Origin of the sequence: Corynebacterium phoceense (genome assembly GCF_900092335.1) — a bacterium.
Classification (GTDB): Bacteria; Actinomycetota; Actinomycetes; order Mycobacteriales; family Mycobacteriaceae; genus Corynebacterium; species Corynebacterium phoceense.
In genome coordinates this window covers 737,151-793,170 of record NZ_LT596207.1, presented here as the reverse complement: position 1 = coordinate 793,170, position 56,020 = coordinate 737,151, and the positions used below count along the sequence as shown (strand labels likewise).

The window sequence follows — 56,020 nt, the reverse complement described above, 5'->3', positions numbered from 1 at the left end:
GCGCGCCGTTCGCCAGTTCGAAGCCTCCAACTTCACGTTCCTCTTTGCCCCGGCATACAACCCGGCCGTCGCGCACGTGCAGCCGGTGCGCAAGGCACTGGGCGTGTCCACGCTCTTCAACACGATGGGCCCGCTGCTCTCCCCGGGCCGCCCGGAGCATCAGCTCATGGGCATAGCCAACCCGGCACAGGGCCAGCTCCTCGCCGAGGTCTTCCAAGAACTCGGCCGCAGCCGCGCCCTTGTCGCGCACGGCGCCGGCACGGACGAGATCGCCGTCCACGGCACGACGGAGTTCTGGGAGCTGCGTGACGGTGAGATCACGCACTACGCCAAGGAGCCGGAGGACCTCGGCATCGAGCGTCACGAACTCGCGGACCTCGTGGGGGGCGACGGCGAGGAGAACGCGGCGCTCATTCGTGCGGTCTTCGAGGGAACCGGAAGTCCGGCCCACCGTGACGCCATCGCGGCATCGGCAGGCGCAATGTTCTACCTCGACGGCCAGGTCGAGACCCTCAAGGAGGGCACGGAGAAGGCCCTGGGTCTACTCGCGGATGGCACGGTTGCCGCATGGTTGAAGAAGCACGAGGAGGCGAACTATGCCGAATAGTGTGCCGACAGTCCTCGAGGGCATCGTCGCGGCCCGCCGCACGCATCTGCCCGCCATCCGCGAGCGCCTCGCGGGCGTGGACCTCGAGAGCTTGCCGCGTTCCGAGCGCTCGTTCTACGACGCGCTCAATGGAACGAACCGCTTCATCATGGAATGCAAGTCCTCGTCCCCATCGCTGGGCCTTATTCGCGAGCACTACGAGCCGGGTGCCATCGCGCGCGTCTATTCGCGGTACGCATCCGCCATCTCGGTGCTTTGCGAGCCGGAGCGCTTTGGCGGCGATTATGACCATCTGCAGACGGTGGCACTCTCCACACACCTGCCCGTGCTGTGCAAGGACTTCATTATCGACCCCATCCAGGTCTACGCGGCCCGCTATTTTGGTGCGGACGCCATCCTGCTCATGATGTCCATCGTGGATGACGAGACCTACGCGGAGCTCAAGGCGCTCGCTGACAAGCTCGGTCTCGACGTCCTCACGGAAGCCATTACGGAGGAGGAGGTCGACCGCGCGGTCGCGTTCGGCGTTGACGTCATCGGCATCAACAACCGCAACCTCCACGACCTCACCATCGATCTGGGCCGCACAGCGCGCCTCGCACAGTACATCCCAGAAGGCAAAGTTGTCGTCTCCGAGTCGGGCATCCGCAACAATCAGACGGTACGCGAGCTCGGCGCCGGCGCCAATGCGTTCCTCGTCGGCTCGCAGTTGACTGGTACGCCGGACATCGACCGCGCTGCGCGGGAGCTCGTCTACGGCACAAACAAGGTCTGCGGCCTCACCACATGGAGCGCCGCCCAAGCCGCCCGTGCGGCGGGCGCGGTCTACGGCGGACTCATCTTCGAGTCCGCGTCACCGCGTAGTGTTTCACGTGAAACCGCGGAAGATATCATCGCGCACGAGCCGGATCTCGCGTACGTCGCCGTCTCGCGACGCACCGAAGGATGGGAGGAACTCGCGCTCGACGGTGTGGAGGCCTTCCAGATTCACGCGCCGCTCCACAATTCGGTGGAGGAGGAGCGTGCCCTCATTGCCGCCGTTCGTGCCGCGGCAGGGGAGCGCGAGGTGTGGCGCGCCCTCGACATGACGGACCCACGCGGGCCGGAGTTCGCGGCCCCACTCATCGAGGACGTAGACATGCTCGTCCTTGACTCCGGCAAGGGCGGCACTGGCACGCCCTTCGACTGGTCGGCGGTCCCGGATGCGGTGAAGGAGAAGGCATTGCTCGCGGGCGGCATCGGTCCAGACAATGCGATTCGCGCCCTCCACGTCCAAACCGCGGGGTTGGACATTAACTCCGGCGTCGAACGCCAGAAGGGCGTCAAGGACACCGGACTCATTGCGCGCACCTTCGCGAAGATTCGAACTTTTAACAACGGAACCACAGAGGATTAAACGAGGATTACACAATGACAGTTTCACGTGAAACACCGACTTTGCTGCCAGCGTACTTCGGCGAGTTCGGCGGACAGTTCGTCCCCGAGTCGCTCATTCCGGCGCTTGACCAACTGGAGAAGGCTTTTGTCGACGCGCAGAACGACCCTTCGTTCCGTGCTGAATTGAAGGGCTACCTCAAGGACTACTTGGGGCGCCCGACGCCACTCACGGAGGCGACGAAACTCGGCGGGAAAGCGCGTATTTTCCTCAAGCGCGAGGATCTGGTCCACGGCGGCGCGCATAAGACGAACCAGGTGATTGGCCAGGCGCTACTCGCCAAGCGCATGGGCAAAACGCGCATCATCGCGGAGACCGGCGCCGGCCAGCATGGCACGGCCACCGCACTCGCGTGCGCGCTGCTCGACCTCGACTGCGTTATCTACATGGGCGCCAAGGACGTCGAGCGCCAGCAGCCCAACGTCTACCGCATGGAGCTCATGGGCGCGAAGGTCGTTCCGGTCGACTCCGGCTCGGGCACACTCAAGGACGCCGTGAATGAGGCACTGCGCGACTGGACGGCAACGTTCCACGAGTCACACTACCTCCTCGGCACCGCGGCGGGTCCGCACCCGTTCCCGACCATTGTGCGCGAGTTCCACCGCGTCATCTCCGAGGAAGCCAAGGCGCAGATGCTCGAGCGCACCGGCGGTCTGCCGGACCTCGTCGTCGCCTGCGTAGGCGGCGGCTCGAACGCCATCGGCATGTTCGCGGACTTCATCGACGAGGAGGGCGTCGAGCTCGTCGGCGCCGAGCCCGGGGGAGCGGGTCTCGACTCCGGCAAGCACGGCGCCACCATCAACAACGGCACGATCGGCATCCTCCACGGCGCACGCAGCTACCTCATGCGCAACGCGGACGGCCAGGTGGAGGAGTCCTACTCAATCTCCGCCGGCCTCGACTACCCGGGTGTCGGCCCGCAGCACGCCTACCTCTCACAGACGGGTCGCGCGACATACGTAGGAATCACGGACGCGGAGGCACTCGAGGCCTTCCAGATCCTGTCCCGCAAGGAAGGAATCATCCCCGCCCTCGAGTCCTCGCACGCTCTCGCGTACGCGCTCAAGCGCAAGGATGAGGACATCACTATCCTCGTCTCACTCTCTGGCCGCGGCGACAAGGACATCGCCCACGTGCGCCGCACGCTCGAGGCCCACCCGGAATACGTCTACAAGGAGGACTAATCATGGATCGCTACAGCCAACTTTTTGAGACCCTGAAGCAGCGCGGCGAAGGCGCTTTCGTCCCCTTCATCATGCTCGGCGATCCGACACCGGACGCCACTCTCACCGTCGTCCGTGCAGCGGTGGCAGGCGGTGCCGATGCCCTCGAGCTCGGCGTGCCCTTCTCCGACCCGGTCGCAGACGGCCCGACCATCCAGGCCTCCCATATCCGCGCACTCACCAACGGCGCGACCGTCGATGCCGCCATCGAGCAGATCGCGCAGATCCGCGCGGAGTTCCCCGAGCTTCCCCTCGGCATGCTCATTTACGGCAACGTGCCGTTTACGCGCGGCCTCGACCGCTTCTACACGGAGTTCAAGGACGCTGGCGCTGATAGCATCTTGCTTCCCGATGTCCCCGTGCGCGAGGGCGCACCCTTCGTTGCCGCCGCAAAGAAAGCGGATATCAATCCGATCTTCATCGCCCCAGCCCGCGCGACGGAGCACACCCTCGAGGGCGTCGCCGCCAGCTCGAAGGGCTATATCTACGCGATCTCCCGCGACGGCGTGACGGGCACGGAGAAGGAGTCCGAGACTCTCGGCCTCGACGAGGTAGTCGCTAACGTCGCCCGATTCGGCGGCGCGCCGGTCCTCCTCGGCTTCGGCATCTCCACCCCGGAGCATGTCGCTGCGGCCATCAAGGCCGGCGCCGCCGGTGCCATCACTGGCTCGGCGCTCACCAAGATCATTGAGAAGCACCTCGTCACCATCGACGAGGAAGCGGGCACGACGCGCGTCGAGGATCTCGACGCGCTCGCTAAGGACGTGACGGAGTTCGTCTCCGCCATGAAGGCGGGGACGCGTTAACGACGCAGGAGGAGGACAATGTCTCCTGCCGAGGAGCTACCCTCCTCGGAGTTGTCCTTGGGGGCATCGGCAGCATTATGCAGCTTCACGGTGTTCTCTTGCGTCCCCTCCTGGGGAGTCGGCGCCAGGATGACGGGAAGCGGAACCTCATTGCTTCTCCCGAAATGTGTAAGAGTTCCGTTTCTCATCTTCTCAAAAGTTTCTTCATAAGAGAAGACGGACGGCGCATGCGTCGCGTCTTTCACGTGGGAACGCGCCTGGATAACACCTCACAGTGTCCAAGAATGACCAAAGGCCCAGCCTTTCGGCTGGGCCTCATTCTTAGTGTTGTTACTCTTCTGTGGCGGCGAGGGCGGCGCGCTCCGCCTCATCGTCGCTGATCTTCTTGCCCGCGAAGCGATCCACGATCATCGCGATGGCGCCGTCACCCGTGACGTTAGCAGCGGTACCCACGGAGTCGATCGCGATGTACGCGGCGATCATGAGCGCGACGAGGGAATCATCGAAGCCCATGTTGGACTGGAGAAGGCCAACGGCAACCATGACGGCACCGCCAGGGACGCCCGGGGCAGCGACCATCATGATGCCCAGCAGGAAGATGAATCCGAAAGCGGAACCAGCAGAGACATCCATGCCCGTAAGGAAGACGATGGCAAACGCGTAGAGCGTCAGCTTCATCATGGAACCCGAGAGGTGAATGGTGGCGCAGAGCGGGATGACGAAGCCGGCGACTGGCTTGCTGATGCCATTCTTCAAGGCCGAATCCAGCGTCACCGGAATGGAGGCAGCCGAAGATGACGTGCCCAATGCCGTAAAATAGGCCGGCGCCATGTTCTTCAGTGCAGTAAACGGGTTCTTGCCCGCGATGGCGCCCGCGACGACGTACTGGAAGATGAGGTACACGATGGTCATCACGACGGCGAGGATAAGCACCTTGGTAAACGCAACGAGGACGTCACCCAGGTTGCCGTTCATGCCCAGGGACAGGAACATGCCAAAGATGTAAATGGGCAGCAACGGGATAACAAAGCCCCAGATGACCTTGATAACAACGTTCTCGGTTTCCTTGATGACGCGATACAGATTGTCCGACTTCACCGTCGTCATGGCAACACCCACGCAGAAGCTGAGCAGGAGGGCGGTCATGACCTCAAAGGGCGCGGGCATCTCCACCGTGAAGAAGGGCTCTAAGGCGCCCTCGTCGATGTCGGAGACGTTCGTATTGATGGACTGACCTGCCAGCAAGGTGGGGTAGAGGGCCAACGACAGGCCGTAAGCAATTGCGCCAGAGAGAATGGTGGAACCATACGCAATGCCCGCGGTAATGCCCAGCCACTTACCCGCGCCGCGGCCGAGACCCGCGATGGCGGGCGCGACGAGCGCGAAGATAAGGACAGGAATAAAGAAGTTAAGGAAGTTACCGAAGAGCCCGTTGAAGGTAGCGAAGATGCGGCCGAGCCACACCGGCGCGAAGAAGCTGACGATAACGCCCAGGATGATGGCGACAATAATCTTGAAGAGAAGACTATTCGCAATGCTCTTGAGGTTCATGGCAGTACTTTCACAAAGATAAAGGGAGCCTGTGGTGGGAGGCTACTCCGCATCCCCCAAGCGACCAGCCACAACGCAGCGCGGCCTCCCGAGGGAGTGAAGCAGGTCGGCCGAATTTCTATTGGTCGACATACTCATTGAGGTTACCCCACACCCATGGGAATAATGAATACATATGCGGCGAGTGTGCCCGGTGGGACGATTACGGCCGAGGGGGAGGCACCGTTTAGAATGGAGCCCATGGTTGCACTCGGAGTCATTCTCCTTATTCTCGCTGTGGCGCTCGTCGTCATCGGCGGCCTCGCTGCTGCCCGCAAGCTACCGGGCAATAACGTCATCGGACTCCGTGTCGAGGAAGCTCGCAAGTCGCGCGAGGCATGGGAGTTCGCCCACTCCGTCGCTGGCCCAGTATGGATCCTCGGTGGCGTCGCACTCCTCTTCGGTGGCCTCGTCGCGCTCATCGCCCACGGGTGGATGTGGATCATCCCCGCGCTCGGCTTCATCGTCGCCGTGCTCGCCGTCTCCGTCGGCGCCAACATGGGCGCCCGCGCCGCATTCCTCTTCGACCAGAACGAAAAGGCAAAGGAAGCCGCCGGCCCCGCAGTCGATCTCACGGCCTTGCGCCGGGCCGCCCGCAAAGCGGACAACAAGTAAACGTACACCGCGGTTCTGCCGCGGTTCTTTTTTAATCCTATAGTGGACTAAACCCATTACATCATTTGCCCAACTTTTTAATTCGTGTGCCGTCACAGTGACTAAATAAACAAGAGGCTGAGCCTGTCCGCAAAACCTAGTCTTCGTTGGTGTTCGCCAACTATTCGCCGCACGGAATCCCCCTCACGGAGGGGTGAGACATGACAGCATCTTCTATAACAGGCACACTGGAACGCATGAAATCTTTGAGCGCGCTTCCCCTCCTCACTGCCTCTACTCTCGCTCTTGCTTCGTGCTCCTCGACCGCAGACACTTCGGACGCACCAAGTTCGGAGCCGGTGACCACCGAGATGACCGCCACCACCGAAACGTCGGCCGCTCCGCACACCTTTTCCGCCGAGACGACCTCACCGTCGGCCATGTCGAAGGGCGTCAACGTACCAGGCTTCCGTTCCAATCTCGAGCAGGCCGGATACACCTGCGATGAAGATGATGACTGCACCCGCACAGCAGACGCTGCAACGTACGAGGTCGACTTCGATTCGGACTCCGTCTCCGCAACAGTGACCGGCGCTCCCAACGATAGAGAGAAGCACATCGACGCCATTCTTTCCGATGTCGGCGTGGCCCTCGGCGAATATGACTTCGGCGAGACCTCATGGACCGAGATTAAGGAATGGACGCTCTCCAACACGGCCGCCGACGCGGCACGCGATGACGCCGAGGCAATACTGGGGAATATTCACCTCGAGGCGGAGAATGACGACGGCTACGGCGTGGACATTGACCTCACACCCTAACCACCCGCTAGGGTAGAGGCATGACTGTTCGATGCTCCCGCCGAGCTTTCCTCCTCGGCACTGCCACCACCTTCGCAGGCGCCTACCTGGCCGCCTGCGGTAAAGAGCCCACCGCCGAGGTAGCCGCCACCGAAATTCCTGTCGGCTCTGGCGTCATCGTCGACGGTGTTATCTTCGCCCAGCCGGAGGAAGGCGTGTTCAAGGCTTACTCCACGACGTGCCCGCACCAGCAGAACCCGATCTCCAAGATCCAGGGCGGCAACGCCATCTGCACGAAGCACATGAGCACGTTCGACCTCGCCACGGGTGAGGTCGTCTCCGGCCCTGCGCCGACCGGACTTACTGCCTTTGGCGTGGAATCTGACGGCACGACGGTAAAGAATACCGCTGCCGACTAATCTCCCAACACGTAGTTTCACGTGAAACATCGCGCCGCGGCGCCCGCGTAGACTGCAAGGCATGCTCGCACGCTTGAAAAACACCGACCCACTGATCGTCCTCATCCTCAGCGCGGTCGTTTTAGCCACCATCCTGCCCGCGCGCGGCGCCTTCGCGGACGCGTTCTCCATCGCGACGAATATCGCGATCGCGCTCCTCTTCTACCTCTACGGGGCGCGTCTTTCCACGTCTGAGGCCCTCAATGGCCTCAAGCACTGGAAGCTCCACCTCACAATTCTGGCATTCACGTTCGTCGTGTATCCGCTCGTCGGACTTGCGCTCCGACCCCTCAGTGGAGTCGTCGGCGAGGATATGTATCTAGGCATCCTGTACCTCACACTCGTGCCCTCCACGGTGCAATCCTCCGTCGCGTTCACCTCCATCGCCCGCGGCAACGTGGCGGGCGCCATCGTTTCGGCCTCACTGTCCAACCTGGCAGGCGTCCTCCTCACTCCACTGCTCGTTATGCTGTGCATGGGTGTGGGCTCCGGCATTCACATCGACTCCTCCGTCTTCGTTGACCTCGCCGTCCTGCTTCTCCTGCCCTTCTTCCTGGGTCAAATCACCCGCCGCTGGGTAGGCACGTTCGCCGCTACCAAGGGCACCAAGATCGTCGACCGTGGGTCTATCGCCATGGTTGTGTACTCCGCATTCTCCGCCGGCATTGTGGGCGGCATCTGGTCCAATATCGGAGTGTGGCAGGTGTTCTTCCTCGTCCTCTTCTCCATCGTCATGGTCGTCTTCATGCTGTGGCTCACACAGCGCGGATCCAAGCTCCTGGGCTTCGACCGCAACGACACGCGCGCCATCGAATTCTGCGGCACGAAGAAGTCACTCGCGACGGGCCTGCCCATGGCTTCGGTCATTTTCGGCGCAGGCGGCGCGCAGCTCGCCCTCCTCGTCCTGCCCCTCATGATTTTCCACCAAGTACAGCTCATGATCTGTTCATGGCTGGCCGCCCGCTACGCCCGCCAAGAAGAGACGCCGGTAAGATAGTCCACCATGAGCACCTTCCTCCACGTCCGCACCACCATGACCATCCCGCAGGTGGGCGTTGCCATCCACGTCGCCGAGCTCGAGGAGCTGTCGCCCACAACCTGCCGCATGCACCGCCTGGTTGCTCTTGCCCCCAATGACGCCGTGGTGGGCGCCGCGACTCCTAAGACCGCGCAGGGCGACGCACAAATTCCCCTCGCCGAGGTGCCGCACCCCAACACCTATGATTCCTACGAGGGCATGGAGGCCGAGCGTCTCAGCCTGGAGGACTTTGAGGCGCTGTGGGCCGAAGCCACCGCCCGCTTCCCGGAGCTCTAATACTTTTGCTCCACCCTGCGCGGCTAGAACACTAGATTCACCAGCGCCATATACGCGAGCGTGCCTCCGATAATGGAGAGCCCCGAGTTGTGGCGCCACAGGTGCAACCCCACCGTCGCCGCCACGCCGAGGAGCGCCGCGAGCAGCCCGCCGGGTGCCTCACGCTGGCCGAAGACCGTGTACACCACGAGCACCGTCATCACTCCCACGGGCATGAGCAGGCCCAGCAGGCTAATGAACTGGTTATTCTTGAAGGCCTTGACGAAGCCAAACGGCAGCCATCGAATAAGCACCGTCACCACACACACGGGCAGCAGTACGGCGAAGATGGCGCCCAGGGTCACTCCTTCTGGCATTAGTCCACCACCTGTGCGAAGCTTTCCGATGCCCCCCGTTTCCAGGTGAGTGCCGCATCGAGCCGCGGCGAGAAGAAGCGCGCAATGAGCACGAGGAAGTACGCGACAAGCGCGACCATGAGCATCTGGCCGGGAACAAGCAGTGCACAGATGAGTGCAATGATGCCGGAGATGACGGGCAGCGAGTAGTCCGGGTTGTTCTTAAAGGAGTCGAAGGCGAGCACCACGAACAGTGCGACGAGCGCGAACTCCATGCCCTGGACCGAGTCGGGAACGGCCTGGCCGGCCACCGCGCCCACGATGCCTGGCAGCACCCAGAGCGCTTGGCAGAAGATCTGAATGGTAAGCACCCGTGGCCCGGAGAACTTTTCACCGCGCGGCAGGGCGGAGACGATTGCGTAGGACTCGTCTGTGAGCGCATACGTCGAGTAGGCACGTCCCAGCACCGAACGAATAGTATCGCGGGGGAAGGTCAGGCCGTAGAAGATATGGCGGAAGTTGACCATAAAACCCGTCACGGCCGCCGCAGTCGCCGAGACACCCGAGGTAATCATGGCGACGGCAAGGAATTCCATCGAACCGGCGTAGATCACGAAGGAGAAGATGGGCGTCCACCACCACGCGAAGCCGGTCTGGACCATGAGCAGACCGAAGGCGAGGCCGAGAGGAATAAGTCCCAAGCCCACGGCCCAGGTATCAGCAAGGCCCTTCTTTATCTCTGCATGCGTGTCCACGGAATTCATGGAGCCAGCATACCAATCCCGCTACATGGCATGAACGTCCCGCAGTACGGGAATTTAATTCGCGTCGGCGCTCCGCGGGAACGTCGAGAACAGGGGGAGAGGCATGGGCTGACGCTTCATCACGTCGCCCCACAGATCGGCCGGGCCAGGCGTGAGCACGTCCTGCGCTAGCGCCGGTGCGACGTACCAATCGCCGTCCGCGATTTCCTCTTCAAGCTGACCGGGCGCCCACTCCGCGTAGCCTGCGAAGAGACGCATGCCGGCGAGGCGATCTTCGAGCTCGGAAGGCTCCGCACGCAGATCCACGAGTGCCAGACGCGGCGCGATCTTGGAGAGCACGTCATCCTCGTCGAAGGTGACGCCGGGCTGCGTCATGCCCAGGCCCAGCACGGACTGCTGGTTAAGCGGGCCGCCGATGTAGAGGGCCTGCGGCTTGGTCACGAGCGGCAGCCACTCGGGCAGCACGTTGAAGACGGCGACCTCGGAGCGTTGGGTGAGCACGACGCCGAAGGTCATCTCCGCGTTGTGCTCGAGGATGAGCACGACGGAGCGCGCGAACTCGGAAGAGCGCATGCCGGGCGCGGCGATGAGGAGTTGGCCGCGCGCAGGCTCGTTGCGTTCGAGGGCCTTAAACAGTCGGTCGGCGTACATAACTATCTAGATTCCCACCACTCGCGCAGCTTCGCAATCGCAACCTCGTGCTCGAGGGGACCTTCCTCGAGGCGCAGCTCCTTCATAAAGCTCCACGCCTCGCCGACCTCGGGGCCCGGCTTCAAGTCGAGGATCTCCATAATCTCGTTGCCGTCCAGGTCGGGGCGCACGCGCGCCAAGTCTTCCTTCGCGGCGATCTCCGCGATGCGCTCCTCGAGCAGGTCGTACGTCCGCGCGAGGCGCGCGGCCTTCTTCTTGTTGCGCGTCGTGCAGTCCGCGCGCGTGAGCTTGTGCAGGCGGGGGAGAAGCTCGCCCGCGTCCGTGACGTAGCGGCGCACGGCGGAGTCCGTCCACGAGTCGCCATCGAAGCCGTGGAAGCGCATGTGCAGGTAGATGAGCTGCGCAATGTCCTCGGTCACGTGCTTGGGGTACTTGAGCTTGCGCAGGCGCTTGCGCGCGAGCTTGGCACCCACGACCTCGTGGTGGTGGAAGCTCACCTTGCCGTCCGTCGTATCGCGCGTGGCGGGCTTGCCAATGTCGTGGAGGAGCGCGGCCCAGCGCAGCACGAGGTCCGGGCCATCTTCTTCCTGGTCGATGGCCTGGCGCAACACCTTGAGCGAGTGGGCGTAGACATCCTTGTGCTGCGCGTGCTCGTCCGGCTCCATGGCAATGGCGGGGATTTCCGGGAAGACGTAGTCCGCGATGCCGGAGGAGCAAAGCAAGTCGATACCGCGTTCCGGCAGCGAGCCGAGCATGAGCTTGTCCAACTCCACCTGGACGCGCTCGACGGTGATGCGCTGGATCTCGCCGGCCATGTCCTTCATGGCTTTAAGCACGCGCGGGGCGACGTCGAACTCGAGCTGGGAGGCGAAGCGCGCGGCACGGAGCATGCGCAGCGGATCGTCGTGGAAGGACTGCTCCGGCGCGGCCGGAGTGTCGAGGACGCGTGCGGCCAAGTCACCGAGGCCGCCCATCGGGTCGTGGAACTCCGGCCCGTCGCTGCGCAGCTCAACCGCCATGGCGTTAACTTTGAAGTCCCGGCGCGTGAGGTCGCCCTCGAGCGTGTCGCCGTACGCGACCTCGGGGTTGCGCGAGTCCCCGTCATAGACGTCGGAGCGGAAGGTGGTGATTTCGATCTGCTGGCCCTTGTACGCCGCAGACACCGTGCCGTAGTCGATGCCCGTGTCCCACACGGTCTCGGCCCAGTCGTCAAGGATGGCCTGCACCACGTCCGGGCGCGCCGGCGTGGTGAAGTCCAAGTCATGGCCCAGGCGGCCGAGCGCGGCGTCGCGCACGGAGCCGCCCACGAGGTAGAGCGCGTGGCCGGACTCCTCGAAGCGAGCGATGAGCCCCTCGAGCAGCGGGTAGAGCTCGCGTACCGCGGCGTCTGCCCGCGCGAGGACGCCCAGGCGTTCCGGCGAGGCGGGATCCGTACGGTCGGTGCTGTCCTGGGTGTCCTGAAAATTCACGCGGCCAAGTCTACTACGATAAGTGGCGATGACTAACCGAAATGAAGGCACCAAACCCGCACCGCGCAGGCGTCGCCGCCGCCGGCGTACCGACGGGCGTGCCAAGCGCGCGCAACAGCAGCAACGCCAGCAGTCGCGCTCGATGGAAACCCGGGACGAAACGTCCGCGGGCGGCCTCGTTGTCTCCGGATTGCCGGAGGCCGTGCAGGCTGACGGTTCGGTGGATCTCGCCCAGGTCTACGTCGCGCTCATCGGGCGCCTCGACCGCCGCGGCCGCCTCCTGTGGTCCATGCCCAAAGGCCACGTCGAGGCCGACGAGGACAAGCGCGCGACCGCCGAGCGCGAGGTCTGGGAAGAAACCGGTATCCACGGCGAGGTCTTCGCGGACCTCGGCGAGATCGACTACTGGTTCGTCTCAGACGGCGTGCGCATCCATAAGACGGTGCACCATTATCTCTTGCGGTTCCGCGACGGCATCCTCAATGACGAGGATCCGGAGGTCACCGAAGTCTCCTGGATCCCTGTGTCCCAACTCATTGAGCATTTGGCGTACGCGGACGAGCGCAAGCTCGCGCGTATCGCCCACGATCTGCTTCCTGACTTAGCCCGCGCAGACAAGGAAGCAGTGAAGGCCACGCCGCGTTGAGGCGCGCCGCTGTAGTCGCAGTCGCCGCCTCCGTCGCGCTCCTCACGGCGNGGGGAGGATCTCCACGTCACCCTCGAGATCGTCAATACCTCTGACACCACGATGACGGATCTCCAGGTCACCACCCGGCGCGGGGACCGCGTCTCCACCGTCGACGCAGGCCGCTCAGAGCTCGCCACCGGCCAGTTCCCTTACTTCGCGGCCACCGCCGCACCCGCGGACCTGGAACCGGGGGAGCGCACCACGGTCGAGCTCCGCGTGCCCACGGGCCTCAATGATCAGGGCACCCTGGCCCTGGACGAGGACGGCGTCTACCCGCTCATGTTCGCGCTCACCGGCTTCCAGGACGGGGCGGCGCATGCGCTTGCCGATGACCGCCTCCTCCTTCCCGTCGGCGACTCCAAGGCCAAAGATTCCCTCACGGTCCTCTATCCGCTCACCGCGACCGTGGACATCGTGCCGGGCGAGACCGGCGGCGAGTCGCTCATCCTCCAGTCCGAGCAGCTCGCGGGCCAGCTCGGCCCCGAGGGGCGCCTTACCCGACTCGTCGACACGTACCTCGACCACAACCAGCCCGGTTGCGTCGTGCTCGACCCTGCGCTCGTCGACGTTGCGTCGCGTATGGCGGACGGCTACACCGTGGCGAGTAACCGGCCGTCCATCGTGAAGAAGCCACAGCGCCTGCGCGACTCCTGGGGCTCGACCAACGACACCGCGGGCGTCGAAGGCACCGGCTCCGCCGCGGCGCAGGCCTTTCTGGACAAACTGAAGAAGCTCGACTGTATCAGCACCATGCCGTGGGCCAACGCGGACCAGAACGCCGCGGCGAAAACCCGCAACGCGTGGCTCCTCCACGAGGCCGTCGCCCGCGGCAACGAGACCATCGAGGACACCCTAGGCATAACGCCTACCACTATCCTTGTGCCCGGCAACGGCTACGTCACCTCGGATTTCACGACGAATGCCCCCTACGCGGACCTGGGCACGCCCACCGTCCTCGTCGCGGACAATACGACGGTCACGGGCAGCGAGCACTACGCGACGTATAACGCCTCGCTCGCCTCGCTGCTCGCCGCCACCGGCTCGCGCCCGGAGACCACCGCGTACTCCAACCCGGCACTGCGCTACGACTTTGCTGCCGATGCCCCCGCCTCCCGCGCGCTCAGCGCCGCCGCCGGCATCCGCCTCGCGCGCACCGAGCACGCCGCCCCAGAAGCCGATAAAGATGCACCCCTCGTGGCCAAGCTGCCCAACCAACTCGATCCGGCCGCCGCTGCGGCGGTCCTCGATGAGCTCGCGCAGGGCGCGGCCGAAGGGGGCATCGGCAAGTTGGGCGCGGCAGAGACAAACGACCAGCCGGGCAGCCCCTACGCGGACCCCGCGGCGCTGAGCGAGCCGGAAATCCTGCTGGCCGAGCAACAAGCGCGGTACGCGGATGAGCTCATGCTCATCATGGTCAATGATCCGAATATCGCGCTCACGCGCTACGGATTTACGCTGCCGCTACGCCGCGACCTGCTCATGGCATTGAGTCTCAACGATCGCCAGACGGCCTCCGGCTACCAGGACGCAATCGTGCGCTCGACGCGCCGCTTCGAGGCGAACTCGGAGCAGCTGCAGGAGCTGCGCGCCTCCGTCTCGCTCATTCCGCCGGGCAACGTCTATACGCGATCTTCTCAATCCTCGCCGCTGCTCATCGTCGCGGAGAACTCGCTGCCGCTGCCCGTCGAGGCCCACATTAAATATGAAGGCCCTGAGTCCGCGTCCCTCAACACGCCAGAGACGCTGCGGGTACCCGCCAAGGGTTCTATTACGGTATCGATGACGGCCGACCTGCCGACTGACCGCAGGACAGACCTCCGCCTGTGGCTCGCGACGCCTGACGGCGCGACCATCTCGCAGCCTGTCACCATTGCGGTACAGACCAGGGGCGGTATGTTAAGTGTTTACGGCCTGGGCGGTCTCGTCGCCCTGCTCGCGCTGGGTGCGCTCGCCGTGCGCCTGCGCCGGGCCTCGCATAAGAAGAAGTAGAGCTCTTTATGACATCTCAAGAACCCGCTGGCTTGCGTTCGCGCATTGTCCAACCCACTCCGCCGGCGCCCGTGCCGGTGCCACGCGCCCAACCTGAGCCCGAGCCCACGCCCGCCGAGCCGGACAAGTCGCACCTCCAGGGCGAAAACTACGTGCCGGCATCCGCTGGAGCGTCTGCCGAAAATTCAGAAGGCACCTCTGACGCCGACGTCGTCCGCGCCGGCGGCTCCATGGCCATCGCGACGCTCATCTCGCGCATCACGGGCTTCCTGCGCACCGTGCTCATTTCCTCGACGCTGGGCGCGGCCATCGCGTCCGCGTTCCAGACGGCGAACCAGATTCCGAACCTCGTCACCGAGATCGTCCTCGGCGCAGTACTCACCTCGCTCGTCGTCCCGGTCCTTGTACGCGCGGAGAAGGAAGACCCCGACCGCGGTGAGGAATTCGTGCGACGATTATTCACGCTCGCCGCCTCGCTCCTCGGCGTGGTGACCATCCTCTCCGTCGTGGGCGCGCCGCTCCTCACGCGCATGATGATCAAATCGGACGGCATGGTCAACGTCGACCAAGCAACGTCCATGGCGTATCTGCTGCTCCCACAGATCTTCTTCTACGGCCTGTTCGCTCTCTTCCAGGCCATCCTCAATACGAAGAATATCTTTGCGCCCGGCGCATGGGCCCCGGTCATCAACAACGTCATTTCCATCGCGGTGCTCCTGGCGTACTGGTTCCTGCCTGGCGAGCTCAACCCCGCCGCGCCCTCGCCAGTCACGGACCCGCACATCCTGCTCCTTGGCCTCGGCACCACGGCTGGCGTCGTAATCCAATGCCTCATCCTTGTTCCGTACCTGCACCGCGCGGGCATTAACCTCACACCCCTGTGGGGCATCGACGCCCGCCTCAAGCAGTTCGGCTCCATGGCCATCGCGATTATCGCGTACGTCGCCATTTCCCAGGCCGGCTACATCGTGACCTCGCAGATCGCGTCCATCTCCTCTGAGGCCGCCAACGTCATCTACCAGAACCACTGGCTGCTGCTCCAGGTGCCCTACGGCGTCATCGGCGTCACCCTCCTCACGGCGATTATGCCGCGCCTGTCCCGCAACGCCGCGGACGGCGACTCGGACGCCGTGGTCCGCGACCTCACGCTGGGCACGAAGCTCACCTTCATTGCGCTTATCCCTATCGTCGTCTTCTTTACCGGCTTCGGCGTGCCCATCGCTCAAGGACTCTTCGGCTACGGCCGCTTCACCATGGACGAGGCCGAAATCCTCGGTCTCACGCTGTCCTTCTCCGCGTTCACGCTCATCCCGTACGCCCTCGTCCTACTCCACCTGCGCGTCTTCTATGCCCGCGAGGAAGCCTGGACGCCGACCTTCATCATCGCGGGCATCACCATTAGCAAGGTCGTTCTCTCCCTGCTCGCCGTACGCGTGGCGAGCTCTCCGGACAACGTAGTCGTCCTCCTCGGTACCGCCAACGGCTTTGGCTTCGTCGCCGGCGCCGTCATCGGCGCGTTCCTCCTCAAGAGACACTTGGGCTCGCTGGGCGGGCGCGAAGTCACGAGTACTACCGTGTGGTCCGCCGGCGCGGGCGTCGTGGGCCTGCTCGTCGCTCTCGCCTTCAACTGGCTCCTGGACTTTGTCATCCCCGAGGTCCCCAGCCTCTTCATCCTCGTGCGCGTGAGCCTGTCCGGCATCGTCTTCCTCATCGTCACCGGCCTCGTCTTGTCCCGCTCCGGCCTGCCGGAGGTCCTCAACCTGGGCCGCGCGCTCCAGCGCGTCCCGGGCATGAGCCGCTTCATCAACATCAAGCCGGACGCCGGTATTCAGGTCGAGCAACCCGAACAGGCGGAAATCCAGCCGCTTGTCGCCTTCGACGCCTTCAACTCCTCGCCGGTCCCGCCGCCGATGTCCGCCGGTATCGTCCGTGGCCCCGCCCTCGTGCCGGGTGCCCCGGTCTCTGACGGCCGCTTCCGCCTGCTCAAGGAGCACGGCTCCGTGCCGGGCGCGCGCTTCTGGCAGGCTCGCGAACAAGAGACCGGCCGTATGGTGGCGCTCACCTTCGTCGACACCACGAACCGCGCGCCGCTGGCAGCGGCCACCCCGGCCGAGGTGGCCAAGCGCTCCGCCGAGGTCGCGCGCTCCACGCGCANCTTCCGCGTCGCCACGGATGGCGTGGTCCGCCTTGCCTTCCCAGGCGTGCTTAATAACGCGTCGGAGGAATCCGACCACGCGGCGCTCACGTCCGCGATTTCCACTCTCGCGCATGCCGCCAGCCCGGCCCCGCAGGCGCTCATTGATTTGGGCGAGTCTGAGGCACCGCTCGTGTTCATCGCGGACCAGCTCCGCGAATTAGGAGGCGACGCGGAGGATGCTCCGGAGGAAGAGCCGCTGCCCATCTCCGAGCCTGAGATCATCGTCGAAGACGAGGAACCGGGCTTCGGCTCCCGCGGCTACTCGCGCTCCGGCGTCTTCCTCCTCGGCACGCTGGCGACCGCCTTCGTGGTGGGCATGGCTGCGCTCACCGTATGGATCATCTCGCTCATCGGCGGCGACGAGCCCGAGACTCCTGTCACGCTCTCTGCACCCACGACGACCGCTGTGTCCGGCCCCGCGCTCGTGCTCACGCCAGCTGGCGCCGTAGACGTGGCCTCTGGCAAGGAGACGACCGCGCTCACCGATGACTCCTCGAAGACGACGTGGACGACGTCCAAGGCCGATACCGGGGTGCTCCTCGAGTTGTCCCAGCCCTCCCAGCTGCGCGACGTGGTCTTCTCCCAGTCCAAGTCCACGGGCGCCGAGTACCGCGTCTTCGGCGTCACGGGCACCCCGGACCCCGCGTCGCTCGATGCTGACTCGAAGGAACTCACCGAGCTCGCCAGCGGCAAGCTCAAGTCCGCCAAGGACCACGTCGATCTGGACGAGCTGCCGGAAAAATTCGACGGCGTCCTCATCTGGTTCGACTCCCTGCCCAAGGCAGACAAGGTGACGCTCACTGACGTCCTCGTCACTGGCCGACCGTAATTCCTCCGGCGGACCCACACATATCCCTTCCGGACATATAGTGGCTCTCCGCCCAGAGCCACGAAAGCCCTATATGTCCGGAACGTACATCCGGGCACACACAAAAGCGCACTCCATGCGGAGTGCGCTTTCTGCGTTTTCTGGGATGTGGTGGCTTAGTTGGTTGCGCGCGGGTGCTTGCGGTGCAGGGCGGTAAAGGCGGTGGCGTCGGCACACTCCCAGATGCGCTGCCAGCGCTCGGAGACCTCACCGGTAAGCAGGGCGCCCGGCTCGAGCCAGTCATAGAGCTCGCCGTAGGACGTCGCATGCGCGGGGTCCACGCGGTGGAAGACATGCTCGGGACCCAAGTCCTGGAAGGAGGACAGGCCCATGGAGGCGAGGATGCGCTTGGCGGAGCGCACCACACCGTTGTGGTAGTTCGCCACGCGCTGGCCCTTGTCGTCCACGTCAACGCCGCGGGCAAGCCACGGATTCTGGGTCGCCACACCGCTCGGGCACATGTTGGTATTGCACTTCTGTGCCTGGACGCAGCCGGTGGCCATCATCATGCCGCGCGCGGAGTTCGTGAAGTCCGCGCCGAGCGCGATGCGGCGCACGACGTCCGCGCCGCCAGCAATCTTGCCGGAGGCACCGATGGCCACCTTGTCGCGCAGGCCCGTACCTACGAGCGCGTTGCGGGTGCCGAAACGCAGCCGCCGCGACGGAAATTTAGGAAATATATTCACCGGATCCTTGCAGGCGGTGATGCGTTTTCGCACATAGTAAAAGAAAATGACTTGAAGCTTGAAGTCATTGGGGTACTATGAGTGATACATCAACAAACGAACTGACTACTTATATCAAGGAGAAACAATCATGACTGTTAACGCAGGCACCTACACCCTGGATCCGGCCCACACCAACATCGGCTTTATCGCTCGCCACGCCATGGTCACCAAGGTCCGCGGCAAGTTCGAAGAGTTCGAGGGCACCATTAACGTTGCCGAGAACATCAACGAGTCCTCTGCAGACGTCACCATCAAGACCGCTTCCATCAGCACCGGCAATGAGGACCGCGACGGCCACGTCAAGGGCGACGACTTCTTCGCCGTTGAGCAGTACCCGGAGCTGACCTTCAAGGCCACCACGTTCAACGTTGACGAGTCCGGCGAGGGCACCGTCGAGGGCGAGCTCACCATCAAGGGCACCACCAAGCCGGTCACCCTCAAGGTTGAGGATGCGGGCGTCGCCGAGGATCCGTTCGGCAACACCCGCTTCGGCTTCGAGGCCACCACGAAGATCAACCGTCTCGACTACGGCATCGACTTCAACGCTCCGCTGAAGACCGGCGGCGTCCTAGTGTCCGAAGAAATCAAGATCGTCCTCGAGGTCTCTGCCATCAAGCAGTAGTTCTTCAGAAATCCGGCGCTGGGGCGCGCCCCATCGCCCCCTTCCTTCCTGACGCCGTATCCGTCTCCTCGCGAGGCGGGATACGGCGTTTTTCGTATTACCCGCACACAACTCCACCCACACACAACAACTAATAAACAACTTTCAACTACTATATTCTTTCTTTGAACAGCACTTTTACTGCGATTATGACGTACGGTAACGAAAATGGTCGCGATAGTTGTTGGGGAGTTGTTTGAAACAACTCAGACAAGAGACCTTATCTCGGGACGCAGGTCGGTGGCGCTAATAAGATGGCACCATGACTACTGCACGCACCTCCGGCAACCTCTCCCAGGCAGAGGCCGCGGCCCGCACCGCCGCGCTCGACATTCACAGTTACAACCTGCACCTCGACCTCAGCCAGGCCGCGCAGGCCAGCGAGTTTAACGTCCGTTCCACCATCCGGCTCGTGACCAGCGATACGGAGTTCTTCGTGGATTACCTGGGCAACTCCGTCGAGGAGGTCCTCGTCAACGGGAAGGCCGTGGACGGCGGCTTCGATGGTGCGCGCATCTACCTCACCGGCGTGCCGGTAGGGGAGGAGGTCACCGTGGAGATCGCTGGTACCTCCGCGTACTCGCGCACGGGCCAAGGCCTACACCGCATGGAGGACACCGCGGACGGCAACGTCTACCTCTACTCCCACCTCGAGCCTTCCGATGCCCGGCGTATCTTCCCATGCGTTGATCAACCGGACCTCAAGGCCGTCTTCCACACGACGATGGTGGCGCCGGCCGGCTGGGCCGTGCTCTCCAATCAGCCGGAGATGACCCGCGCTGAGCATGATGGCGCGGTCACCGTCGACTTCGCGCCCACGCCCAAGCTGTCGACGTACCTCACATCGTTTGCCGCAGGTCCGTACGTATCGAAGCACAAGACGTGGACGTCCCAGGACGGCGCGGTGACCTCGGAGCTCGGTGCCTGGGCACGCGCGTCCATGGCGGAGTACCTCGACGACGAAATCCTCGAGCTCACCGCGCAGGGCATGGACTTCTTCCACAAGAACTACGGCTACCCGTACCCGTGGGGAAAGTACGACTCCATCTTCGTTCCGGAATACAACCTCGGCGCGATGGAGAACCCGGGCCTGGTGACCTTCACGGAACGCTACCTCTTCCGCTCCCACGCCACGCGTCCGCAGCGCACGGGCCGCGCAAACACCATCCTCCACGAGATGAGCCACATGTGGTTCGGCGATCTGGTCACGCCGCGCTGGTGGGACGATCTGTGGCTCAAGGAATCCTTCGCGGAGTTCATGGGCGCCGACGCCTCGATCCACGCCACGGAGTACCAGGAGGCGTGGACGGCATTCGCCGGCACGCGTAAGAACTGGGCGTACACGCAAGACCAGCTGCCCACAACGCACCCCATCAAGGCCGAGATCCCGGACGTCGACGCCGCGCGCCAGAACTTTGACGGCATCACCTATGCCAAGGGTGCGGCAGTCCTCAAGCAGCTCGTCCACTACATCGGCCGCGAGAACTTCTACGCCGGCGCGCGCGACTACTTCCAGAAGCACGCGTTTAGCGCCGCGACCTTCGAGGACTTGCTCGAGGCATTGAAGAAGCACACGGACCGCGACCTCGACGCCTGGGCGGACGCATGGCTGCGCACCTCCGGTCCGGACACGCTCACCCCGGTCATCGAGGACGGCACGCTCTACATCGACGCGGAGGCTGCCGATACCCTCCGCCCGCACCGTCTCACCGTCTCCTTCTACTCGGCAGGACTCGAGCTGGTGGAGTCCCGCGACGTAGACCTGACAGGCGAACCGCGCACGGAGGTCGGCACGGCGGCGGGCCCGCTCGTGGTGCTCAACGACGGCGACCACACGTATGCCAAGGTCCGCTTCGATGAACAGTCACTCGGTATCCTGCGAAAGCAGCTGTCGAAGATCGAGGACGAGCTCACGCGCGCCGTCGTGTGGACTGCCCTGTGGCAGGCTACGCGCGACGGTGAGTGGCCAGCCCGCGAATACGTGGGTACGGTTCTCGACCACGCCGCGGCCGAGACCGACCCGGGGCTCATGACCACTGCTTTCGCCAACGCGCAGTACGCGGTCGCACACTACCTCGACACGGACGCAGACCGCGCGCACTTTGCGGACGCCCTGTGGGATCTGCTCCAGGCCGCCGAGCCGGGCTCCGATGCCCAGCTCATCCTCGCCCGCGCGGCCATCACGGCGCTCGGTGCCACCCCGGACGCCTCCGGCGCGGAACGCCTGCGCACGGTGCTCAATGGGGGCATCGGCAAGCTCCGGCTCGACCCGGACGTGCGCTGGGCGGTCTTCGCGGCGCTCGCCGCGCGCGACGCCACGACGGATGCGGAGCTCGACGCCGAGCTTGAGCGCGACAACACGCTCACGGGCGTTGCGGCGCACCTCGGCGCGCGTCACGCGTTCCCCGAGCGCAAGCGTGCGGCTTTCGACCTCGTGCGCGAGCCCGGCAAGCACTCGAATGCGCAGGTCGACACGCTCATCGACGCTTTCCACGCCCCGCACGGGGACCGCGACGCGTTCGCGGGTGAGTTCTTCGAGGTACTCGATGCGCTGTGGGCCGAGCACCCCATCGAGATCGGCAACCGCCTGGTCCGCGGGCTCTACCCGGAGACACCGGAGACGCTCGAGCGCACCGATAAGGTGCTCGCCGGCGACATCCCGGGCGCGCTGCGCCGCGTGCTCCTCGAGTGCCAAGATGGCCTTGCAAGGACGCTCCGCGTGAAAAATTCTCACGCCCAGTAAGGCATAATTCCTGCATAGAGACAGTATCTTTTGGGTGCCACATATAGTGTGCAGTCTCCCGGTGGCGCCGTCACAACCCCTCGGTTGGAATGGATTACACATCCAGTTTCAATCGGGGGGTTGACTTCATGTCGCACCAAGAATCCACGCCAGAACTATCAGACGACCAGCTCATCGAGGCCTTCCTCGAGGGCGATGACAAGGCCTTCGGGCACATCTTTCACCGGCACCGCCAGCGGCTCACGTACGTCGCGCGGAAGTACACGCACAATGACACGGACGCCCAGGACATTGTCCAGGAGGCGTTCCTCAAGGCCTCCACTGCGCTCGAGCGCTACCGCGGGGACGCGCAACTGGGCACCTGGTTGCACCGTCTTGTCATGAATGTTGGCTTCGATTTCCTCAACCATCGCGCTAACCGCGAGAATCCCTCTCTCGATACCGGGGGCTTCGATCCGGACCGCAATCCGGCGCTCGCCTACGAGCATGCGCTCGACACCCAGCTCATGGTCCGCGAGGCGCTCGCTCGGCTAGGGGAGGCGCAGCGCGTGGCACTCTATCTCACGGAAATCGAAGGGCTCTCGCTTGCCGATGCCGCCGCGGCGCAGGGAGTGCGCACCGGGACCATCAAGTCCCGCCGGGCGCGCGCCAAGGAGACACTGCGATCCGTCATGGCGGACTGATTCGTCCCGGTTGGTCCTTCTAGGTTGGTCACAGTTCAACAACAGCACGTCAACACGTACGTGCTGGGTTTCCTGGGTACGGGAATCTCCGAGTAGGATCATGGCGTTAAGAGTCATGCAACGACATAACTTATAAAGGAGACGTGCAGTGACCATCCCCGGTGCGAACAACCCCGGCCTCATCAACCTCGGCGATACGACCGCCGAGCCGGAAGCGACCGAGACCCCGTCTGCAGACGCCATCCACGACGTCATCGTCGTCGGCTCCGGCCCTGCCGGCTACACCGCAGCTCTCTACGCAGCCCGCGCCGAGCTCAAGCCCATCGTCTTCGAGGGTTACGAGTACGGCGGCGAGCTCATGAACACCACCGAGGTGGAGAACTACCCCGGCTTCCAGAAGGGCATCATGGGCCCTGAGCTCATGGAAGAGATGCGCGCCCAAGCCATCCGTTTTGGTGCTGACCTGCGCATGGACCTCGTCGACTCCGTCGAGCTCGAGGGCGATATCAAGCGCGTCCACGTGGGCGACGATGTCTTCCAGGCCCGCACCGTCATCCTCGCCACTGGCGCCGCACCGCGTTACCTGGGCATTCCGGGCGAGGCCGAGCTCTCCGGCCGTGGTGTCTCCGCCTGCGCGACCTGCGACGGCTTCTTCTTCAAGGGCCACAACATCGCAGTCGTGGGTGGCGGCGACTCCGCCATGGAGGAAGCCACCTTCCTCACCAAGTTCGCCGAGACCGTGACTATTATTCACCGCCGCGAGGAGTTCCGCGCCTCGAAGATCATGCTCGAGCGCGCGAGGGCCAATCCGCAGATCAAGTGGGCAACGAATAAGACAGTGGAACGCGTCCTCGAAGGCGACGGCAAGGTTGCTGGCCTCGAGCTCAAGGACACCATCACCGGTGAGACCTCACAGCTCGACGTCACCGCCATGTTCGTTGCCATCGGCCACGACCCGCGCTCCGCATTCCTCGACGGCCAGGTGGAACTCAACCCTGAGGGCTACGTTGTCGTCAACCAGCCGGGCACCGCGACCAGTATCCCGGGCGTCTTCGCCTGCGGCGACTTGGTCGACGACCACTACCAGCAGGCCATCACCGCCGCTGGTTCCGGCTGCCGCGCCGCCATCGACGCTGAACATTACCTGGCTGATCGGGCCTAATCACCTTCCATTTTCCTAAGGAGAGCACCCATGTCCAACGTGAAGAACGTCACCACGCAGTCCTTCCGCACCGACGTCGTCGAGGCATCCGCCAACAAGCCCGTTGTCGTTGACTTCTGGGCCGAGTGGTGTGGCCCGTGCAAGAAGCTGTCCCCGTTGCTCGACGAAATCGCTGGTGAGCTGGGTGACGAGGCCGAGATCGTCAAGGTCAACGTCGATGAGGAGCGCACCCTGGGCGGCATGTTCCAGATCATGTCCATCCCGTCCGTGCTCATTTTCCGCAACGGCGAAAAGGTCGACGAATTCGTTGGACTTCAGCCGAAGAACGCCATCGTGGCAAAGATTCAGAAGGCCGTCTAACTGATACTGTTGTGAACTGTTGAGGTTTGAGTAAAAGAAAGGGGTTTGGAAGTTGGACCGCGTCTATCACGTGGGCGACCGGAGTGCGCGCGTCGCCGAGGCCCGCGCCACCCTGGCCCGGCTGGGATTGAACTCTGGTTACAGCGGCGACGTCGCCGACTGGAAGAAGCAGAAGTTCTCCGAGCAGGATAAGTTCTTCGACGACGGGCTTTCCGAGGCCCTCAAGGCCTTCCAGCAGTCCCGCGGCATCGTGCCCTCGGGCACCATCGATGAACCTACGCTGCGCGAGCTGCGCCAGGCGTCGTACAGCCTCGGTGCCCGTGTCTTGAGCTTCCAGCCCGGCAACGAGCTCATGGGCGACGACGTCTCCCAGCTGCAGCAGCAGCTCCAAGAGCTCGGTTTTTACCGCAACCGCATTGACGGACTCTTTGGCCGTAACACCCACGCCGCCCTCGTCGAGTACCAACTCAACGCTGGCCTTCAGAACGACGGCGTGTGTGGTCCTGCCACCATCCGCGCGCTGAGCCTCCTGGGCCGCCGCATTACCACGGGCTCAGCCCACAACGTTCAGGAACGCGAACGCGTCCGCAACGCCGGCCCCAAGCTCGCCGGCAAGCGCGTGGTCATCGACCCCGCGCTCGGCGGCGCCAACAAAGGCCAGACCGTCAAGGGCCGCTTTGGCGAGATCACCGAAGAAGAGCTCCTCTGGGACCTGGCGCAGCGCCTCGAGGGCCGCATGATTGCCGCCGGCATGGAGACTATTATCTCCCGCCCGCGTCTCGACGACCCCACGGTGAAGTCTCGTTCCGCGATGGCCAACGCCTTCGGTGCAGACCTCATTATCTCGCTGGCCTGCGACTCGTACCCCAACGAGAAAGCCAACGGCGTAGCAAGCTTTTACTTCGGCTCCGAGTCCGGCAACTCCTCCCTTATCGGCGAGACGCTGTCGAGCTACATCCAGCGCGAAATCACCGCGCGCACGCCGCTGACCAACCTGTCCAACCACGGCCGCACGTGGGAAATCCTGCGGCTCACGCAGATGCCCGTGGTCCAGATTGTTCTGGGCTACCTTTCCAACCCCGGCGACGTGAAGGTGCTGACCGACCCCCACCGCCGCGATGAGATCGCCGAGGCCATCGTGGTCGCCGTCAAGCGCCTCTACATGCTCGAGGATGATACCGCCGTCACCGGCACGTACCAGTTCTCTGAGCTGCTCCGCGCGGAGCGGTCCTAGCTCCCGTAGTTGGTCATAGCCAACTGGCCATAGTCCCAGGTCGCGTATTTTCGCTCTGCGAGCGCGAACTGGGGCTATGGCCTTTTCGGTATGGCCACCTACGGCGCGCGGGCACTATGCGAGGGCGCGAGCAAGCATATCGTCGACCGCCGCGGCCGTGAGAAGGTCGAAGGCGGGCGGCAGCTCGAGGCGCAGACGCGGGATGGCGGGGTGGTCTTCTGTGACTTTGAAGCCGGCGGACTCAAGGACTTCGATAGGGACTAAACCGATGCGCCCAGGCTTGCGGCCGAGCAGTTCCTGCGCCGCGCGGTGGTCACGATAGCCGAAGACCTCGACCGCGGGGAACTCGCGGGACGTGAGGTTCATGATCGAGGCGTCGAGGAGGACAGCCGAGAGCTCGCTTAAGGCACGAGACTGCTTGATGAACAGGGAACTCACGAGCGCTGCATCGGGAGAGACGGGCGCGGTGGGCAGCTGCGCGGCGCCAGGAGCGAGATCCGGCGGGCAGAAGAAGACCGTGGCTTCATCGCCGACGGTAAAACCGCAGTCCCCGAAGCTCAGCGACGTGGTGGTGATCCATGCTTCCTTCTCAAAGGCCGGATCAGCGACGGGCTCCGCGCACTCCCAGAACACGCTGCGTGCTGCGAGCGCGTGCAAGGTACGGGCCTCGGTCACTGACTCGACGAGCATGGAGGCGTCCTACTTGCCGCCCTCGAGGATGGCGAGGATGCGCTCGAAATCCTCCTGGTCGCCGAATTCCACGACCATTTTGCCCTTGCGCTTACCCATGGTCACCGTGACCTTGGTGTCGAAGCGGTCAGCGAGGCGCTCCGCTGAGTCGGTGAAGAACTGCGGGGTGGGCGTAGGCGCGGACTTCTTAGGAGCCGGCTTGCCGTCGCGCTTGTACAGGGTGACAGCTTCCTCCGTCGCGCGGACGGACAGGCCCTCGGAAACGACGCGGGCGGCGAGCTCATTCATGGCTTCTGGGTCGTCGAGGCCGAGCAGCGCACGCGCATGGCCATGGGACAGGACGCCAGCGGCGACGCGCTTCTGGACGTCGACCGGGAGCTTGAGCAAGCGCAGCGTGTTCGTCACCTGCGGGCGCGAACGACCGATACGGTCTGCGAGCTCGTTCTGCGTGACACCGAATTCCTCGAGCAGCTGCGCATAGGCGTGCGCCTCTTCCAGCGGGTTGAGCTGCACACGGTGGATGTTCTCCAGCAGCGCGTCACGCAGCATGGAGCCGTCTTCCGTGTCACGGACGATGGCCGGGATGGTGGACAGGCCCGCCTTGGAGGACGCGCGCCAGCGGCGCTCACCCATGATGAGCTCAAAGCCACCGTCCTGCGAGGGACGGACGACAATGGGCTGGAGCAAGCCGAACTCCTTGATGGAGTGGATGAGCTCCTCGAGCTCGCCTTCCTCGAAGACCGTGCGCGGCTGCTTGGGGTTGGGAACGATGTCCCCGATGGGAATCTCGCGGTACGTCGCTCCGATCGCCGCCGGCTTGGGCTGACGGCGGCGTGCACCCGCGCCCGCCTTCGCGGACTGAGCGATAGTGGGCGCGCCCTTGACTCGCTTCCCATTTCCCTCGTCAACCGCAGTTGACGGGGCATCGGAAGCCAGGGGACGGCCGCCGAGGATGACGTCGGCCGCGCTATCGCCCAGGTGCGGGCGGCGTGAGGGGGCGCCGGGACCAGAAGGGATGAGGGCGGCGAGACCCTTACCGAGTCCGCCCTGACGCCCAGCTTGACGTTTTTCTTCCATGTCTTATCCTTCCAATTCCGCGTAAATCTCAGGGCTCACGCCAATGGCGCCGGTGGTGGGGTGCGGCGGGTAATCCCCGCGCTTGTGCAGCTCGCGTGCGGCTGCGATATAGGCCATCGCGCCCGTAGACGATGGGTCATAGTGTACGACGGTCTTGCCAAAGCCCGGGGCCTCGGAAACGCGCACAGAGCGCGGGATGACGTTGCCCAGGACGACGGCACCGAACTGCTCGCGGACCTCGTTGGCGACCTGCTCGGCGAGCTTAGTGCGCGCGTCGAACATGGTGAGCAGGATGCCTGAGATGTGGAGCTCCGGGTTAAGGTGCTCGCGAATCATCGAGATATTGCCCAGTAGCTGGCCCACGCCTTCCAGCGCGTAGTACTCGCACTGGATGGGGATGATGACCTCGTCCGAGCACGTCATCGCGTTGATGGTGAGCAAGCCCAACGACGGCGGGCAGTCGATAAAGACGTATTCAAAGCCGTGCTCGTCGAGGAAGCCTTTGGCCAGCGCGTCGTAGAGACGGAACTCGCGACGCACGAGGGAGACCATCTCGATCTCCGCGCCGGCCAGGTCAATGGTGGCCGGGATGCAGAAGAGATTGGAGTCCTCGGGGCTCACCTGCATGGCGTCATCCGCCGTGCAGTCGCCGAGCAGCACCTCATAGGAAGAATCCGTGCCGGAGGCGTGCGCGGCGCCCACCGCCGTGGACGCGTTGCCCTGCGGGTCCAGATCGATGACCAAGACCTTGTGCCCGTCAGCCGCCAGCGCGGCTGCCAGGTTCACGGCGGAGGTGGTCTTACCCACACCGCCCTTCTGGTTAGCGATCGTGATCAAACGTGCAGAACTCATGCCCACTAGATTACTTCACCCTCGGGACACGAATAATGGTGGTGCCACGGACCTTTTCCACCGTGGCTTTTCCACCGCCTGCCTTCTTAATATCGGCGGCGTCGCGCTCGAGCTCCTCGCGCACGCTATCACCCTTCATAGCGATCATCTCGCCGCCCTTACGCACAAGTGGCAGCGACCACTTCGCGAGCTTGCCCAGGGGTGCTACGGCGCGCGAGGTCACGATGTCGGCGCCGGAGACGGTGCGCTTGATGGGGCCTTCCTCAGCGCGGCCACGGATGACTGTCACGTTGTCGAGGCCGAGGAGCTCGACGACTTCGCCGAGGTACGTCGAGCGCTTGAGCAACGGCTCGATGAGCGTGATCTTCAGATCCGGGCGCGCGATGGCGAGCGGGATGCCCGGAAGGCCGGCGCCAGAGCCCACGTCGACGACGGTGGCACCTTCAGGCATGACGTCGCCAATGACGGCGCAGTTAAGAATATGGCGGTCCCAGAGGCGCGGGATTTCGCGCGGACCCATAAAGCCGCGAACATGACCGTCCGTGGCGAGGGATTCGTGGTATTTCTCCGCGAGCGGGAGGCGCTCGCCAAAGATGGCGGAACGATCGAGGGCGGCGGGGTTCAGAGGGGCATCGGAAGCAGGGCTGGAGTCCATGACTGTGATCCTATAGGTCGGTGCGGGTGGGGGAAAGACAAAGGCGGCACCGCGGGGCGGAGAGCCCGGCGGTGCCGCGAGTGCGAGGATTTTAGTTGTTGTTCTTGCGCTGCTTCTTCGTGCGCTTGTCCGTCTTACGGGCGCCCGGCTTCGGAGCGGAGGTGCGCTTGGCCTCAGCCTTGGCGCGGAGCTCGGCCTCTTCTTCCTCATCCATCTTCGCGTAGACGAGGTGGGTCTGGCCGAAGGTCCACACGGTGTTGGACAGCATGTAGAACAGCAGGCCGATAGGCCAGATGGCGCCGGAGATAATGAGCGTAGCCGGCATGAACCACAACATCATGTTGTTCATCATCTTGGTCTGCATCTCCATCATCTCGGCATTCTGGCCGGTGGGGGCTGCGACCTTGCCCTCCGCCTTGCGGCGGGCCTGACGGTTGAGCGTATAGCGGGCGTTCAAGTGCGTGAACACCGCAATGATAGCGATGAGCGGCACGATGAGGACGGCGACCTGGGCGGTCGTGACGTCCTGAAGGATGGGGGAGTTGACGCGCAGGTTCGCCACAAGTGGGATGCCAAAGAGCTTCGCATCAAGGAAGGACTGAACGAGCTCCGGGGAGAAGAGGTAGTTCGCCGTGTTGGCGTTCTGCTCCACTGACATCGGCTCGTCCACATGGCCAAAGGAACCGCCTACGCTCACCGTGCGGTCGAAGGAACGCAGGACGTGGAACAGACCAATGAAGACCGGGATCTGCGCCAGCATGGGCAGACAGCCGGCGACGGGGCGCACGCCGGACTCCTTGTAGATCTTCTGCATCTCCATGGCCTGCTTCTGCTGGTCATTGGGATACTTAGTCCTCAGCTCCTGGATCTTGGGCTGAATCTCCTGCATGCGACGCGTGGACCGAATCTGGTTGATGGTCGGCTTGACCAGCAGGGCCTTAATCGTCCACGTGAGCAGCACGATGGACAGAATCCACGTGATGCCCCAGTCAGGGTTCATGACCAGGCTGAGCAGCCAGTGCCATGCCCACAGGACGGCCGAAATCGGCCAGTAGATGAAATTAAGCACGAATTATCTTTCCTCGTTATCTTGCGCGTTGGCGTGATCGGCGCGTTGCGATGACCGGATCGAAGCCGCCCGGGTGCCAGGGCCCACATTTGCAGATCCTGACCAGAGCCAGCCCTAGGCCTTTAAACGCCCCATGGACGCTCAAAGCCTCGAGCGCATATGCGCTGCACGTGGGCTCGAATCGACACGTGGAACCCATCTTAAGGGCAGACAGGTGGTTTTGGTAGAAGCGCACCGCGGCCACCAGCGGTGTGGCGACCCCGCGCGCCTGCGGAATCTCCTCACCCCGGGAGTTGTAGTACGTCACAGGACGCCGGCCTTGTGGAGTGCTCGCCGCAGGTCGCGGGCTAGCAGCTCCGAGGGGGCATCGGCAGCCTTGGGCAGGGCCCGGATAACGACGTCCAGGGTGGCGGGAAGCTCGGGCACAAGGCTCATGCACACATGGCGAAGCCGCCGGGCGGTGCGGTGGCGGACCACGGCGTTCCCGACGGCCTTGGATACGACCAAGCCGAAGCGGGGGCCGGTGGCCGCCACTTCGGCTGGGGTGTCGTTCACGTGAACGACGAGGGTGCGTGAGCCCGCGCGCTGCCCGCCTTTAATCGTCCGACGAAATTGCGTCGGCGAGGTGAGTTTTAAATGCGCGGGAAGCATGACTATGCAGTCAGCTTTGCGCGGCCCTTCTTGCGGCGTGCGGCCACGATGGCGCGGCCTGCACGGGTGCTCATACGGGTACGGAAGCCATGCTTACGAGCACGACGACGGTTGTTCGGCTGGAACGTCCGCTTGCCCTTTGCCACGGTAATTCTCCTTGAAGTTGTAAGCAGGGGCACACCAGTACGGCACGCCCTGCGCGTTGGTTGATATTCGCGAGATAAAAATGCGACCCCCAAAGGGTGAGATGGGAGTCGAGCTCTCACGCACAGCGTTAGCTGCGATAGACCATGACAGATTACGTGATAGGTAGGCGCCGATCCAAATCGACACACGGGTACACCCGAAATTACAAGATTGTTTTTTCTCCCAGCTCACGGGGCAAATCGGGGCGGCTGCCAGCAGCATCGGCGCGCAACCCGCGGATGATGTCTGAGCCCATTCATAAGCTGTGGACAGACCGTTAGACACCTGTGGTCTAGGCGCGGTAAAACGGTATCTAACCAAGGTCAACAGCCCGTGAAACCCTGTGGACAATTGTGGATAACCTTCAAGTACAACTTGAAGGAAATGCCAAAACCGCAGCTCATAAACCCGTTGGCCCAATATAAAGTTATCCACAAGCATCTGCTACCCTGTGGATAACAAAGTTTTCCACAACTGTGCATAACAGTATGGGATAACCCCCGTGGCCTGCACTTCCGCCCTGTGAATGGCCCGGTGAAAACCCGGCGGCGGCGCGGTGAAAATCGCGCCGCTGTTCGCTGCATAAAATGTCCGTTCTCTTATATTTCACCCCAGGAGCCTAGGCCGCGTCATGACACAGCCCACCAACACCAGCGAGACGTGGCATGCCGTCGTTGCCGATCTCATCGAAAGATCGGAGCGTCCGGATTCCTCCGTGCCCACGCTCACTCACAACCAGCGCATCTACCTCCAGCTCGCACAGCCGCTCATGATTGATAACGGCTACGCCTTCCTCGCCACGGTGGATGACAAGGCCAAGCGGATCCTCGAGGTCGAATTGGGCTCACATATCAAAGACGCCCTGCAGCGCTACTTCGGCCGGCCGTTCTCCCTGGCCGTGTCCGTCGCGGCCCCGGCGCCAGAGCCCGAACCCGAGCCGGAACCGGAGCCCCCGCACCGCCCGCAGCAGATGGATGCCTCGCAGCTCGCGTCGCGCCCAGCACAGACCTCGGCGACCAGCTGGAATGACACGTATGCCACCCAGCAGCCCACAGGCCCGGCGAGCCTAGACGAACTGGCCGATGCCTATAACACGCAGCAGGCCGCGCAGCGCTCCGCCCGGGAGATCGCGCACCAGATGGCGCAGGGGTCTTCGGCCGGCGTGCAGCAGGGACCCCAGCAAACCGCCGCTGAGCAGGCGGGACGCATCAAGCGTGAGGTTCCCGCGCACGATCCCAACCGCGAGACCTCGCTCAACCCGAAGCACACCTTTGAGAACTTCGTCATCGGTTCCTCCAACCGTTTCGCCAACGGCGCGGCCGTCGCCGTCGCGGAGTCCCCGGCGAAGGCCTACAACCCACTGTTTATTTGGGGCGGCTCCGGCCTGGGCAAGACGCACTTGCTCCACGCGGCTGGTAATTACGCAAAACTCCTGCACCCGGGCCTGCGCGTGAAGTACGTATCCTCGGAGGAATTCACCAACGACTTCATTAACTCCATGCGTGATGACCGCCAGGAGTCCTTCAAGCGGCGCTACCGCAACCTCGATATCCTCATGGTCGACGACATCCAGTTCCTGGAAGGCAAGGAGTCCACGCAGGAGGAGTTCTTCCACACCTTCAACGCGTTGCACCAGGCCAACAAGCAGATCATTTTGTCCTCGGACCGTCCACCCAAACAGCTCACCACGCTGGAAGACCGCCTGCGCACCCGCTTCGAGGGCGGTCTCATTACGGATATTCAGCCGCCAGACCTGGAGACGCGCATCGCCATTCTCATGAAGAAGGCCGCAGCGGATGGCACGCAGATCGACCGCGAGGTCTTGGAGCTCATCGCCTCACGCTTCGAGAATTCCATCCGCGAGCTCGAGGGCGCGCTCATCCGTGTCTCTGCGTATTCCTCTCTTGTTAATGAGCCGATCAATATGGAGATGGCGGAGATCGCGCTGCGCGACCTCGTCCCGGATAACGCTGGCCGCCAGATTACGGCCGCGGCGATCATCGAGGCCACCGCCGAGTATTTCTCCATTGACCCGGACGATCTCCGCGGTGCCGGCAAGCGCCGCGCCATCGCCCACGCGCGTCAGCTCGCGATGTATCTCTGCCGCGAGCTCACCGAGCTCTCCCTGCCCAAGATTGGAGACGAGTTCGGCGGCAAGGACCACACGACGGTCATGTACGCGGTGCGCAAGATCTCCAAGGAGATGAACGAGAACCGCCAGACCTACAACGAAATCCAGGAGCTCACCTCCCGCGTCCAGTCCGGCGGGCATTAAACCTCGCTTTCCGATGCCGCCTTCCCCCTCCGGGGAGGCGGTTTTCGGCGTTTTAGGGCCGCCTGTAGACAAAGTTATCCACAGGCACGCCGGGGAATGGGGCGTCCACCTGCGCGGACTAAATTCCACAGGGCTTGTGACAACTGTGTAATTCCACTATTGTAATTAGGTGTTGTCGCTCACTTTGAGCGATTCCACAAGCAAGCCCCGGCGCCCGCGCCGCTGTGATCAGTCACGTGCATAACGATTGATCAACTCGGGCTTATCTGTGGATAACTTCATATGCAAAAAAGTTGATCACAGAAGTTTGGCGTTGATCACAGCGATCTCACACCACTGTTGACACCCCGAAAAGCGCCGGTGACGAGCGCCGATCGAGGGTTATCCACAGATTCCACACCGCCTATTACTACTACTACCTTTTTCTCAAGAAGGATTTCGCGAGAAATGGGGTGTGTGAAATCGGGCCTCGTTCGCCCGGCGGGGCGTACGAATGGCCATTCGCCTTTGTGCCTGGTCTATTTTCATTAAGGGATCGAGGGGATTTTCAATAAGGCGCGCAGCTTTATTTCGCCCCTATCCTTAGGCCCACCCGCGCACTCCCCATGCGGTAAGTTGGAATACCGAATTACTAGTATTTACGTGCCTGCGGCGCCCGCCCAGCAGCGCGTTACAACAATTGAGGAGATGCGCAACGATGGACACCACTCCCGTGTCGTTCCGTGTGGCCAAGGATGATCTGGCGAACGCCGTCGCATGGGTAGCACGCAGCCTGCCGTCCAAGGTCACTCAGCCGGTTCTGCGTGCCATGCTCATCACGGCTGACGAGTCCGGTCTGGAACTCACGGGTTTTGACTACGAGGTCTCCACGCGCGTGCGTATCCCTGCTGAGATCGAGACCCCGGGCACTACGGCCGTCGCCGGCAAGCTGCTCGCGGACATTGTTTCCTCTCTGCCCAATAAGCCGGTCGACATCCAGGCGGATGACAACACCAAGGTCCTCGTGTCGTGTGGCTCCTCCCGCTTCGAGCTGCCCATCATCCCGCTCGAGGATTACCCGCAGCTGCCGCAGCTGCCGGAGCTCACTGGCCGCATGAACCCGCAGCTCTTCGTCGAAGCCGTGAGCCAGGTCGCCGCTGCCGCGGGTCGCGATGACACGCTGCCCATGCTCACCGGCATCCACCTGTCGGTGAAGGGCCCCTCCATCGAGCTCACCGCCACGGACCGCTTCCGCCTCGCCATGCGCACCGTCGAGTGGGAGCCGGTCTCCGAGTCCGTCGAGGCTGATCTCCTCGTCCCAGCGAAGACCCTGCAGGACAGCGCGCGCTCCCTCGACACCCACCTCAACACTCCGGTGGAAATCGCCGTGGGTACGAGCGAGAACATCGCGGCCGATGGCCTCTTTGGCCTCCATACCGAGGCCCGCGAGACCACCACGCGCATGCTTGACGCAGACTTCCCGAATGTCGCGCCGCTGCTGCCTAAGACGCACACCGCCATCGCCAACGTGGAAGTCTCCGCCCTTCAGGACGCCATCCGCCGCGTCTCGTTGCTTACGGAGCGCAACGCCCAGATCCGCATGCACTTCTCCGAGGGCCAAGTCGTCCTCCAGGCCGGAGGCTCAGATTCCGGCCAGGCGCAGGAAACCTTGCAGTGTGCCTTCGCCGGTCCGGACGAGCTCATCATCGCCTTCAACCCGGGCTACCTCAAGGACGGCCTCGCGGTCATGCACAGCGACCGCGTGGTCTTTGGCTTCACCGAGCCCTCCCGCCCGGCGATCATGATCCCTGAGCCGGAGTCGCTTCCGGAAGCGGACGCAGACGGCAACTTCCCCACGCCGGAGACGAACTTCACGTACCTGCTCATGCCGGTCCGCCTGCCGGGCTAAACAGAAGGTTTTATGTACGTCAGCGACGTCAACGTGCGCGACTTCCGGTCGTGGCCCGAGCTCAAGCTCGCGCTTACCCCGGGAATCACGCTCTTTGTCGGCCGCAACGGCTTTGGCAAGACCAATATCGTCGAGGCCATTGGGTATACCGCACACCTAGGCTCGCACCGGGTCAACCACGACGCCCCGCTCGTGCGCGAAGGCGCGGAGAACGCCCGCGTCTCGCTCACCGTCGTCAACCACGGCCGCGAGCTCACTACGCATCTGCTTATCAAGCCGCATGCGGCCAACCAGGCGCAAATTAATCGCACGCGCCTGTCCACCCCGCGCGAGCTGCTCGGCGTGGTGAAGACCGTGCTCTTCTCGCCCGAGGACTTGGGGCTCGTGCGCGGCGAGCCAGCCACGCGCCGCGCCTACCTCGACAACATCATTGCCTCGCGTAGCCCACGCCTAGCTGGCGTCAAGGCGGATTACGACAAGGTGCTCAAGCAGCGCAACGCCCTGCTCAAGAACGCCTCCCAGGCCTTGCGCCGCGGCTACCGCGACGATGACGGCGCCGCGGCGCTGTCCACACTCGACGTCTGGGACGGGCAGCTGGCCACCCTCGGTGCCCAGGTCATGACCGCACGCCTCGAGCTTCTCGATGCCCTCGCGCCGCAGATCGCAGACTCCTACGCCGGACTCGCGCCCGAGTCGCGCCCCGCGCACGTGGAGTACAAGTCCTCCATCGACTGCTCGGACCGCAGCGTGCTCGAGGCCTTGCTGCTCACGGAGCTCGCCTCCATGCGCCAGCGCGAGATTGAGCGCGGCATGACGCTCGTAGGCCCGCATCGTGATGACCTCTTGCTACACCTCGGCACGCAGCCAGCGAAGGGTTTCGCCTCCCACGGTGAGACCTGGTCCTATGCGATTTCCCTGCGCCTCGCCGAGTTCCGCATCCTGCGCGCGGCGGATGGCTCGGGCGCCTCGGATCCCATCCTTGTTCTCGACGACGTCTTTGCGGAGCTCGACGCGAAGCGTCGTGAAAAGCTCGTCCACCTCGCCGCCGAGGCTGAACAGGTGCTCATCACCGCCGCCGTCGATGAAGACCTGCCGGGCAACCTCGAGCCCATCGTGCGCTACGAGGTCACGGTCGAAGACCTGCCGGAGGGCGCCGGCCGCATCTCGCATATCGCGAAGGTAGGCGACTGATGGGCGATTTTATCCAGGATGCCGTCGACGCCGCCCGCGCCGCCTCGAAGAATCCACCCCGGCTCAATAAGCCGGTCGCGCGTCTGCGGCTTACCGAGCCCAAGCCCGCGAGCACCCTTGACGAGCGCGCTGCGCGCCGCGCCGTGAAACATCTCGGCCGGGAGACTGGCGCGGACGGCTACGCGAAGCGACGGGGCATCGGCGTGCCGCAGCTCGGGGACGTCCTGCGCCGCACCGTGCGTGACCAGGGCTGGGAGGATGAACTGGGGCACGGTTGGATATTCGGCCACTGGGACCACGTCGTGGGCGAACTCAACGCCGCGCACTGCCGGCCCGAGAAGATTGAAGAGAAGGTCCTTACCGTCTCGTGTGATGCCTCGACGTGGGCGACCAACCTGCGCATGATGCAACGCCAGATCCTACAAAAGATTGCTTCTGAAATCGGCCCCGACATCATCGCTGAGCTGCGCATTACCGGGCCCAAGCAACACCGTAACTATCAGGGTCCGCAGTGGGTCAAGCGCCAAGGCTCTGATGACACCTACGGATAGTTCACTTCTGTCACACCCTCAAAAAGCGCCAAATTTGGGTGTCTGACGGGTTTCGGGTGCCTCTCAGTAGGGGGACACGGTGTAAGATAGTCAGGGTCTAAAATTTATTGCTAGCCAAAAGGAGTACACGTTTCCGTGGCTGAAGAACACGCATATGACGCCGGGTCAATTACGATCCTTGAGGGCCTCGAGGCCGTCCGTAAGCGCCCCGGCATGTACATCGGCTCCACTGGTGTACGCGGCCTGCACCACCTCATCTGGGAGGTCGTCGACAACTCCGTTGACGAGGCCATGGCAGGCTACGCCACCAAGGTCACCGTCACCCTGCTCGATGACGGCGGAGTCGAGGTCATCGATGACGGCCGCGGCATCCCGGTCGAGATGCACGCCTCCGGCGCTCCGACCGTCCAGGTTGTTATGACCCAGCTGCACGCCGGTGGCAAGTTCGACTCTGAGTCCTACGCCGTTTCCGGCGGCCTCCACGGCGTCGGTATTTCTGTCGTCAACGCCCTGTCCACCCGCGTCGAAGCCGAGATCAAACGCGACGGCAAGCACTGGTACCAGAAGTTCGAGAATGCCATCCCTGCACCACTCGAAGAGGGCGGTAACGCCCGTGGCACCGGTACCACCATCCGTTTCTGGCCGGACGCCGAGATCTTCGAGACCACGGAGTTCAACTGGGACACCATCGCTCGCCGTCTCCAGGAGATGGCCTTCCTCAACAAGGGCCTCACCATCGTCCTGCGCGACCACCGCACCATGTCGGCCGAGCAGGCCGAGCTCGAGGCCATCGCCGACGCTGGTGATGCCCCCGTGAGCCTCGATGCTCTCGACGCGGAAGAGTCGGCCACCGCTGAGGAAGAGTCGAAGGCGAAGAAGAATAAGGAAGTCACCTACCACTACCCGCAGGGCCTCCTCAACTACGTCGAGTTCCTGAACAAGAACAAGACGGCCATTCACCCGACCATCGTCGCCTTCGACGTGAAGGGCGAGGACCACGAGGTCGAGGTCGCTCTCCAGTGGAACCAGGGCTTCAAGGAGTCCGTCCACACCTTCGCCAACACCATCAATACGCACGAGGGCGGCACGCACGAAGAGGGCTTCCGCGCGGCGCTCACCTCCCTGATGAACCGCTACGCGAAGGAGCACAAGCTCATCAAGGAAAAGGATGGCAACCTCTCGGGCGATGACTGCCGCGAGGGCCTTGCCGCCGTCATTTCCGTCAAGGTCGGTGACCCCCAGTTCGAGGGGCAGACCAAGACCAAGCTCGGCAACTCTGAGATCAAGGGCTTTGTCCAGCGCTCCGTCAACGAGCACCTCAATGACTGGTTCGACGCCAACCCGGCCGAGGCCAAGGTCATTATCAACAAGGCTGTGTCCTCCGCACACGCTCGCGCTGCGGCTCGCAAGGCGCGCGAACTCGTGCGCCGCAAGTCCGCCGGCGACCTGGGCGGCCTGCCCGGCAAGCTCGCGGATTGCCGCTCCAAGGACCCGAAGATTTCCGAGCTCTACATCGTGGAGGGCGACTCCGCAGGTGGTTCCGCCAAGGCCGGCCGCGACTCTATGTTCCAGGCTATCCTGCCGCTGCGCGGCAAGATCCTCAACGTGGAGAAGGCCCGCATGGACAAGGTCCTCAAGAACGCCGAGGTTCAGGCCATCATCACGGCTCTGGGCACCGGTATCCACGAGGAGTTCGACATCTCCAAGCTGCGCTACGACAAGATCGTGCTCATGGCCGATGCCGATGTCGACGGCCAGCACATCGCGACCCTGCTGCTCACACTGCTCTTCCGCTTCATGCCGCAGCTCGTCGAGGACGGCCACGTCTACCTGGCGAATCCGCCGCTGTACAAGCTCAAGTGGGGCAAGGGCGAGCCCGGCTACGCCTTCTCTGACGACGAGCGCGACAGGCTGCTCGCCGAGGGCTTGGAGAACAACCGCAAGATCAACAAGGACGACGGCATCCAGCGCTACAAGGGTCTGGGCGAGATGAATGCGTCCGAGCTGTGGGAGACCACGCTCGACCCGTCCACCCGTATCCTGCGCCGCGTCGACCTTGAAGACGCGCAGCGCGCCGACGAGCTCTTCTCCATCCTCATGGGTGACGATGTCTCGGCTCGCCGTTCCTTCATTACCCGCCGCGCGAAGGACGTTCGCTTCCTCGACGTCTAAGCACGCATGACAAAGCCTCCGGATGTGGTCCGGAGGCTTTCGTCGTTGTGGGCGCGGATTTCAGAACACACAGCGGCGAAAAACTCGCGGATCTGCGAGCTTCGTCGTTCTGAAATCCGGCGGAGGAGCGTTAGAGCTCGAGGCCCTCGATGCCGTGGACGTTCCACGGCTGTGTATTGGAGTTCGACGGCGCCGATTGTGCGTCGAGGAGGACCTCGCGGATGACCTCGGTGGGGACGACGTCTGGCAGGTAGGCGCGCGGGGAGTGGCGGGCACGCACGAACCCGGAAAAGGAACCGACACCGGAGAAGGAATTGTTTTCTTCAGAAAGCATGCGCGCTACCTTACACGCGAAAAGCCCCGTCCGAAGACGGGGCAGACAACGCAGTGAAGTTACATGTGCGCTGCGAGCGTGCGGGCGAGCGCCGGCACGTGCGGGGTCACAATCTTCACGGCCTTGCCGCGCAGCGCGTTGTACGCCTTGAGGAACGCGCCGTTGTTGACCTGCTGGGACTTGTTGTCCGCGATGTTCATGATGGAGCCCGCGATCTGCTCGGAGCGCGGCTCCACAAACGCAGCGAAGTCAGACTGACCGGAGGCCTCGAACTCCTGCCACGTGGGCTCGAGCTCGCCGAGGACATCCGGGAGGACCTGCGCGACGACCTTGGACAGGACGTTGGCATCCGTCTTCTTTGCTGCGGAGACCGCGCCCTTGATTGCCATGCCGGTGATACCGGACTGCTCAGCGACGACGGTGTCGATGAGCTGGGCGACGTCGTTGATGACGGCCTGACGCGTCGCGCCGTCGAGAAGCTGGGAAAGGTGAGACATGCGTACTCCTAGCGGGACGAGCCGGCCTTGAAGGCGGCAATCTGGTCGGCGATCTGCGGCTGGCCAGCGTTGCGAGCGAGCTGCTCGAGGTCGAAGGAAATGCCCGTGGAGGAACCGCCCAGGCCCACTTGCTGTGCGAATGCGTTGATCGGCTCCTTGAGCGGCGTGTTATCCGCGATGAGCTTGACGCCGAGGAAGGACGGCACGGCAATGGAGGCGACGTCCGTGAGCGAGGAACCGGTGAACGAGTCGCCGTCCTTGCCCGGCTGGAAGCCTTCGCCCTGGTTGTTGTTGATGAGGTCTTGGGCGGTGTCAGCGGAGGCAGCAGGGACGGCAGCGCCCAGTACGGTGACGGTGAGCGCGGCAGCAGCGAGATTCTTGAACTTCATAAACGTCTAACTTACCTGGTTGCGGCGACACGGAGGAATACCTGGGCGCAATAATCGGCGAATTCTTTGTTGTAGGCCCCCAGTGCCGGGACCGCGATGAGCACGCGCCGCAGGGCCGCGGCCGCCTGCCGCGCGTCGGCGTGGACGGGGATTCCTTCTACCTTCGCCGCGCTTGCCGATGCCCCCGCCACCAGCGCCGCAAAGTCCGTCACCGTTGTGCCGTAACGCGCGCAGAACTCCCGTGCGATGAGGAGGATTTGCTCGGGACTCATGTGCGTGACCTGCGGATTTCGGCCTCCAGGGCGGCGCGTCCGGGCAGGAGCTCGCGGGCGGTGGCTTGGACGGCGGCATCGGAAAGCGTGCGGGCCGCGGCGGTGACGATGGCACGCACGGCGGCCTCGTGCTTGCTCGTGCCCTGCGCGGAGGCGAGCAGGGTGAGCGCGTGGTCTTGGTCGGGGGTGAGGCGAAGGGTCATGGCCATGATGGAGATGGTATCACTGTGATACCGTTCGGGTGCGGTTCGAGGCTTCTGCGGGCTGTAGAGGGTAGAATCAGCGGTTATGAGTGATGACAACAACGGCGATCTTTTTGATCGCATTCACCCCATTGATATCAACGAGGAGATGGAGTCGAGCTACATCGACTACGCCATGTCCGTCATCGTCGGCCGCGCGTTGCCTGAGGTGCGTGACGGCCTGAAGCCGGTGCACCGCCGCATTCTCTACGCGATGTACGACTCCGGCTACCGCCCGGAGCGCGGCTACGTGAAGTCCGCACGCCCGGTTTCGGACACCATGGGTCAGTTCCACCCGCACGGCGACTCCGCCATCTACGACACGCTGGTCCGCCTGGCGCAGTCGTGGAACATGCGCTACCCGCTGGTCGACGGCCAGGGAAACTTCGGTTCCCGCGGTAACGACGGCCCGGCTGCTATGCGTTACACCGAGTGCCGCATGACGCCGCTGGCCATGGAGATGGTTCGCGATATTCGCGAAAACACCGTGGACTTCTCCCCGAACTACGACGGCAAGACCCAGGAGCCGGACATCCTGCCGTCCCGCGTGCCGAACCTGCTCATGAACGGTTCGAACGGCATTGCCGTGGGTATGGCGACGAACATCCCGCCGCACAACCTGAACGAACTGGCCGAGGCCATCTACTGGCTGCTTGACAACCCGAATGCGTCCGAGGAAGAAGCGCTCGCAGCGTGCATGGAGCGCGTGAAGGGCCCGGACTTCCCGACGGCCGGCCTCATCGTGGGCGACCAGGGCATCAAGGATGCGTACACGACCGGCCGTGGTTCCATCCGCATGCGCGGCGTGACCTCCATTGAGGAGGCGGGCAACCGCCAGACCATCGTCATTACCGAGCTGCCGTTCCAGGTCAACCCGGACAACATGGTGGCCAATATCGCGGAGTCCGTGGCTAATGGCAAGATCGCGGGCATCTCCAAGATTGAAGACGAATCCTCGGACCGCGTGGGCATGCGCATTGTTGTCACCTTGAAGCGCGACGCCGTGGCCCGCGTGGTGCTCAACAACCTGTACAAGCACTCGCAGCTGCAGACCTCCTTCGGCGCGAACATGCTCTCCATCGTGGACGGCGTGCCGCGCACCCTGCGTCTCGACCAGATGCTGCGCTACTACGTGGCGCACCAGATCGAGGTCATCGTGCGCCGTACCCAGTTCCGCCTGGATGAGGCCGAGAAGCGCGCCCACATCCTGCGTGGTCTGGTCAAGGCCCTCGACATGCTCGACGAGGTCATCGCCCTTATTCGCCGTTCGCCCACCGTGGACGAGGCGCGTATCGGCTTGATGCAGCTCCTCGACGTCGACGACGTCCAGGCAGACGCCATCCTCGCCATGCAGCTGCGCCGCCTGGCCGCCCTGGAGCGCCAGAAGATCATCGACGAGTTGGCGGAGATCGAGCGTGAGATCGCGGATCTGAAGGATATCCTGGCCCGCGAGGAGCGACAGCGTCAGATCGTCCACGACGAGCTCGTCGAGATCGTCGAGAAGTACGGCGACGAGCGCCGCACCCGCATCGTGGCCGCCACCGGCGACGTCACGGACGAGGATCTCATCGCCCGCGAGAACGTCGTTGTCACCATCACGTCTACCGGCTACGCCAAGCGCACGAAGGTCGACTCGTACAAGTCGCAGAAGCGCGGCGGCAAGGGCGTGCGCGGCGCGGAGCTCAAGCAGGACGACATCGTGAAGAACTTCTTCGTCTGCTCCACGCACGACTGGATTCTCTTCTTCACCAACTTCGGCCGCGTCTACCGCCTCAAGGCCTACGAGCTGCCCGAGGCAGGTCGCGCCGCCCGCGGCCAGCACGTGGCTAACCTGCTGGAGTTCCAGCCGGAAGAGAAGATCGCCCAGGTCATCCAGATTCAGTCCTACGAGGACGCTCCTTACCTGGTCCTCGCTACGCAGCAGGGCCGCGTGAAGAAGTCGCGCCTCACCGACTACGAGTCCGCGCGCTCCGCTGGCCTCATCGCCATCAACTTGAACGAGGGCGACGCGCTCATCGGTGCCTCCCTCGTCTCCGAGGGCGACGACATCCTGCTCACTTCTGAACAGGGCCAGGCCATTCGCTTCACCGCAGATGATGATCAGCTCCGCCCGATGGGCCGCGCGACCGCCGGTGTGAAGGGCATGCGCTTCCGCGGCGACGACCAGCTGCTGAGCATGTCCGTCGTCAACGACGGCCAGTTCCTGCTCGTGGCTACCTCCGGCGGCTACGGCAAGCGCACCGCCATCGAGGAATACACGCAGCAAGGCCGCGGCGGCCTTGGTGTCATGACCTTCAAGTACACCCCGAAGCGTGGCAAGCTCATCTCCGCCATCGCCGTCGAGGAAGATGACGAGATCTTCGCCATCACTTCTGCCGGCGGCGTCGTGCGCACCGAGGTCGGCCAGATTCGCCCGTCCTCGCGCGCGACCATGGGAGTGCGCCTCGTCGACCTCGCCGAGGGCGTCGAGCTGCTTGCCATCGACCGCAACGTCGAGGATGATGGCGAGGAAAACGCGGAGGCCGTCGCCAAGGGTGAGAAGACCGTCGAGGACGTCCAGCAGGAGCACCTCCCGGGTGCCCCGGCTGCGGACTCTGGCGCCGACGCTGATTCCGACGCTGACACCAATACCGAGGAGTAATTCATGGCACGACGAGACGTAACGCTCAAGCGCATCGCACCGCTCTCTGCGTTCCGCGTCGGCCTGGCCTTCTCGCTCATCGGGCTGGTGGCCTGGCTGCTCGCGCTGTGCCTCGTGTGGTTCGGCATGGACATGGCTGGCGTGTGGGACTCACTCAATAGCCTCATCGGCGACGTGGGTGGTGGCATCACCATCACCTTTGGCATGGTCCTGTCCATCGGCGCGCTCTTCGGGGCGATCATGGCGGTACTCATGACCATCCTCGCGCCGTTGCTGGCCGTGATATACAACGCGGTCGTCGACCTCTTTGGCGGCTTCGTTCTGCGGCTGACGGACTACTAATCCGTTGCATGTGCGCCGGCCTTTTGGGTCGGCGCTTTTTATGTCTTAACCAGGCGATTTGTGTATTTGCGTGGTCACTATGTAAAGTTACATCTCGTTCCGCAATGAGGGCCTATAGCTCAGTCGGTTAGAGCGCATCGCTGATAACGATGAGGTCGCAAGTTCGATTCTTGCTAGGCCCACCAGGAACACGGGGCATTAGCTCAATTGGTAGAGCATCTGCTTTGCAAGCAGAAGGTCAGGAGTTCGATTCTCCTATGCTCCACAGATAAGACCCGGCACCGCAAGGTGCCGGGTCTTTGTGGTGTGCGGGGCGCCGCCTCGACCGCGTCAACGCCTTCCCCACGACGGCGGAGATGGACACCTACCTGCGCGGAACCGCCACCGTGGCCCTCCACAAGGTCGCCATGCAGATGCGCGCCCGCGGCTACGAGGTCCTCCTGCCCACCAGCGAGCTCCCTGAGCTCGACCTGCCCCCAGCTCGACCGCCAGGCCGACCTCGAGCACGAGCGCAACTTCCGCTTCCAGCTCTTCCCCGTCGCCGCTGAGCGCTCTGACTTCGACGAGGCTTCCGATGCCCCCTCGTCCGACCTCTACTATCGCCTCGAGGTCTACGGCCTCACCGGCTCGCTGGGCTTCGACGTGTACGGCCACTCGCAGAACCAGATCATCAACAATGTGCTTGACATGTATGAGCGCCACCCCGCCTTCCTCTACATTCTGACCCGCGACTAACGCCATATTGTCGCAGTTTTGAAATCCAAGTGAGCAGGAGTACCGTTTTCAGGTACTGGGGCATTAGCTCAGTTGGTAGAGCGTTGCGTTCGCAATGCAAAGGTCAGGGGTTCGATTCCCCTATGCTCCACAACTGGAAAATCCTCTCCGCACCTTGCTGCGGAGAGGATTTGTGCGTATGCGCTCAAAGCCGGCCTCTACGGGATATCGACGCGGTCTGTCGTGCTCACCGTCACGCGTCCAGCGTTGAGGGTGTGGACGCGTGGTCCCGCAGCGTGCGGGCGGATGTCGACGACAGTGATGCCGGAATCATCGGCGCGATGGAGGAAGACGAAGTTCGCGTCAGAGACGCCCTCCGCGATGCACCATGAGCCGGGGATGTGGTCGGCGGGATCAGCGGAGAGCCCCTCAAGGAAGTCGTCGGGCTCACGCACCGGCGGAACGTCGAGCGGAGCGAGGGAGGCGATACCAGCAGCGACCAGCGGCTCCTTGGTGGTGGGCGACCAGAAGCCGGCCGCGTTGTCGATGTAGCATAGCGGGCGCGTGCCGTCGGTGTACCAGTGCCCGGGGCGCAAGACGATGGGGTAGCCGTACGCTGCCGCGAGCAGGGCGTCGAGGTCAGGGGCTGCAGGCAGCTCGAGCGGCGACTCGAAGAGCCGCTCGCCGGACCACGCCGGCTCAGCGGGCAGCGGCCCGCGGAGAAGGTCTGAGGCCGCGGAGACCGTGTTCTCGGAGCCCGGTACCCAGAATGTCGTTCGCTCGTCCTCGGTGGCGACGGGCACGACGACGCTGTGGCCGAAGACGTACCACCAGCCCTCGAGCGGTTGGCTCAGGAAGCTGCGGATTTCCTTCCAGGCGGGTGAGTCCATGAAGAGCTCAGGCAGATAGTGTGCGCAGATGTCGTGCAGCGCTGCGATCTGCGTCGTGTGCTGAGCGGTGACGTAGCCGTCGCAGTCCATAGTGAAGGTGGCACGTGGGCCGTGCGTGATGAAGTCCATGGTGTCCTCCCCGGGGCAACGCCGACGGTGCTGTCGGCTTCTGCCGTTTTTACCACCGGGCTGGTCCGACGGCAAGGAGGTGGAGCGCACGGGCGTTTTGCCGACGAAGCCTCCAGATCCATGCAGATCTGAAGGCTTCGTCGGCGAAAAATTCCGGAGGAGGGCCCTAGCGTATCTCTACCGAACGGATGTGGTTGCCCAGGCCGAGGCGCTCGAAGACGGTGCGCGCGGTACGGGGGTCATCGGCGGCGCCCATGGCGAGCAGCAGTGAGACGTAATGGTCCGCGGTCGGGTGCGCGATGCGGGCGGCCGGGGCTTTATTCATGTAGTCCATGAGGGCATCGACATCGCCGGCGTGGATGTGTTCGGCGGCCCATTCGTCGAAGGCATCGAGGTAGCCCATAACGCGGTTTGGGTTGCGGAAGACCTCGAAGGAGTGCGTCATGTAGCCGGAGCCGATGACGAGGACACCCTCGTGGCGCAGCTGGCGGAGCTTCTCGCCCAGATCGAGAAGATCGCCCGGGTTGAGGCTCGGCATGGAAACCTGGAGCACCGGGACGTCGCCAGCCGGGTACATGGCCATGACCGGGATGAACGCGCCGTGGTCAAGACCGCGGTTCGAGAACTGGTAGACCGGCTGGTAGCCGAGCATGCCTGCGACGCGGTGGGCGAGATCCGTCGCGTCCGGGGTCTCGTACTTGAGCGTGTAGTACTCCGGGTCGAAGCCGGAGAAGTCGTAGTAGAGCGGCGTGCCAGCAGTAGAGGCGCTCAGCGCGGCCGGAGCATTTTCCCAGTGTGCGGAGACCACAACGATGGCGCGCGGCTTGGGGAAGGTCTGCGCCCAGTCGTAGAGCGCATTCATCCACTCATGGTCGCCCAGCGCCGGCGGAGCGCCGTGGCTGATGAACAGGGAGGGGAGGGGGCCATCGGAAAGCTCCCATTCGCGGCGCAGGCCCGCCAGGGGGATAGTGCGCTCGCGCAGATCGTAGAGGCCGCCAGCGGGGCGGGCAGGGTTCATTGCTTCGGCGATGGTGGTCATGCCGTTCTCCTTCGTTTAACTTCAAGCTTTAACGTATCATGCAACGCTTCAAGGTTAAAGTTATTCCAACCCCTTGTCATGCAAGAATGAGGTTTAGGGTGTGTTAATCTGAGTCCATGAATGAACCGTCGGAACCCCGCTGGTTGGACGAGGAAGAGCTCGATGCTTTTTCCTCGTTAATGTATGTAAACCTCCAGCTCATTAACAAGCTCGACCGTCAGCTGCGCAAGGACGCAGGCATGAGCTTTTATGACTACACCGTCATGTCGCGCCTGTCTGAGGCACCGGAGCACACCATGCGCATGAGCGCGTTGGGGCACATCACGGGCGGTTCGCTCTCGCGTCTGAGCCAGGTCGTTACCCGCCTGGAGAAGAACGGCTGGGTTCGCCGCGAGCCCGATCCCTCCGACGGCCGCTTTACCGTTGCCATCCTCACCGAGGCTGGCTGGGATACCGTCGTTGCCACTGCGCCGGGCCACGTCGAGGCCGCGCGCCGCATTGTCATTGATCGTCTCACGCGCGCACAGGTGCGCCAGCTTGGGCAGGCCATGCACCGCATCGCCATCGGCATCGAGGAAGAAGACTGCTGCTAGCTGGGCAGTCCCCGCTTGCGTGAGACCGTTTTATCGAACGGAATCCAAAAACGCAGCGGGGCGTCCGCGTTTTTCGAGATGCCAATGCGCGGGCCACGCACCCACTCGACGGGCTCTTGCGGCTCCTCGATAACCGGCTGCGCGCCGTTATCTTCGAGCGTGAGCCCCAGCGCCTTTCCTAGGTTTCCCGGGCCGCGCGCCAGATTGACGTCCGGGGTCTCTCCGCGCCGGGCGCGGGCGATCTCGATGCCCCCAATAATCTCGCCGCCCCGCAGCAAGACGCCCTGGCCAGTGCCTTCGGGCGCACACACGAGGTTGCCATTGCGATGGATGCCGTAGGACGCATAGACGTAGAGCCGCCCGGGCGGGCCAAACATTGTGGCGTTGCGCGGGGTCATCCCATTGAAGGTGTGGGCTGCCTCGTCGTGTTCGCCGAGGTAGGCCTCGACCTCTGTGAGCCGCACCGCGACATCATGAAAGTGCACCACCGCGCCGAGGAGCTGCGGTGCGACGACGTCTGCGGGCTGGCTGAAATCAATCATGGTTTAGCGCTGAGTATACGTCCGGCCCGGCTGTGGGTTGGGAATCATCTCGTCAAGGCTCACCGGTGTGAGCCCCTTGGCCTCGAGGCCGTCGATGACGCAGTCGACCGCCGCGACCGTGGTCGGGTGAATATCGTGCATGAGAACGATGCTGCCTGCCTGCGCCTCGTTGACTGCGGTCTGGCACGTCTGCTGCGGGCTCTTCGTCTTCCAGTCGAGGGTATCGACGCTCCATAGGACCTGGGCGGCGCCGGCTTCACGCGTGGACTGCGCGACGGTGGCATTCGTGGCGCCGTACGGCGGGCGCACCCAGCGGCTGCCATGGCCGACGGCGGCGTTGATCGCGGCGTTGCCCGCCGCGATTTCCCGGTCCACGCTGGCCTTATCCATCTTGTTGAGTTCCTTGTGGCTCGCCGTGTGGTTGCCGATTGTGTGGCCTGCGGCCTCCATGCGGCGCAGCAGTTCCGGGTGCGCACTCGCGTTGGGCGCAAGGACGAAGAAGCTGGCAGTGACGTCGTGGCGGTCCAGGATGTCGAGCAACTGGGTTGTGCTGGCCGCGGGGCCATCATCGAAGGTGAGTGCCACACAGTTGGGGCACGCGGGGCGAGCGCTCTTGTGCTTCTTCTGGGCCTTGTCCGTTGCCGGAGCCTTCGGTCGTGGATCCGGCACGTAGGCACGTGCTTCACTCGGCAGGGCGTTATAGGCAGCAATCTCAGCGTCGCGCACTGCCTTGTCCCATGAGCCTTGCGCCTGCGAACTCATCTGCGCGAAGTCCTGTAGCGGATCCGCCTGTGCAGACGGCGCGGCAGCGAGAACAAGCGCGAGAAGAACAGCAGGAAGACGACGAGACACGGCAACACCTTTATGAAAACGACTGCAGGAAAGCTACAGTCTGCCATTTAAATCGGCGCATTTCCGCAGCGACACGGTAAAGGAGTTAACTAGTGGGGCAGAAGTGACGAAGATCCTGTGCCAGGAAAACTGGCAGCAACTCCCAGAAACCACGCAGCCGTGTGTGCGGCTCTCGTCAGCCACGCCCTCCATAATGAGTTCATGCGTTTGTGAGAGGGCGCATACCTTGAGAGAGATAGAGAGAGCCCCGGGTCCCGGGGTAGCGGCGTGAGACACCGCTTATGGGACACCTTTGAGAGAAAGAGTCACCGTGAGCCCCGACCGAATCGGTCGGGGCTCACGGTGGTTCTGGGCGCAGGAATCCTCGTGGAGGCGTTCCTCTACAAGCTAGAAACGCTTGATAAGGATGGAATAGCCGTGCGCGTCTGAGGCGGGGATGTCCGTGAAGCCGACGTGGCGGTAGAGACGCGCAGCGCGGGTGTTCGTGTCTTTCACGGACAGTGAGATGCCGGGGGCACCGAGCTCACGGGCGAGCTCCGTAGCGGCATGGAGGAGTGCGGTGCCAATGCCCTGACTCTTGTAGCGGCCTTCGACGGCGAGCGCGATCTCCGGTATGCCGGGCTCGGCGTGGCCATAGCCGTGGCGCTCGTCCGTGCCCCAGTTGAGCCAGACGCCGCCGGCGGGAATGTTGCCGCGCCAGGCGATGAAGCCGCCGCGCTCTGGCTGCCAGTCATCAACGTAGAAGGTGAAGTCCTCATCGAACTCGGCGGGCACGGTGCCGTGCTCATCGCCGAAGGTGTCCGTGAGGAAGTTGAGTCGTGCGATGTAGGTGCGGTCCGCTTCCGTAGTCGGGCGGAGCTCAAGACGATTGTCTGGGAGGTCGTTGGGATTATTGTCAGAATGTTCGGTCGACATAGTCATGCCACCCAGTCTAGGAGCTTTCTGTTGAGGAGCCTTCCCACTGGCGGTAGGCGCGGGCGTAGCGGCCGCCCAGTTCCATGAGCGAGGCGTGGTTGCCGTCCTCGACGATTTCTCCTTGCTCCATGACGATGATCCGGTCGGCCTCGCGGGCCTGGTCGAGGCGGTGGGCGACGACCAAGGTCGTGCGGCCCTCGGCGACGGTGCGGGCGGCGGACTCGAGGACGGCGGCGTGCTCAGAACCAGCCTCGGAGGTCGCTTCGTCCATGATGAGGACCGGCGGTTGGCGCAGGACCATACGGGCGAGCGAGATCTGCTGGGCGACCTCGGCGCTCACCTCGTTGTTGCCGGCGCCGATGGGAGTGTCGAGGCCCAGCGGCAGGTCGCGCTCCCAGGCGGCCGTGTCGGGCGTAAGCCCGACGGCGGCCAACGCTGAAAGGAGGGCGGCATCGGAAAGCTCGGGGCCTGCCATGTGGAGATCCTCGCGGAGCGTGCCGGAGAAGAGGTGGACGTCTTGGGTGACGAGCGCGACGTGCTGGGTGACCCAGGTGTTGGGCACCGTGGCGGTGTCGATGCCGCCCACGCGGATGCGGCCGGCGCTGGGATACTGCAGGCCCGCGACGAGCGCGGCGAGCGTGGACTTGCCCGCGCCCGAAGTCCCGACCAAGGCGGTCGTGGTGCCCGCGGCGAGTTCCAGATCGACGTGGCGGAGGACGGGCTCGCCGCCGGGGTAGGAGTAGGACAGGCCCTCGATGGTGACGGCCGGGGACGCGGTGAGAACCGGGCCCTCGGAGGTGCCCTCGTTGCCCGCGAGGGTGGCGAGGGAGACCGCGCGGCCGAGCGAGGTGACGGCGTACTGGATTTCGCCCGCGAAGAACAGGATGTTGAAGACGTGAATTTCCAGGCGCGTGACGAGCAGGACCGCGGCAGCGGCCTGGCCTTGGGTAATCCAGTCCCAGTGGACCATGGGCACGGACATCACGAGGGAACCGAGCAGGAGAATGCCGAAGGTGAGCGTGCCTTGGCCGATGATCCGGTTGACGAGCGGAACCTTATCGGCCCAGGCCTGGACGGTATCCCAGGACTGGCGCTCCATCCGGCGCGTGGCCCAGGGACCCAGGTGGTATTCGCGCAGGGTGGGCAGCGCGCGGATGGTGTCGAGCAGGATGTTATTGCGGGTCGCCTCGGAGGAGGAGACGTAATTGGCCACGGCAGGGATGTCGCGGATGGTGCCCTTGATAAACGGGTACATGATGGCGGCAGCCACGAGGAAGAGCAGGGCGTAGGCCGGATGGATGAAGAGCATGGTCACCGCCGTAATCGGCAGGATGAACAGCGTGATGGCGAGGCGCTCGCCCATCATGGACACGGCCATGACCACGTTATCGATGTCCTTGGACAGGCGGGTAATGACGTTGCCGGTGCCCAGCTCCATGATGCGCGGGACGGGGGCGCGCAGGACGGAGTCGAGCGCGGCCGTGCGCAGGTCCGTGGCCAGGCGCCGAGAGCGAGACTGGAGGAGGTAGCCGCCCACGGTGCGGCCGAGCTGCTCGGCGAGCAGCGCGAGACCGATGAGCACGAGAGCCGCAATCATGGCGGAACGACCGGACCCGAGGACGGGAAGCGACATTCCATTGATGAGGTCCACGATGCGCCCGAGGAGCTGCGAGCCGAGGTTCATCATGACGATGGTGGCGGCGAAGATGAGGGCAATGCGCCACAGCCATCCGCGCGAGGGCGCGGACGGCAGGGACTTGAGCAGGCGCCACGACTCGCGCGGGGTGGCGGGGGCGAGGGCGTCGACGTGGCGGTTTCTCATAGCGTCACCACCTTGTCCGCGTTGGCGGCCCACGTGGCCGCAGAGGTAATGACGACGGTCGTGCGACCGGCCCGGAATTCCTTCGTGCGTTCCGCGACGGCGGCGAGAGTCAAAGAATCAAGGCCCGTCGTCGGCTCATCAAGCACGAGGATATCCGGGTTCGCCGCGAGCGCGCGGGCCAGGGCCACGCGCTGGCGCTGACCACCAGACAGGTTCAAGCCCGCCTCGCCAATGGGGGCGGCGGGCAGTTCGCCATGGGAGCCGAAGCCGCCCAGGCGGCGCACAATATCAGAGCACGCCGCGGCCTCGAGCGCGCCTTCGACGTCAGTGGCGGTGCCCTCCGGATCGATATTGTCCTCCAGTGTGCCCTCGAGGACGCTCACGCGGTGTGGCGGGCACAGCGCGCCGCGATGGCGCTGAAGATGCCGCGTCCATGCGGCGACCTGCGCACGCGCGGCCGGGGTCTGCGGGTTCCACACGACGAGACCGGTGACCTCGCCAGGATCCGCGTCTGGGAGCTCTTCGCCTTCGCCGAGCTCGTCCAGCAACGCGCCCACGCGCACGGCAGACGCCTTGCCACGCGACCACACCTCGGTGAGCATGCCCAGCGAATGACCCAAGGCGGTCATCGCGGGTGGAACGAGCATGGTGATCGTCATCATTCCGCCGGGGTTAATCGCGCCCTCGAAGGTCTGCCAGCCCGCCCACACGAGGATGCCGATGGCAAAAGAGGTGGGCACGAGTTGGCGTGCGAATTGCAGGACCGCCATGAGGTGGACCTCGGCGAGCATGGCATTTAGGGCCGTTGCTGCCGATGCCCCGTAGCGCTCCCGCGCCACCGGCCCCGCACCCAGGCCTTTGACCACGCGGTTTCCTTGCGCCACGTCCGTGGCGATGGCGAGCGAGGCGGCCTGCGTGGAGCGGCGCTTCGCCGCCGCGCGGGAAAGCGGGCCGGCTGTCGCCCACGAGGCCAGCGCGGTGCAGACGGCGCCCACGGGCATGGCGATGGCCACTTGCCAGGAGATGGGGGCGATGACGATGACGCCGCCGGTGAGGTACCCCACCATCATGATGGGGAAGTTGAGGATCTGCTTGAGCTTGCCCACAAAGTCCGAGTCTTCGTCCACCGTGTTGAGTAGGCGTCCCGGATTGAGCGCGGCGGGAGAGGCCAAAAGACGGTCGAGCAGACCTAAGCGCAGCGTGTGCGTGGTGCGCGTCTGCGACATATCCGTAAAAGCATCCGCGGAGGCCTCGGAGAGATACTGCACGTAGAGGATCACCATGACGGCGAGAACCGGAAAACCGAGCGTCCCCCAGGAGGTCTCGGTGAAGGCATGCTCGGTGGCCTGGCCGATGAGCAGCGAGGTGAGCGCGCCGATGGGCGCGGAGATGACCATCGCGACGAGGATGCCAATGACGCCGCGCGGCTGCGCCACGAGCAGGCGGCGCGTCGCGCGCGTGGGATCGTCCCACGGCGTCGTGGAGATAAGGGAGGGGTCATCGTGCGGCGGATCATCCGGCACGTACCACGCCCACGTTTTCAGACGCGGGTAGAGACGGGGCTGAGAGCTCATGGCTCCCAATCTTAAAGTGTCCTCGTCCTCACGAGTACTCCCTAGAAGTACTCATTACGGGTGCTAGGACAGGAAGTAGCTCGCGACGTCTGTGCCGTTGAATTCGCGCTGCGTGCCGTGGGTATCGACGGAACGGAACAGGGAACCGGAGTCGATGGCGTCGCGGAGGAGATCAACGCGGGCGACAGGGTCATCGACCACTGCGCCCGCGTCAAAGTAAAAGACGTCGCCGTTTTTTAAAGTGACGGTCAGAGCTTCGATAGCCATGCGCGGTACCTCCAGTGTTGCCAAGAACCAGGTGAGAAGATCACATCTCAGATTGGGGTCTATGCAACCATTGGGGTGCGATAACTTGCAATTCGCAGTGATCAAGGCAACCCGCGCAGGGCCCCGAATGCACACATTTTGCGCCCATCCGGGGGTAAAGGACTACTTATTGTCCTCGTCGAGACGGTGCTTGGCGCCGTCGAATTTCTCGTCCACGCCCTTGCGCTCGGCCTCAGCCTCGATGCGGTCGGCCGTGGTAGTGGAGCCCTCCTCGCGCAGCTTGGCAATCTGCTCGTCGATGTCGCCCAGCAGCTTCTCATCGCGCTCGACAACGCCTTCCTCGGCGAGATCGCTGTGCACGGCAGCCTTGTCAGCCGGGGTATCGGCGAGATCATCGGCTGCCGAGGTAGACGTGTAGACCAGTGTGGAGCCCTGGACCTTGTCTGCACCGAATTCCTCGACGCGCGGCGGCTCGGTGGCCGGGGTGTCGTTCTTGCGCAGCCAGTAGTACACGCCGCCAGCGATAGCGGAGATCACGGCCAGCACGGCCGCGATGGGCCAGAACTTCGAGCCTTTCTCCTTCTTCGCGGCGCGGGCCTGGGCCTTCTTCAGTGCCTTGGCGCGGGCCTTTTCGATCTTCTTCGAGACCTGCTTGTTCTTCTTAAACAGCTGCTTCTGGGTGCGCTTGGATTCCTTGCGGGCTTGCTTGGTTGCGGCCTTGGCCTCCTTGCGCGCCTCCTTGACCTGGGTGCGGCCAGCCTTCTTGGCTTCTGCGACGCGGTCGCCCAATTCCCCGGCGACCTCTTCGCGGCGGTCTGCGAGCTCCGCCAACGTGCGCTCCAGACGAGCATGCGCCGCCTTGGTGACGCTGCCCGCCTCCTTGCGGGAACGCGGGAAATTATCGTCCAGGGAGCTCGACGCGGTCTCCGCGGCGGTGGCGAGCGCGTCGTAGGCCTCGCGTTGTTTGTCCTCGCGGTACTCGGCGAACTTGGCCCATGCGGACTGTGCAGCCTTGATGGCCGGTCCGATGTAGGTCGGGTTCATGGTGGTCTCCTTTTTTGCTTGATTCGCTACCTCACCCAGCGTACTTATCTTCCGGACTCTGGGTGGGGGCGTTCTGGACCGAACTACAGACCGATTTTTATTCGTGCACTTTTCACCTAATGAACAAGCGTGTGCACTATTTATTGGTGATATTAAAAATCTAAGGGTTCCGCCAAAAGTGAACAGCTTGGTACGTTTTTGCATCAACACACCCCGTCTACCAGGAAGGATGATCTATGGTTCCGCGCTTCTCGGCCTCCGCGCCGCTAGACCTTTTGGAGCAGCGACCCGCGCGCACCGCCCAGCGCGTCGCATTGTCCTTCGAAGTCATCCCGCCCCGTCACGACGCGGATGACGCCAAGATCGCCGGGCTCATCGATACGCTCGCCCGCTTCGATCCGGACTATGTGGCGGTGACGAGCTCCCGTCGCTCTGGCTGGCTTGAGGGCACCGCCGCCTTTATCGAGCGCATCAGCTACGCCACGGATATGCGCCCGCTCGCGCACCTGGCCTGCACGGCTGGCCCCACGCACGAGCTCGAGGGCTGGATCGACCGCCTTGTCGACTCCGGGGTCCGCGGCCTCCTCGCCCTACGCGGGGATCTGCCGGAGGGGGAAACTGCGCTCCCGCCTGACCATCTCCCGCATGCCGATGCCCTCGTCCGCCTCATTCGCCAGCGTGAGACTGCGCAATTCGCACGCTTTGCAGCCGGCAGGCTCGCCGTGGGCGTCGCGTGCTACCCGAACGGCCACGCGGAGTCCGCCAGCCTCGATGAGGATCTCGATGTCCTGCTCACCAAGCAACGCCTGGGCGCGGACTTCGCCATCACACAGCTCTTCTTCGACGCGGAGGACTTCTTGCGCTTCCAGCAGCGCGCCCGGCTCGCCGGGGTCCATATTCCGCTTATACCGGGCATCATGCCCATGACCAGCCTGGCTCGGGTCCACCGAATGTCTGAGCTTTCCGGCGTGCCCGTGCCAGACCGCCTCGAGCGGCGCCTGCGCGGGGACCCCACCGCGGGCCTCGAACTCACGGTCCAGCTCGCCGGCGAACTCCTCCGCGGCGGTGCCCCGGGCCTGCACATGTACACCCACAACGACGCTGAACTCACCACCACTATCTTGTCAGAAATTGGAATCCACCCATGAACACTCCTCACTCCACCCCGTTTACTGCACCTTTCCCCTCCGCCACCATCCAGGGCTACCCGCGCATCGGCGCCCAGCGCGAGCTCAAGTTCGCGCTCGAGGCCCTGTGGTCTGACCGCGCTAGCGAAGAGGACTTCCTGGCCGCGAGCCGCGCGCTCCGTATAGATACGTATGCGCGCCTTCGCGACGCCGGCCTGAACGAGGACTACGCCATCCCCGCTGACGGCGCCGTCTACGACCACGTGCTCGAGACCGCGCTCACCGTCGGTGTCCTTGGCACCCACAAAGAGGTTTCCCTCGCTGAGGAATTCACCCTCGCGCGCGGCAATGATGCCCAGCCCGCGCTCGAGATGACCAAGTGGTTCGACACGAACTACCACTACCTCGTCCCGGAGATTGCCGACGGCGCCGTCTTTATCCCGCGTCCCGAGCGCACGCTTCGTCTCGTCGAGGAGGCCCGCGCCGCCGGTCACACCATCCGTCCTGCCCTCGTCGGCCCCGTCACGCTGCTCGCCCTGTCCAAGCAGGCGGACGGTGCCACGTCCCAGCCGCTTGAGCATCTCGATGCCCTCGTTGAGTCCTACCGCACAGTCCTCGCCGCCCTCGCCGACGCCGGCGTCGAGTGGGTTGAGCTCACCGAACCCGCCGTTGTCGCGGACCTCGCCGTCGCCGACGACGCGACCCTCGCACAGCACATCGCTGCAGCCTACGCCCAGATCCTCGGCGCTGAGCAGCGCCCGCAGGTTCTCGTCTCCACTCCTTACGGCGCCGCCCGTGCCGGACTCGCCGCGCTTGCCGATGCCGCCCCCGAGGCGCTCCATGTCGACCTCGCCGTCGGCACGCTCGCGCAGGAGCCGGACTACGTGCACCGTGTGGCCTCGCTCCGCGATATCCACCTCGTCGCCGGCCTCATCGACGGCCGCAACGTGTGGGCCGCGGATCTGCGCACGCTGCGGAACACGCTCGAGCAGCTCGGGGACGCGGTCTCCGTGTCCACTTCCACGAGCCTGCTCCACGTTCCGCACACGGTGGCGGCGGAAACGTACCTGCCCGTCGACGTCGCGCCGTGGCTCTCCTTCGCGGACGAGAAGGTCGCCGAGGTCGTGGCGCTGGCCGCCGGACCCCTCGATGCCCCGGAGGCCTACGCCCAGGCGGAC

At 64.0% G+C, this 56,020-nt stretch carries 56 protein-coding genes, 3 tRNA genes and 1 pseudogene (1 of these 60 running past the window's edge); 32 read left to right on the top strand and 28 right to left on the bottom strand.

Features of this window, described 5'->3' with window-relative positions; all coding sequences use genetic code 11:
- The 4 genes in view from trpD to trpA are tightly spaced (at most 14 nt apart) and all read left to right on the top strand, a layout consistent with a single transcriptional unit that may run on beyond the window.
- On the top strand, positions 1–607 hold the 3' portion of the coding sequence (gene trpD, locus BN9444_RS03875) for an anthranilate phosphoribosyltransferase (protein ID WP_068801435.1). Its footprint begins 419 nt before the window's first position; only the last 607 of its 1,026 coding nucleotides appear in the window; its start codon lies off the left edge, out of view; it ends in the stop codon at positions 605–607.
- Entirely contained in the window at positions 597–2,003 is a 1,407-nt protein-coding gene (gene trpCF, locus BN9444_RS03870) for a bifunctional indole-3-glycerol-phosphate synthase TrpC/phosphoribosylanthranilate isomerase TrpF (protein WP_068801434.1), read from the top strand. The genes trpD and trpCF overlap by 11 nt, the downstream gene beginning before the upstream one ends.
- A gap of 14 nt (positions 2,004–2,017) precedes the next feature.
- On the top strand, positions 2,018–3,226 hold the full coding sequence (gene trpB / locus BN9444_RS03865; RefSeq protein ID WP_066512507.1) for a tryptophan synthase subunit beta: 1,209 nt from the start codon (positions 2,018–2,020) through the stop codon (positions 3,224–3,226).
- A gap of 2 nt (positions 3,227–3,228) precedes the next feature.
- Entirely contained in the window at positions 3,229–4,071 is an 843-nt protein-coding gene (trpA, locus tag BN9444_RS03860; protein WP_068801433.1) for a tryptophan synthase subunit alpha, read from the top strand.
- A gap of 330 nt (positions 4,072–4,401) precedes the next feature.
- Here trpA and BN9444_RS03850 read toward each other — a convergent pair whose 3' ends face one another.
- On the bottom strand, positions 4,402–5,622 hold the full coding sequence (locus BN9444_RS03850) for a dicarboxylate/amino acid:cation symporter (protein ID WP_066512520.1): 1,221 nt from the start codon (positions 5,620–5,622) through the stop codon (positions 4,402–4,404).
- 240 nt (positions 5,623–5,862) lie between these two features.
- Here BN9444_RS03850 and BN9444_RS03845 point away from each other — a divergent pair, with 240 nt between their 5' ends.
- The 5 genes from BN9444_RS03845 (at position 5,863) to BN9444_RS03825 (ending at position 8,828) form a co-directional block, all read left to right on the top strand.
- Positions 5,863–6,276 carry an SdpI family protein gene (locus tag BN9444_RS03845; protein WP_066492676.1) on the top strand — a complete coding sequence of 138 codons (414 nt, stop codon included), beginning with the start codon at positions 5,863–5,865 and terminating at the stop codon, positions 6,274–6,276.
- A gap of 236 nt (positions 6,277–6,512) precedes the next feature.
- Positions 6,513–7,076 (top strand): hypothetical protein, encoded by a 564-nt coding sequence (locus tag BN9444_RS03840; protein WP_068801432.1) that lies wholly within the window; start codon positions 6,513–6,515, stop codon positions 7,074–7,076.
- 20 nt (positions 7,077–7,096) lie between these two features.
- On the top strand, positions 7,097–7,474 hold the full coding sequence (locus BN9444_RS03835; protein WP_066512528.1) for a Rieske (2Fe-2S) protein: 378 nt from the start codon (positions 7,097–7,099) through the stop codon (positions 7,472–7,474).
- Positions 7,475–7,535: 61 nt separating this feature from the next.
- The gene (locus BN9444_RS03830; protein ID WP_068801431.1) at positions 7,536–8,510 is read left to right on the top strand and encodes a bile acid:sodium symporter family protein; all 975 of its coding nucleotides are present in this window, start codon (positions 7,536–7,538) and stop codon (positions 8,508–8,510) included.
- 6 nt (positions 8,511–8,516) lie between these two features.
- Positions 8,517–8,828 (top strand): hypothetical protein, encoded by a 312-nt coding sequence (locus BN9444_RS03825; RefSeq protein ID WP_066512533.1) that lies wholly within the window; start codon positions 8,517–8,519, stop codon positions 8,826–8,828.
- A 23-nt stretch (positions 8,829–8,851) separates the two neighbouring features.
- On the opposite strand, the gene BN9444_RS03820 is transcribed toward BN9444_RS03825, so the two are convergent.
- From BN9444_RS03820 to BN9444_RS03805, 4 genes are read right to left on the bottom strand one after another with little or no spacing between them, the layout of a single operon-like run.
- Positions 8,852–9,184: a branched-chain amino acid transporter permease gene (locus BN9444_RS03820; RefSeq protein WP_066512536.1), complete on the bottom strand. Its 333-nt coding sequence runs from the start codon at positions 9,182–9,184 to the stop codon at positions 8,852–8,854.
- Positions 9,184–9,927 carry an AzlC family ABC transporter permease gene (locus BN9444_RS03815; RefSeq protein ID WP_066512541.1) on the bottom strand — a complete coding sequence of 248 codons (744 nt, stop codon included), beginning with the start codon at positions 9,925–9,927 and terminating at the stop codon, positions 9,184–9,186. The genes BN9444_RS03820 and BN9444_RS03815 overlap by 1 nt, the downstream gene beginning before the upstream one ends.
- Before the next feature lie 54 nt (positions 9,928–9,981).
- Positions 9,982–10,578: a YqgE/AlgH family protein gene (locus BN9444_RS03810; protein WP_066492698.1), complete on the bottom strand. Its 597-nt coding sequence runs from the start codon at positions 10,576–10,578 to the stop codon at positions 9,982–9,984.
- A 2-nt stretch (positions 10,579–10,580) separates the two neighbouring features.
- Positions 10,581–12,047: a CCA tRNA nucleotidyltransferase gene (locus BN9444_RS03805; RefSeq protein WP_066512545.1), complete on the bottom strand. Its 1,467-nt coding sequence runs from the start codon at positions 12,045–12,047 to the stop codon at positions 10,581–10,583.
- Positions 12,048–12,075: 28 nt separating this feature from the next.
- Here BN9444_RS03805 and BN9444_RS03800 point away from each other — a divergent pair, with 28 nt between their 5' ends.
- From BN9444_RS03800 to BN9444_RS03790, 3 genes are all read left to right on the top strand, one after another.
- Positions 12,076–12,693, top strand: a complete 618-nt coding sequence (locus tag BN9444_RS03800; protein ID WP_068801430.1) for an NUDIX hydrolase — start codon at positions 12,076–12,078, stop codon at positions 12,691–12,693.
- Between the two features lie 102 nt (positions 12,694–12,795).
- Complete coding sequence (locus BN9444_RS03795) at positions 12,796–14,724, top strand: DUF6049 family protein (protein ID WP_068801429.1); 1,929 nt, start codon at positions 12,796–12,798, stop codon at positions 14,722–14,724.
- Positions 14,725–14,732: 8 nt separating this feature from the next.
- Positions 14,733–17,750, top strand: a complete 3,018-nt coding sequence (locus BN9444_RS03790) for a murein biosynthesis integral membrane protein MurJ (RefSeq protein WP_068801428.1) — start codon at positions 14,733–14,735, stop codon at positions 17,748–17,750.
- A 155-nt stretch (positions 17,751–17,905) separates the two neighbouring features.
- On the opposite strand, the gene BN9444_RS03785 is transcribed toward BN9444_RS03790, so the two are convergent.
- The gene (locus tag BN9444_RS03785) at positions 17,906–18,475 is read right to left on the bottom strand and encodes a glutamate synthase-related protein (RefSeq protein ID WP_066492706.1); all 570 of its coding nucleotides are present in this window, start codon (positions 18,473–18,475) and stop codon (positions 17,906–17,908) included.
- A gap of 130 nt (positions 18,476–18,605) precedes the next feature.
- On the opposite strand from BN9444_RS03785, the gene BN9444_RS03780 reads away from it, so the two are divergent.
- The 6 genes from BN9444_RS03780 to BN9444_RS03755 all read left to right on the top strand — a co-directional run bounded on the left by BN9444_RS03780 (position 18,606) and on the right by BN9444_RS03755 (position 25,360).
- On the top strand, positions 18,606–19,139 hold the full coding sequence (locus BN9444_RS03780; protein ID WP_066512560.1) for a YceI family protein: 534 nt from the start codon (positions 18,606–18,608) through the stop codon (positions 19,137–19,139).
- 301 nt (positions 19,140–19,440) lie between these two features.
- Positions 19,441–21,921 carry an aminopeptidase N gene (gene pepN, locus BN9444_RS03775; RefSeq protein ID WP_068801427.1) on the top strand — a complete coding sequence of 827 codons (2,481 nt, stop codon included), beginning with the start codon at positions 19,441–19,443 and terminating at the stop codon, positions 21,919–21,921.
- A gap of 128 nt (positions 21,922–22,049) precedes the next feature.
- Complete coding sequence (locus BN9444_RS03770) at positions 22,050–22,604, top strand: RNA polymerase sigma factor (RefSeq protein ID WP_066512571.1); 555 nt, start codon at positions 22,050–22,052, stop codon at positions 22,602–22,604.
- A 241-nt stretch (positions 22,605–22,845) separates the two neighbouring features.
- Positions 22,846–23,766 carry a thioredoxin-disulfide reductase gene (gene trxB, locus BN9444_RS03765; RefSeq protein WP_066512612.1) on the top strand — a complete coding sequence of 307 codons (921 nt, stop codon included), beginning with the start codon at positions 22,846–22,848 and terminating at the stop codon, positions 23,764–23,766.
- A gap of 30 nt (positions 23,767–23,796) precedes the next feature.
- Complete coding sequence (trxA, locus tag BN9444_RS03760) at positions 23,797–24,126, top strand: thioredoxin (protein ID WP_066512573.1); 330 nt, start codon at positions 23,797–23,799, stop codon at positions 24,124–24,126.
- A gap of 52 nt (positions 24,127–24,178) precedes the next feature.
- Complete coding sequence (locus BN9444_RS03755) at positions 24,179–25,360, top strand: N-acetylmuramoyl-L-alanine amidase (protein WP_066492717.1); 1,182 nt, start codon at positions 24,179–24,181, stop codon at positions 25,358–25,360.
- A 114-nt stretch (positions 25,361–25,474) separates the two neighbouring features.
- Here the strand turns inward: BN9444_RS03755 and BN9444_RS03750 are convergent, their stop codons facing one another.
- The 8 genes from BN9444_RS03750 to rpmH all read right to left on the bottom strand — a co-directional run bounded on the left by BN9444_RS03750 (position 25,475) and on the right by rpmH (position 30,500).
- Positions 25,475–26,050, bottom strand: a complete 576-nt coding sequence (locus BN9444_RS03750) for a hypothetical protein (RefSeq protein WP_066512582.1) — start codon at positions 26,048–26,050, stop codon at positions 25,475–25,477.
- 9 nt (positions 26,051–26,059) lie between these two features.
- Complete coding sequence (locus BN9444_RS03745) at positions 26,060–27,127, bottom strand: ParB/RepB/Spo0J family partition protein (protein ID WP_066492722.1); 1,068 nt, start codon at positions 27,125–27,127, stop codon at positions 26,060–26,062.
- Between the two features lie 3 nt (positions 27,128–27,130).
- Entirely contained in the window at positions 27,131–27,979 is an 849-nt protein-coding gene (locus tag BN9444_RS03740) for a ParA family protein (protein WP_066492724.1), read from the bottom strand.
- Positions 27,980–27,989: 10 nt separating this feature from the next.
- On the bottom strand, positions 27,990–28,634 hold the full coding sequence (gene rsmG / locus BN9444_RS03735; protein ID WP_066492726.1) for a 16S rRNA (guanine(527)-N(7))-methyltransferase RsmG: 645 nt from the start codon (positions 28,632–28,634) through the stop codon (positions 27,990–27,992).
- Between the two features lie 91 nt (positions 28,635–28,725).
- Complete coding sequence (yidC, locus tag BN9444_RS03730) at positions 28,726–29,703, bottom strand: membrane protein insertase YidC (RefSeq protein WP_066492730.1); 978 nt, start codon at positions 29,701–29,703, stop codon at positions 28,726–28,728.
- A gap of 16 nt (positions 29,704–29,719) precedes the next feature.
- Entirely contained in the window at positions 29,720–30,010 is a 291-nt protein-coding gene (gene yidD / locus BN9444_RS13430) for a membrane protein insertion efficiency factor YidD (protein ID WP_231725161.1), read from the bottom strand.
- A complete protein-coding gene (gene rnpA, locus BN9444_RS03725) occupies positions 30,007–30,354 on the bottom strand; it encodes a ribonuclease P protein component (protein ID WP_066492732.1) in 348 nt (115 codons plus the stop codon). Before rnpA ends, yidD begins: the two co-directional genes overlap by 4 nt.
- Before the next feature lie 2 nt (positions 30,355–30,356).
- Positions 30,357–30,500, bottom strand: coding sequence for a 50S ribosomal protein L34 (gene rpmH / locus BN9444_RS03720; RefSeq protein WP_003847033.1), 144 nt, complete (start codon positions 30,498–30,500; stop codon positions 30,357–30,359).
- A gap of 671 nt (positions 30,501–31,171) precedes the next feature.
- Here rpmH and dnaA point away from each other — a divergent pair.
- From dnaA to gyrB, 5 genes are all read left to right on the top strand, one after another.
- Complete coding sequence (gene dnaA / locus BN9444_RS03715; RefSeq protein WP_066492734.1) at positions 31,172–32,815, top strand: chromosomal replication initiator protein DnaA; 1,644 nt, start codon at positions 31,172–31,174, stop codon at positions 32,813–32,815.
- A gap of 697 nt (positions 32,816–33,512) precedes the next feature.
- Positions 33,513–34,703: a DNA polymerase III subunit beta gene (gene dnaN, locus BN9444_RS03710; protein ID WP_066492738.1), complete on the top strand. Its 1,191-nt coding sequence runs from the start codon at positions 33,513–33,515 to the stop codon at positions 34,701–34,703.
- A 12-nt stretch (positions 34,704–34,715) separates the two neighbouring features.
- On the top strand, positions 34,716–35,894 hold the full coding sequence (gene recF / locus BN9444_RS03705) for a DNA replication/repair protein RecF (RefSeq protein ID WP_066492740.1): 1,179 nt from the start codon (positions 34,716–34,718) through the stop codon (positions 35,892–35,894).
- Entirely contained in the window at positions 35,894–36,445 is a 552-nt protein-coding gene (locus tag BN9444_RS03700; protein WP_066512585.1) for a DciA family protein, read from the top strand. The genes recF and BN9444_RS03700 overlap by 1 nt, the downstream gene beginning before the upstream one ends.
- 135 nt (positions 36,446–36,580) lie before the next feature.
- Positions 36,581–38,617, top strand: coding sequence for a DNA topoisomerase (ATP-hydrolyzing) subunit B (gene gyrB, locus BN9444_RS03695; protein WP_066512587.1), 2,037 nt, complete (start codon positions 36,581–36,583; stop codon positions 38,615–38,617).
- A 130-nt stretch (positions 38,618–38,747) separates the two neighbouring features.
- Here gyrB and BN9444_RS03690 read toward each other — a convergent pair whose 3' ends face one another.
- Genes BN9444_RS03690 through BN9444_RS03670 form a run of 5 tightly spaced genes read right to left on the bottom strand, consistent with a single transcriptional unit; the run spans position 38,748 to position 40,318 of the window.
- Positions 38,748–38,951 carry a nitroreductase family protein gene (locus BN9444_RS03690; protein ID WP_066512589.1) on the bottom strand — a complete coding sequence of 68 codons (204 nt, stop codon included), beginning with the start codon at positions 38,949–38,951 and terminating at the stop codon, positions 38,748–38,750.
- Positions 38,952–39,010: 59 nt separating this feature from the next.
- Positions 39,011–39,448: a DUF6918 family protein gene (locus BN9444_RS03685; protein ID WP_066492751.1), complete on the bottom strand. Its 438-nt coding sequence runs from the start codon at positions 39,446–39,448 to the stop codon at positions 39,011–39,013.
- 8 nt (positions 39,449–39,456) lie between these two features.
- Positions 39,457–39,837, bottom strand: a complete 381-nt coding sequence (locus BN9444_RS03680; protein ID WP_066512592.1) for a hypothetical protein — start codon at positions 39,835–39,837, stop codon at positions 39,457–39,459.
- Positions 39,838–39,848: 11 nt separating this feature from the next.
- Entirely contained in the window at positions 39,849–40,109 is a 261-nt protein-coding gene (locus BN9444_RS03675; RefSeq protein ID WP_066492754.1) for a cell filamentation protein Fic, read from the bottom strand.
- Positions 40,106–40,318 (bottom strand): CopG family transcriptional regulator, encoded by a 213-nt coding sequence (locus BN9444_RS03670; RefSeq protein WP_066512594.1) that lies wholly within the window; start codon positions 40,316–40,318, stop codon positions 40,106–40,108. The genes BN9444_RS03675 and BN9444_RS03670 overlap by 4 nt, the downstream gene beginning before the upstream one ends.
- A gap of 79 nt (positions 40,319–40,397) precedes the next feature.
- Between BN9444_RS03670 and gyrA the strand changes: the two genes are divergently transcribed.
- The 6 genes from gyrA (at position 40,398) to BN9444_RS03640 (ending at position 44,199) form a co-directional block, all read left to right on the top strand.
- Positions 40,398–42,992 carry a DNA gyrase subunit A gene (gyrA, locus tag BN9444_RS03665; RefSeq protein ID WP_066512599.1) on the top strand — a complete coding sequence of 865 codons (2,595 nt, stop codon included), beginning with the start codon at positions 40,398–40,400 and terminating at the stop codon, positions 42,990–42,992.
- 3 nt (positions 42,993–42,995) lie between these two features.
- Positions 42,996–43,334 carry a DUF3566 domain-containing protein gene (locus tag BN9444_RS03660; RefSeq protein WP_066492763.1) on the top strand — a complete coding sequence of 113 codons (339 nt, stop codon included), beginning with the start codon at positions 42,996–42,998 and terminating at the stop codon, positions 43,332–43,334.
- 108 nt (positions 43,335–43,442) lie between these two features.
- A tRNA-Ile gene (locus tag BN9444_RS03655) sits at positions 43,443–43,519 on the top strand.
- A 7-nt stretch (positions 43,520–43,526) separates the two neighbouring features.
- Positions 43,527–43,599: transfer RNA gene (locus tag BN9444_RS03650), tRNA-Ala, on the top strand.
- 41 nt (positions 43,600–43,640) lie between these two features.
- Positions 43,641–44,069, top strand: a complete 429-nt coding sequence (locus BN9444_RS03645) for a hypothetical protein (protein ID WP_068801426.1) — start codon at positions 43,641–43,643, stop codon at positions 44,067–44,069.
- A 57-nt stretch (positions 44,070–44,126) separates the two neighbouring features.
- A tRNA-Ala gene (locus tag BN9444_RS03640) sits at positions 44,127–44,199 on the top strand.
- Positions 44,200–44,266: 67 nt separating this feature from the next.
- Here the strand turns inward: BN9444_RS03640 and BN9444_RS03635 are convergent.
- The gene (locus BN9444_RS03635) at positions 44,267–45,067 is read right to left on the bottom strand and encodes a hypothetical protein (protein WP_066492772.1); all 801 of its coding nucleotides are present in this window, start codon (positions 45,065–45,067) and stop codon (positions 44,267–44,269) included.
- Positions 45,068–45,233: 166 nt separating this feature from the next.
- Positions 45,234–46,106 carry a DODA-type extradiol aromatic ring-opening family dioxygenase gene (locus BN9444_RS03630; RefSeq protein WP_068801425.1) on the bottom strand — a complete coding sequence of 291 codons (873 nt, stop codon included), beginning with the start codon at positions 46,104–46,106 and terminating at the stop codon, positions 45,234–45,236.
- A gap of 116 nt (positions 46,107–46,222) precedes the next feature.
- Between BN9444_RS03630 and BN9444_RS03625 the strand changes: the two genes are divergently transcribed.
- Positions 46,223–46,699, top strand: coding sequence for a MarR family winged helix-turn-helix transcriptional regulator (locus tag BN9444_RS03625; RefSeq protein ID WP_066492778.1), 477 nt, complete (start codon positions 46,223–46,225; stop codon positions 46,697–46,699).
- Here BN9444_RS03625 and BN9444_RS03620 read toward each other — a convergent pair.
- The 7 genes from BN9444_RS03620 to BN9444_RS03590 all read right to left on the bottom strand — a co-directional run bounded on the left by BN9444_RS03620 (position 46,696) and on the right by BN9444_RS03590 (position 53,715).
- Positions 46,696–47,241, bottom strand: coding sequence for a DNA-3-methyladenine glycosylase (locus tag BN9444_RS03620; protein ID WP_066511163.1), 546 nt, complete (start codon positions 47,239–47,241; stop codon positions 46,696–46,698). The two genes, BN9444_RS03625 and BN9444_RS03620, sit on opposite strands and share 4 nt — an antisense overlap.
- Positions 47,242–47,244: 3 nt before the next feature.
- Positions 47,245–48,093: a polysaccharide deacetylase family protein gene (locus BN9444_RS03615; RefSeq protein WP_066511165.1), complete on the bottom strand. Its 849-nt coding sequence runs from the start codon at positions 48,091–48,093 to the stop codon at positions 47,245–47,247.
- Positions 48,094–48,480: 387 nt separating this feature from the next.
- Entirely contained in the window at positions 48,481–49,008 is a 528-nt protein-coding gene (locus BN9444_RS03610; RefSeq protein WP_068801480.1) for a GNAT family N-acetyltransferase, read from the bottom strand.
- A 16-nt stretch (positions 49,009–49,024) separates the two neighbouring features.
- Positions 49,025–50,830: an ABC transporter ATP-binding protein gene (locus tag BN9444_RS03605; protein WP_066511167.1), complete on the bottom strand. Its 1,806-nt coding sequence runs from the start codon at positions 50,828–50,830 to the stop codon at positions 49,025–49,027.
- Positions 50,827–52,404 carry an ABC transporter transmembrane domain-containing protein gene (locus tag BN9444_RS15395; RefSeq protein WP_066511173.1) on the bottom strand — a complete coding sequence of 526 codons (1,578 nt, stop codon included), beginning with the start codon at positions 52,402–52,404 and terminating at the stop codon, positions 50,827–50,829. Before BN9444_RS15395 ends, BN9444_RS03605 begins: the two co-directional genes overlap by 4 nt.
- 63 nt (positions 52,405–52,467) lie before the next feature.
- Complete coding sequence (locus tag BN9444_RS03595) at positions 52,468–52,671, bottom strand: hypothetical protein (protein WP_066492794.1); 204 nt, start codon at positions 52,669–52,671, stop codon at positions 52,468–52,470.
- Between the two features lie 162 nt (positions 52,672–52,833).
- Positions 52,834–53,715: a hypothetical protein gene (locus BN9444_RS03590; protein WP_066511176.1), complete on the bottom strand. Its 882-nt coding sequence runs from the start codon at positions 53,713–53,715 to the stop codon at positions 52,834–52,836.
- Between the two features lie 236 nt (positions 53,716–53,951).
- On the opposite strand from BN9444_RS03590, the gene BN9444_RS03585 reads away from it, so the two are divergent.
- Together BN9444_RS03585 and BN9444_RS03580 are read left to right on the top strand one after the other, a co-directional pair.
- Positions 53,952–54,863 carry a methylenetetrahydrofolate reductase gene (locus BN9444_RS03585; protein WP_066511179.1) on the top strand — a complete coding sequence of 304 codons (912 nt, stop codon included), beginning with the start codon at positions 53,952–53,954 and terminating at the stop codon, positions 54,861–54,863.
- Positions 54,860–56,020 (top strand): annotated as a pseudogene (locus tag BN9444_RS03580) (5-methyltetrahydropteroyltriglutamate--homocysteine S-methyltransferase); the annotation flags it as partial. The gene BN9444_RS03585 and the pseudogene BN9444_RS03580, both read left to right, overlap by 4 nt.

Excerpts from the sequence above, each read along its gene's own strand:
- trpCF (WP_068801434.1), top strand. The coding sequence starts at position 597 with ATGCCGAATAGTGTGCCGACAGTCCTCGAGGGCATCGTCGCGGCCCGC.
- trpB (WP_066512507.1), top strand. The coding sequence starts at position 2,018 with ATGACAGTTTCACGTGAAACACCGACTTTGCTGCCAGCGTACTTCGGC.
- trpA (WP_068801433.1), top strand. The coding sequence starts at position 3,229 with ATGGATCGCTACAGCCAACTTTTTGAGACCCTGAAGCAGCGCGGCGAA.
- BN9444_RS03850 (WP_066512520.1), bottom strand. The coding sequence starts at position 5,622 with ATGAACCTCAAGAGCATTGCGAATAGTCTTCTCTTCAAGATTATTGTC.
- BN9444_RS03845 (WP_066492676.1), top strand. The coding sequence starts at position 5,863 with ATGGTTGCACTCGGAGTCATTCTCCTTATTCTCGCTGTGGCGCTCGTC.
- BN9444_RS03840 (WP_068801432.1), top strand. The coding sequence starts at position 6,513 with ATGAAATCTTTGAGCGCGCTTCCCCTCCTCACTGCCTCTACTCTCGCT.
- BN9444_RS03835 (WP_066512528.1), top strand. The coding sequence starts at position 7,097 with ATGACTGTTCGATGCTCCCGCCGAGCTTTCCTCCTCGGCACTGCCACC.
- BN9444_RS03830 (WP_068801431.1), top strand. The coding sequence starts at position 7,536 with ATGCTCGCACGCTTGAAAAACACCGACCCACTGATCGTCCTCATCCTC.
- BN9444_RS03825 (WP_066512533.1), top strand. The coding sequence starts at position 8,517 with ATGAGCACCTTCCTCCACGTCCGCACCACCATGACCATCCCGCAGGTG.
- BN9444_RS03820 (WP_066512536.1), bottom strand. The coding sequence starts at position 9,184 with ATGCCAGAAGGAGTGACCCTGGGCGCCATCTTCGCCGTACTGCTGCCC.
- BN9444_RS03815 (WP_066512541.1), bottom strand. The coding sequence starts at position 9,927 with ATGAATTCCGTGGACACGCATGCAGAGATAAAGAAGGGCCTTGCTGAT.
- BN9444_RS03810 (WP_066492698.1), bottom strand. The coding sequence starts at position 10,578 with ATGTACGCCGACCGACTGTTTAAGGCCCTCGAACGCAACGAGCCTGCG.
- BN9444_RS03800 (WP_068801430.1), top strand. The coding sequence starts at position 12,076 with ATGACTAACCGAAATGAAGGCACCAAACCCGCACCGCGCAGGCGTCGC.
- BN9444_RS03795 (WP_068801429.1), top strand. The coding sequence starts at position 12,796 with ATGACGGATCTCCAGGTCACCACCCGGCGCGGGGACCGCGTCTCCACC.
- BN9444_RS03780 (WP_066512560.1), top strand. The coding sequence starts at position 18,606 with ATGACTGTTAACGCAGGCACCTACACCCTGGATCCGGCCCACACCAAC.
- pepN (WP_068801427.1), top strand. The coding sequence starts at position 19,441 with ATGACTACTGCACGCACCTCCGGCAACCTCTCCCAGGCAGAGGCCGCG.
- BN9444_RS03770 (WP_066512571.1), top strand. The coding sequence starts at position 22,050 with ATGTCGCACCAAGAATCCACGCCAGAACTATCAGACGACCAGCTCATC.
- trxA (WP_066512573.1), top strand. The coding sequence starts at position 23,797 with ATGTCCAACGTGAAGAACGTCACCACGCAGTCCTTCCGCACCGACGTC.
- BN9444_RS03750 (WP_066512582.1), bottom strand. The coding sequence starts at position 26,050 with ATGCTCGTCGAGTCAGTGACCGAGGCCCGTACCTTGCACGCGCTCGCA.
- BN9444_RS03745 (WP_066492722.1), bottom strand. The coding sequence starts at position 27,127 with ATGGAAGAAAAACGTCAAGCTGGGCGTCAGGGCGGACTCGGTAAGGGT.
- BN9444_RS03740 (WP_066492724.1), bottom strand. The coding sequence starts at position 27,979 with ATGAGTTCTGCACGTTTGATCACGATCGCTAACCAGAAGGGCGGTGTG.
- rsmG (WP_066492726.1), bottom strand. The coding sequence starts at position 28,634 with ATGGACTCCAGCCCTGCTTCCGATGCCCCTCTGAACCCCGCCGCCCTC.
- rnpA (WP_066492732.1), bottom strand. The coding sequence starts at position 30,354 with ATGCTTCCCGCGCATTTAAAACTCACCTCGCCGACGCAATTTCGTCGG.
- dnaA (WP_066492734.1), top strand. The coding sequence starts at position 31,172 with ATGACACAGCCCACCAACACCAGCGAGACGTGGCATGCCGTCGTTGCC.
- dnaN (WP_066492738.1), top strand. The coding sequence starts at position 33,513 with ATGGACACCACTCCCGTGTCGTTCCGTGTGGCCAAGGATGATCTGGCG.
- recF (WP_066492740.1), top strand. The coding sequence starts at position 34,716 with ATGTACGTCAGCGACGTCAACGTGCGCGACTTCCGGTCGTGGCCCGAG.
- BN9444_RS03700 (WP_066512585.1), top strand. The coding sequence starts at position 35,894 with ATGGGCGATTTTATCCAGGATGCCGTCGACGCCGCCCGCGCCGCCTCG.
- BN9444_RS03690 (WP_066512589.1), bottom strand. The coding sequence starts at position 38,951 with ATGCTTTCTGAAGAAAACAATTCCTTCTCCGGTGTCGGTTCCTTTTCC.
- BN9444_RS03685 (WP_066492751.1), bottom strand. The coding sequence starts at position 39,448 with ATGTCTCACCTTTCCCAGCTTCTCGACGGCGCGACGCGTCAGGCCGTC.
- BN9444_RS03680 (WP_066512592.1), bottom strand. The coding sequence starts at position 39,837 with ATGAAGTTCAAGAATCTCGCTGCTGCCGCGCTCACCGTCACCGTACTG.
- BN9444_RS03675 (WP_066492754.1), bottom strand. The coding sequence starts at position 40,109 with ATGAGTCCCGAGCAAATCCTCCTCATCGCACGGGAGTTCTGCGCGCGT.
- BN9444_RS03670 (WP_066512594.1), bottom strand. The coding sequence starts at position 40,318 with ATGGCCATGACCCTTCGCCTCACCCCCGACCAAGACCACGCGCTCACC.
- gyrA (WP_066512599.1), top strand. The coding sequence starts at position 40,398 with ATGAGTGATGACAACAACGGCGATCTTTTTGATCGCATTCACCCCATT.
- BN9444_RS03660 (WP_066492763.1), top strand. The coding sequence starts at position 42,996 with ATGGCACGACGAGACGTAACGCTCAAGCGCATCGCACCGCTCTCTGCG.
- BN9444_RS03635 (WP_066492772.1), bottom strand. The coding sequence starts at position 45,067 with ATGGACTTCATCACGCACGGCCCACGTGCCACCTTCACTATGGACTGC.
- BN9444_RS03630 (WP_068801425.1), bottom strand. The coding sequence starts at position 46,106 with ATGACCACCATCGCCGAAGCAATGAACCCTGCCCGCCCCGCTGGCGGC.
- BN9444_RS03625 (WP_066492778.1), top strand. The coding sequence starts at position 46,223 with ATGAATGAACCGTCGGAACCCCGCTGGTTGGACGAGGAAGAGCTCGAT.
- BN9444_RS03620 (WP_066511163.1), bottom strand. The coding sequence starts at position 47,241 with ATGATTGATTTCAGCCAGCCCGCAGACGTCGTCGCACCGCAGCTCCTC.
- BN9444_RS03610 (WP_068801480.1), bottom strand. The coding sequence starts at position 49,008 with ATGTCGACCGAACATTCTGACAATAATCCCAACGACCTCCCAGACAAT.
- BN9444_RS03605 (WP_066511167.1), bottom strand. The coding sequence starts at position 50,830 with ATGAGAAACCGCCACGTCGACGCCCTCGCCCCCGCCACCCCGCGCGAG.
- BN9444_RS15395 (WP_066511173.1), bottom strand. The coding sequence starts at position 52,404 with ATGAGCTCTCAGCCCCGTCTCTACCCGCGTCTGAAAACGTGGGCGTGG.
- BN9444_RS03595 (WP_066492794.1), bottom strand. The coding sequence starts at position 52,671 with ATGGCTATCGAAGCTCTGACCGTCACTTTAAAAAACGGCGACGTCTTT.
- BN9444_RS03590 (WP_066511176.1), bottom strand. The coding sequence starts at position 53,715 with ATGAACCCGACCTACATCGGACCGGCCATCAAGGCTGCACAGTCCGCA.
- BN9444_RS03585 (WP_066511179.1), top strand. The coding sequence starts at position 53,952 with ATGGTTCCGCGCTTCTCGGCCTCCGCGCCGCTAGACCTTTTGGAGCAG.